The sequence below is a fragment of the Stenotrophomonas sp. YJH_SMC_105-26 genome, from assembly GCF_059368915.1.
Genome location: NZ_JCAFSD010000001.1, coordinates 1077757 through 1132528 on the forward strand (window position 1 = coordinate 1077757; position 54772 = coordinate 1132528).

53 protein-coding genes (2 of these 53 running past the window's edge) are annotated in these 54772 nt (G+C 67.9%); 27 read left to right on the forward strand and 26 right to left on the reverse strand.

All coding sequences use genetic code 11. From position 1 onward, the window contains the following. A protein-coding gene (rsgA, locus tag AC5P7F_RS04905) for a ribosome small subunit-dependent GTPase A (protein WP_032956568.1) crosses the window boundary here: on the reverse strand, positions 1 to 445 show its start. The gene continues 665 nt to the left of window position 1, outside the view; the window shows 445 of its 1110 coding nt (coding positions 1–445); the start codon lies at positions 443 to 445; the stop codon falls past the left edge of the window. Positions 446 to 559: 114 nt separating this feature from the next. Between rsgA and AC5P7F_RS04910 the strand changes: the two genes are divergently transcribed. From AC5P7F_RS04910 to AC5P7F_RS04920, 3 genes are read left to right on the forward strand one after another with little or no spacing between them, the layout of a single operon-like run. Beyond that, positions 560 to 1834: a pyridoxal phosphate-dependent aminotransferase gene (locus tag AC5P7F_RS04910; RefSeq protein ID WP_046432453.1), complete on the forward strand. Its 1275-nt coding sequence runs from the start codon at positions 560 to 562 to the stop codon at positions 1832 to 1834. Between the two features lie 3 nt (positions 1835 to 1837). Then, positions 1838 to 2455 carry an SGNH/GDSL hydrolase family protein gene (locus tag AC5P7F_RS04915; protein WP_053495757.1) on the forward strand — a complete coding sequence of 206 codons (618 nt, stop codon included), beginning with the start codon at positions 1838 to 1840 and terminating at the stop codon, positions 2453 to 2455. A 4-nt stretch (positions 2456 to 2459) separates the two neighbouring features. Next, on the forward strand, positions 2460 to 3179 hold the full coding sequence (locus AC5P7F_RS04920) for a class I SAM-dependent methyltransferase (RefSeq protein WP_046432455.1): 720 nt from the start codon (positions 2460 to 2462) through the stop codon (positions 3177 to 3179). A 100-nt stretch (positions 3180 to 3279) separates the two neighbouring features. On the opposite strand, the gene AC5P7F_RS04925 is transcribed toward AC5P7F_RS04920, so the two are convergent. Continuing rightward, on the reverse strand, positions 3280 to 4059 hold the full coding sequence (locus AC5P7F_RS04925; protein ID WP_032956574.1) for a polysaccharide deacetylase family protein: 780 nt from the start codon (positions 4057 to 4059) through the stop codon (positions 3280 to 3282). A 59-nt stretch (positions 4060 to 4118) separates the two neighbouring features. Here AC5P7F_RS04925 and grxD point away from each other — a divergent pair, with 59 nt between their 5' ends. Further along, on the forward strand, positions 4119 to 5045 hold the full coding sequence (grxD, locus tag AC5P7F_RS04930; RefSeq protein ID WP_032956577.1) for a Grx4 family monothiol glutaredoxin: 927 nt from the start codon (positions 4119 to 4121) through the stop codon (positions 5043 to 5045). 119 nt (positions 5046 to 5164) lie between these two features. Here the strand turns inward: grxD and AC5P7F_RS04935 are convergent, their stop codons facing one another. The 3 genes from AC5P7F_RS04935 to AC5P7F_RS04945 form a co-directional block, all read right to left on the reverse strand. Beyond that, positions 5165 to 5704, reverse strand: coding sequence for a DUF924 family protein (locus AC5P7F_RS04935; protein WP_014648372.1), 540 nt, complete (start codon positions 5702 to 5704; stop codon positions 5165 to 5167). Positions 5705 to 5747: 43 nt separating this feature from the next. Beyond that, entirely contained in the window at positions 5748 to 6524 is a 777-nt protein-coding gene (locus AC5P7F_RS04940) for an AMP nucleosidase (protein ID WP_005419211.1), read from the reverse strand. A gap of 117 nt (positions 6525 to 6641) precedes the next feature. Then, a complete protein-coding gene (locus AC5P7F_RS04945; protein WP_164077736.1) occupies positions 6642 to 10028 on the reverse strand; it encodes an autotransporter domain-containing protein in 3387 nt (1128 codons plus the stop codon). Positions 10029 to 10283: 255 nt separating this feature from the next. Between AC5P7F_RS04945 and AC5P7F_RS04950 the strand changes: the two genes are divergently transcribed. The 5 genes from AC5P7F_RS04950 to AC5P7F_RS04970 all read left to right on the forward strand — a co-directional run bounded on the left by AC5P7F_RS04950 (position 10284) and on the right by AC5P7F_RS04970 (position 15061). After that, entirely contained in the window at positions 10284 to 11693 is a 1410-nt protein-coding gene (locus tag AC5P7F_RS04950) for an amidohydrolase (RefSeq protein ID WP_481462538.1), read from the forward strand. Continuing rightward, positions 11693 to 12955 (forward strand): amidohydrolase family protein, encoded by a 1263-nt coding sequence (locus AC5P7F_RS04955; RefSeq protein WP_014648375.1) that lies wholly within the window; start codon positions 11693 to 11695, stop codon positions 12953 to 12955. Before AC5P7F_RS04950 ends, AC5P7F_RS04955 begins: the two co-directional genes overlap by 1 nt. Before the next feature lie 20 nt (positions 12956 to 12975). After that, positions 12976 to 13608 (forward strand): DsbA family protein, encoded by a 633-nt coding sequence (locus tag AC5P7F_RS04960; RefSeq protein ID WP_164077735.1) that lies wholly within the window; start codon positions 12976 to 12978, stop codon positions 13606 to 13608. A 95-nt stretch (positions 13609 to 13703) separates the two neighbouring features. Next, positions 13704 to 14645: a DegV family protein gene (locus AC5P7F_RS04965; RefSeq protein ID WP_032956590.1), complete on the forward strand. Its 942-nt coding sequence runs from the start codon at positions 13704 to 13706 to the stop codon at positions 14643 to 14645. A gap of 77 nt (positions 14646 to 14722) precedes the next feature. Further along, entirely contained in the window at positions 14723 to 15061 is a 339-nt protein-coding gene (locus AC5P7F_RS04970) for a hypothetical protein (RefSeq protein WP_005410998.1), read from the forward strand. 174 nt (positions 15062 to 15235) lie between these two features. On the opposite strand, the gene AC5P7F_RS04975 is transcribed toward AC5P7F_RS04970, so the two are convergent. The 4 genes from AC5P7F_RS04975 to AC5P7F_RS04990 form a co-directional block, all read right to left on the reverse strand. Next, a complete protein-coding gene (locus AC5P7F_RS04975; RefSeq protein ID WP_164077734.1) occupies positions 15236 to 16648 on the reverse strand; it encodes an efflux transporter outer membrane subunit in 1413 nt (470 codons plus the stop codon). Further along, complete coding sequence (locus AC5P7F_RS04980) at positions 16645 to 17727, reverse strand: HlyD family secretion protein (RefSeq protein ID WP_164077733.1); 1083 nt, start codon at positions 17725 to 17727, stop codon at positions 16645 to 16647. Before AC5P7F_RS04980 ends, AC5P7F_RS04975 begins: the two co-directional genes overlap by 4 nt. A 20-nt stretch (positions 17728 to 17747) precedes the next feature. Next, positions 17748 to 19277 (reverse strand): MFS transporter, encoded by a 1530-nt coding sequence (locus tag AC5P7F_RS04985; RefSeq protein ID WP_164077732.1) that lies wholly within the window; start codon positions 19275 to 19277, stop codon positions 17748 to 17750. A gap of 153 nt (positions 19278 to 19430) precedes the next feature. Beyond that, positions 19431 to 20348 carry a LysR substrate-binding domain-containing protein gene (locus tag AC5P7F_RS04990; RefSeq protein ID WP_164077731.1) on the reverse strand — a complete coding sequence of 306 codons (918 nt, stop codon included), beginning with the start codon at positions 20346 to 20348 and terminating at the stop codon, positions 19431 to 19433. A 141-nt stretch (positions 20349 to 20489) separates the two neighbouring features. Between AC5P7F_RS04990 and AC5P7F_RS04995 the strand changes: the two genes are divergently transcribed. Further along, positions 20490 to 20936, forward strand: a complete 447-nt coding sequence (locus AC5P7F_RS04995; RefSeq protein ID WP_049408788.1) for a universal stress protein — start codon at positions 20490 to 20492, stop codon at positions 20934 to 20936. Positions 20937 to 20941: 5 nt separating this feature from the next. Continuing rightward, positions 20942 to 21412 carry a hypothetical protein gene (locus AC5P7F_RS05000; RefSeq protein ID WP_164077730.1) on the forward strand — a complete coding sequence of 157 codons (471 nt, stop codon included), beginning with the start codon at positions 20942 to 20944 and terminating at the stop codon, positions 21410 to 21412. A gap of 39 nt (positions 21413 to 21451) precedes the next feature. Here AC5P7F_RS05000 and AC5P7F_RS05005 read toward each other — a convergent pair whose 3' ends face one another. From AC5P7F_RS05005 to AC5P7F_RS05030, 6 genes are all read right to left on the reverse strand, one after another. Beyond that, on the reverse strand, positions 21452 to 22897 hold the full coding sequence (locus tag AC5P7F_RS05005; protein ID WP_049408786.1) for a GGDEF domain-containing protein: 1446 nt from the start codon (positions 22895 to 22897) through the stop codon (positions 21452 to 21454). 160 nt (positions 22898 to 23057) lie between these two features. Continuing rightward, entirely contained in the window at positions 23058 to 23888 is an 831-nt protein-coding gene (fghA, locus tag AC5P7F_RS05010; protein WP_164077729.1) for an S-formylglutathione hydrolase, read from the reverse strand. Between the two features lie 63 nt (positions 23889 to 23951). Then, the gene (locus AC5P7F_RS05015; protein ID WP_049440658.1) at positions 23952 to 24308 is read right to left on the reverse strand and encodes a YqcC family protein; all 357 of its coding nucleotides are present in this window, start codon (positions 24306 to 24308) and stop codon (positions 23952 to 23954) included. 8 nt (positions 24309 to 24316) lie between these two features. After that, on the reverse strand, positions 24317 to 25426 hold the full coding sequence (locus tag AC5P7F_RS05020; protein ID WP_049440659.1) for an S-(hydroxymethyl)glutathione dehydrogenase/class III alcohol dehydrogenase: 1110 nt from the start codon (positions 25424 to 25426) through the stop codon (positions 24317 to 24319). Positions 25427 to 25484: 58 nt separating this feature from the next. Next, complete coding sequence (gene frmR, locus AC5P7F_RS05025) at positions 25485 to 25760, reverse strand: formaldehyde-responsive transcriptional repressor FrmR (protein ID WP_005411009.1); 276 nt, start codon at positions 25758 to 25760, stop codon at positions 25485 to 25487. A 70-nt stretch (positions 25761 to 25830) separates the two neighbouring features. Continuing rightward, complete coding sequence (locus AC5P7F_RS05030; protein WP_164077728.1) at positions 25831 to 26736, reverse strand: LysR substrate-binding domain-containing protein; 906 nt, start codon at positions 26734 to 26736, stop codon at positions 25831 to 25833. A gap of 129 nt (positions 26737 to 26865) precedes the next feature. Between AC5P7F_RS05030 and AC5P7F_RS05035 the strand changes: the two genes are divergently transcribed. Continuing rightward, the gene (locus AC5P7F_RS05035) at positions 26866 to 27969 is read left to right on the forward strand and encodes an alkene reductase (RefSeq protein ID WP_049408792.1); all 1104 of its coding nucleotides are present in this window, start codon (positions 26866 to 26868) and stop codon (positions 27967 to 27969) included. A 112-nt stretch (positions 27970 to 28081) separates the two neighbouring features. Here the strand turns inward: AC5P7F_RS05035 and AC5P7F_RS05040 are convergent, their stop codons facing one another. Then, on the reverse strand, positions 28082 to 28759 hold the full coding sequence (locus tag AC5P7F_RS05040) for an SMI1/KNR4 family protein (protein ID WP_075076355.1): 678 nt from the start codon (positions 28757 to 28759) through the stop codon (positions 28082 to 28084). 114 nt (positions 28760 to 28873) lie between these two features. Between AC5P7F_RS05040 and AC5P7F_RS05045 the strand changes: the two genes are divergently transcribed. Beyond that, on the forward strand, positions 28874 to 29290 hold the full coding sequence (locus AC5P7F_RS05045; RefSeq protein WP_014648391.1) for a VOC family protein: 417 nt from the start codon (positions 28874 to 28876) through the stop codon (positions 29288 to 29290). 12 nt (positions 29291 to 29302) lie between these two features. Here the strand turns inward: AC5P7F_RS05045 and AC5P7F_RS05050 are convergent, their stop codons facing one another. After that, positions 29303 to 29998: a DAPG hydrolase family protein gene (locus AC5P7F_RS05050; protein ID WP_481462537.1), complete on the reverse strand. Its 696-nt coding sequence runs from the start codon at positions 29996 to 29998 to the stop codon at positions 29303 to 29305. Between the two features lie 75 nt (positions 29999 to 30073). Between AC5P7F_RS05050 and AC5P7F_RS05055 the strand changes: the two genes are divergently transcribed. Further along, positions 30074 to 30736 carry a TetR family transcriptional regulator gene (locus tag AC5P7F_RS05055; RefSeq protein ID WP_164077726.1) on the forward strand — a complete coding sequence of 221 codons (663 nt, stop codon included), beginning with the start codon at positions 30074 to 30076 and terminating at the stop codon, positions 30734 to 30736. A gap of 152 nt (positions 30737 to 30888) precedes the next feature. On the opposite strand, the gene AC5P7F_RS05060 is transcribed toward AC5P7F_RS05055, so the two are convergent. Beyond that, positions 30889 to 31773 carry a LysR substrate-binding domain-containing protein gene (locus AC5P7F_RS05060; RefSeq protein ID WP_049440663.1) on the reverse strand — a complete coding sequence of 295 codons (885 nt, stop codon included), beginning with the start codon at positions 31771 to 31773 and terminating at the stop codon, positions 30889 to 30891. Positions 31774 to 31880: 107 nt separating this feature from the next. Between AC5P7F_RS05060 and AC5P7F_RS05065 the strand changes: the two genes are divergently transcribed. Beyond that, positions 31881 to 32939 (forward strand): NAD(P)-dependent alcohol dehydrogenase, encoded by a 1059-nt coding sequence (locus tag AC5P7F_RS05065; RefSeq protein ID WP_014648395.1) that lies wholly within the window; start codon positions 31881 to 31883, stop codon positions 32937 to 32939. A gap of 122 nt (positions 32940 to 33061) precedes the next feature. Here AC5P7F_RS05065 and AC5P7F_RS05070 read toward each other — a convergent pair whose 3' ends face one another. After that, positions 33062 to 34426: a glutamate--cysteine ligase gene (locus tag AC5P7F_RS05070; RefSeq protein ID WP_014648396.1), complete on the reverse strand. Its 1365-nt coding sequence runs from the start codon at positions 34424 to 34426 to the stop codon at positions 33062 to 33064. 152 nt (positions 34427 to 34578) lie between these two features. Here AC5P7F_RS05070 and AC5P7F_RS05075 point away from each other — a divergent pair, with 152 nt between their 5' ends. From AC5P7F_RS05075 to AC5P7F_RS05085, 3 genes are all read left to right on the forward strand, one after another. Next, positions 34579 to 35283 carry a VIT1/CCC1 transporter family protein gene (locus AC5P7F_RS05075; protein WP_014648397.1) on the forward strand — a complete coding sequence of 235 codons (705 nt, stop codon included), beginning with the start codon at positions 34579 to 34581 and terminating at the stop codon, positions 35281 to 35283. Further along, a complete protein-coding gene (locus AC5P7F_RS05080) occupies positions 35280 to 36104 on the forward strand; it encodes a helix-turn-helix transcriptional regulator (RefSeq protein ID WP_069117884.1) in 825 nt (274 codons plus the stop codon). The genes AC5P7F_RS05075 and AC5P7F_RS05080 overlap by 4 nt, the downstream gene beginning before the upstream one ends. 702 nt (positions 36105 to 36806) lie before the next feature. Further along, positions 36807 to 37778, forward strand: coding sequence for an MBL fold metallo-hydrolase (locus AC5P7F_RS05085; protein WP_046432495.1), 972 nt, complete (start codon positions 36807 to 36809; stop codon positions 37776 to 37778). Positions 37779 to 37850: 72 nt separating this feature from the next. On the opposite strand, the gene yihA is transcribed toward AC5P7F_RS05085, so the two are convergent. Then, positions 37851 to 38453 carry a ribosome biogenesis GTP-binding protein YihA/YsxC gene (yihA, locus tag AC5P7F_RS05090; RefSeq protein ID WP_005411022.1) on the reverse strand — a complete coding sequence of 201 codons (603 nt, stop codon included), beginning with the start codon at positions 38451 to 38453 and terminating at the stop codon, positions 37851 to 37853. Between the two features lie 156 nt (positions 38454 to 38609). Between yihA and AC5P7F_RS05095 the strand changes: the two genes are divergently transcribed. The 4 genes from AC5P7F_RS05095 to AC5P7F_RS05110 all read left to right on the forward strand — a co-directional run bounded on the left by AC5P7F_RS05095 (position 38610) and on the right by AC5P7F_RS05110 (position 41899). Further along, a complete protein-coding gene (locus AC5P7F_RS05095; RefSeq protein WP_014648400.1) occupies positions 38610 to 39410 on the forward strand; it encodes a c-type cytochrome in 801 nt (266 codons plus the stop codon). A 106-nt stretch (positions 39411 to 39516) separates the two neighbouring features. After that, entirely contained in the window at positions 39517 to 40167 is a 651-nt protein-coding gene (locus AC5P7F_RS05100) for a thiol:disulfide interchange protein DsbA/DsbL (protein ID WP_032960695.1), read from the forward strand. 107 nt (positions 40168 to 40274) lie between these two features. After that, positions 40275 to 41108, forward strand: coding sequence for a thiol:disulfide interchange protein DsbA/DsbL (locus AC5P7F_RS05105; RefSeq protein WP_049440671.1), 834 nt, complete (start codon positions 40275 to 40277; stop codon positions 41106 to 41108). A gap of 53 nt (positions 41109 to 41161) precedes the next feature. Next, positions 41162 to 41899, forward strand: coding sequence for an endonuclease/exonuclease/phosphatase family protein (locus AC5P7F_RS05110; protein WP_021202520.1), 738 nt, complete (start codon positions 41162 to 41164; stop codon positions 41897 to 41899). 110 nt (positions 41900 to 42009) lie between these two features. Here the strand turns inward: AC5P7F_RS05110 and AC5P7F_RS05115 are convergent, their stop codons facing one another. Then, positions 42010 to 42879, reverse strand: a complete 870-nt coding sequence (locus AC5P7F_RS05115) for an EamA family transporter (protein WP_100438132.1) — start codon at positions 42877 to 42879, stop codon at positions 42010 to 42012. A 72-nt stretch (positions 42880 to 42951) separates the two neighbouring features. Between AC5P7F_RS05115 and AC5P7F_RS05120 the strand changes: the two genes are divergently transcribed. From AC5P7F_RS05120 to fhuE, 3 genes are all read left to right on the forward strand, one after another. Further along, positions 42952 to 43434, forward strand: a complete 483-nt coding sequence (locus AC5P7F_RS05120) for an Lrp/AsnC family transcriptional regulator (protein ID WP_046432515.1) — start codon at positions 42952 to 42954, stop codon at positions 43432 to 43434. A 77-nt stretch (positions 43435 to 43511) separates the two neighbouring features. Beyond that, positions 43512 to 44063, forward strand: a complete 552-nt coding sequence (locus AC5P7F_RS05125; protein ID WP_046432517.1) for a M23 family metallopeptidase — start codon at positions 43512 to 43514, stop codon at positions 44061 to 44063. Between the two features lie 185 nt (positions 44064 to 44248). After that, the gene (gene fhuE / locus AC5P7F_RS05130; protein WP_049440677.1) at positions 44249 to 46408 is read left to right on the forward strand and encodes a ferric-rhodotorulic acid/ferric-coprogen receptor FhuE; all 2160 of its coding nucleotides are present in this window, start codon (positions 44249 to 44251) and stop codon (positions 46406 to 46408) included. 132 nt (positions 46409 to 46540) lie between these two features. On the opposite strand, the gene AC5P7F_RS05135 is transcribed toward fhuE, so the two are convergent. From AC5P7F_RS05135 to AC5P7F_RS05145, 3 genes are all read right to left on the reverse strand, one after another. Continuing rightward, positions 46541 to 49402: a TonB-dependent receptor plug domain-containing protein gene (locus AC5P7F_RS05135; protein ID WP_032957323.1), complete on the reverse strand. Its 2862-nt coding sequence runs from the start codon at positions 49400 to 49402 to the stop codon at positions 46541 to 46543. A gap of 271 nt (positions 49403 to 49673) precedes the next feature. Further along, positions 49674 to 50048: an ExbD/TolR family protein gene (locus tag AC5P7F_RS05140; protein ID WP_014648409.1), complete on the reverse strand. Its 375-nt coding sequence runs from the start codon at positions 50046 to 50048 to the stop codon at positions 49674 to 49676. 104 nt (positions 50049 to 50152) lie between these two features. Beyond that, positions 50153 to 50560 carry an ExbD/TolR family protein gene (locus AC5P7F_RS05145; RefSeq protein WP_014648410.1) on the reverse strand — a complete coding sequence of 136 codons (408 nt, stop codon included), beginning with the start codon at positions 50558 to 50560 and terminating at the stop codon, positions 50153 to 50155. Positions 50561 to 50711: 151 nt separating this feature from the next. On the opposite strand from AC5P7F_RS05145, the gene AC5P7F_RS05150 reads away from it, so the two are divergent. Further along, on the forward strand, positions 50712 to 52697 hold the full coding sequence (locus AC5P7F_RS05150; RefSeq protein ID WP_126411364.1) for a transglycosylase SLT domain-containing protein: 1986 nt from the start codon (positions 50712 to 50714) through the stop codon (positions 52695 to 52697). Between the two features lie 206 nt (positions 52698 to 52903). Beyond that, the gene (locus tag AC5P7F_RS05155; RefSeq protein ID WP_053495110.1) at positions 52904 to 54124 is read left to right on the forward strand and encodes a multifunctional CCA addition/repair protein; all 1221 of its coding nucleotides are present in this window, start codon (positions 52904 to 52906) and stop codon (positions 54122 to 54124) included. Between the two features lie 79 nt (positions 54125 to 54203). Here the strand turns inward: AC5P7F_RS05155 and AC5P7F_RS05160 are convergent, their stop codons facing one another. Together AC5P7F_RS05160 and AC5P7F_RS05165 are read right to left on the reverse strand one after the other, a co-directional pair. Beyond that, positions 54204 to 54638 carry an SseB family protein gene (locus AC5P7F_RS05160; protein WP_005419309.1) on the reverse strand — a complete coding sequence of 145 codons (435 nt, stop codon included), beginning with the start codon at positions 54636 to 54638 and terminating at the stop codon, positions 54204 to 54206. Positions 54639 to 54687: 49 nt separating this feature from the next. Next, positions 54688 to 54772, reverse strand: partial view of a hypothetical protein gene (locus AC5P7F_RS05165; RefSeq protein ID WP_014648413.1) — the 3' portion only. The gene runs 251 nt beyond the window's last position; 85 of the gene's 336 nt are visible here — the last part of the coding sequence; its start codon lies beyond the right edge, outside the window; the stop codon is at positions 54688 to 54690.

Genomic DNA, 54772 nt, shown 5'->3' on the forward strand with positions numbered 1-54772 from the left:
CGCCGACCAGCAGCAGGTAGCGCTCGATGCGGCGCGGATTGAAGTCGGCATCCAGGCCGCAGACGATGAACACCGTGTCGATGTTGGCCGCGATCACCTGCTGGTGGTAGTGCTCGCCGGCGGCGCCACGCTTGATCGCGGTGCGGCGTGGCAGCAGCGCGACAATGCGGATGCCGTCCAGCAGCACCCAGTCGCCCACTGCAGGCCGCTCGTGGCTGGGGAAGCGCGGGCGCTGCCATTCCGGCAGCGATTCGGCCTTGATCGACGCATCCGGGCCATCGGCCACCACGTAGTGGGTGCGGTGCTGTTCGATCACCCGCGCCGGGCGGGCCTGCGGGTGCGCGGCCATCACGGCCTGCCAGTCGGCCTGCTGCGCCGGGCCCGGCCAGGGCCAACCGATGGTCTGCAGGGCGATGAAATCGGGGGTCTGGGTCATCGCCGCCATTCTACCTGCGCCGGCGCCCTGCCAGCCCAGCAATGACAAGCCCGGCACCCTTGCCATGCACTGCAGCAATTCCGGTAGGATGGAATCCCCATGCCTTTTGACGGCCCAGCCCCCATGTCCACCAACTCGCCCAAGCCCCTGGCCATCCGCGAGCGCCTTTCCGAAGTGCGCTACGAAATCCGCGGAGAACTGGCGCGGCGAGCCCGGGAGCTGGAGGCGCAGGGCCGCAAGCTGATCAAGCTCAACATCGGCAACCCGGGCAACTTCGGTTTCCGCGCGCCCGAGCACCTGCAGCGCGCGATCGCCGATGACATGGGCCGCACCGATCCATACACCCACCAGCAGGGCCTGCCGGTCGCACGCGAAGCCATCGCGGCGTACTACGCCCGCCGTGGCGCACCGGATGCGCACCCCGACCGTGTGTTCGTCGGCAACGGCGTCAGCGAACTGATCGACCTGTCGCTGCGCGCATTGCTCAACCCGGGCGACGAAGTGCTGGTGCCCTCACCCGACTACCCGCTGTGGTCGGCCTCGACCATCCTCAACGATGGCCGCCCGGTGTACTACCGCTGCGCCGCCGAGAACGGCTTCCAGCCGGACCCGAGCGAGATCGAGACGCTGGTGTCCTCGCGCACCCGCGCCATCGTGCTGATCAACCCGAACAACCCCAGCGGCGCCAGCTACCCGCGTGAACTGCTCGAGCGCGTGGTCGAGATCGCGCGCCGCCACAACCTGCTGCTGCTGGTCGATGAGATCTACGACCAGATCCTGTACGACGATGCGGTATTCCAGCCGGTCGCGCCGCTGGCCGGCGACCACCCGTGCCTGACCTTCAGTGGCCTGAGCAAGGTGCACCGTGCCTGCGGCTGGCGCGTGGGCTGGGCCCACCTCAGCGGCGACGACGCGCGCCTGGGCGACTTCCGCGCTGCGCTGGACCTGCTCGGCGCGCTGCGCCTGTGCGCCAACGTGCCGGGCCAGTACGCCATCGAGGCCGCAGTGAACGGCCCGGACACCATCTCCGAACTGTGCACCCCGGGCGGCCGCCTGTATGAAACCCGCCGCGCGGTGATCGAAGCCTGCGAAGCCAGTGAGCACCTGTCGCTGGTCGCGCCGGCCGGTGCGCTGTACGCGTTCCCGGCCGTGGTCGGTGCCGCCGCCAAGGGCTTCGACGACCACAACTTCGCGCTGGATCTGATGAACAATGAAGGCGTGCTGGTGGTACCGGGTTCCAGCTTCAACGTGCCCTACCGCCATCATTTCCGCGTGACCCTGCTGCCGGAAGCCTCGGTGATGCGCGATGTGTTCGCCCGCATCGACCGCGTGCTGGCCCGCCGTGCCGAGGACGCGACCAAGGTCGTACCGCTGAAGCCACGCCGTTCGGTGGCCTGAGCCGTGGCGCTGTCCTACCTGGCGCTGGGCGACTCGTACACCATCGGTGAAGCGGTTGCGGTCGAAGGCCGCTGGCCGTACCAGCTCGCCGCCGCCCTGCGTGCGCAGGATGTGGCGCTGGCCGACCCGCAGACCATCGCCACCACCGGCTGGACCACCGACGAGCTGGACGCCGGCATCGATGCGGCCGCGCCGCAGGGCCCGTTCGATTTCGTCAGCCTGCTGATCGGCGTCAACAACCAGTACCGCGGCCGGCCGCTGGACGAGTACCGCGTACAGTTCCACGCCCTGCTGCAGCGGGCGATCGGCTTTGCCGGTGGCCGCCCCGGGCGTGTGCTGGTGCTGTCCTTCCCCGACTGGGGCGCGACGCCGTTCGGTATCGGCAGCGGCCGTGACCTGGCCGCGATCGAGATCGAGACCGACGAATTCAACGCGGCCGCTGAAGTGATCTGCACCCAGCAGGGCGTGGCCTTCGTCGACATCACCGACATCAGCCGTGACCACGGTGGCGACCCGGCGATGATCGCCGACGACGGCCTGCACCCTTCAGCACGGATGTACGCGCTGTGGAGCGCGCGCGCGCTGCCGGTCGCCGCCCACCTGCTCGGCGGAACGGACTGACCCGATGGATGGCACGCCACGGAACGGCCCGCCCCTGCCCTGCACACCCTTGAGCGCCGCGCAGGCCCGCGCGATCGCCGAGGCATTCCGCCCCGCACACGCCTGGGCCAGCCGCCGCGACTACTACTACACCCGCAGCAAGCTGGGCAGCGACCCGCTGTATGACGGCGTGCTGCAGCACCTGCCTGGCGACGGGCAACCCGTGCTGGACCTGGGCTGCGGGCTGGGCCTGTTCGCCCACGTGCTGCGCCAGCGCGGTGGCTCCCAGCCCTACCGGGGCGTGGACGTGGATGCCGGCAAGATCGCCCGCGCCCAGCGTGCCGCCACCGGCCTGCCCGCTGTGCGCTTCGACTGCCTGGACGTGCAGGCGCCGCTGCCGGCGCAGGCCGGGCATGTGCTGCTGCTGGATGTGCTGCAGTACCTGGACGCGGGCCCACAGCAGGCACTTCTGCGTGAGGCCAGTATGCGGGTCGCTCCCGGCGGCCGCCTGCTGCTGCGCACGCCACTGGCCACCGGCGATGGCCGCGACCGCACCACGCGGGTGGCGGACCGGCTGGCCTGGCTGGTCGGCTGGATGGGCACGCGGCCGCGCCACTACCCCGACCCGCAGGTGCTGCAGGCGACACTGGCCGAGGCCGGATTGAAAGTGACGGCCCCGCGCCCCCTGCACGGGCGCACGCCGTTCAACAGCTGGTTGCTGGTGGCCGAACGCCCCGCGTTGTAGCGCCGAGTGCAGCATGTGCCGGCGCTACGCTACAGGATGATCGCCAACCCTTGTAGCGCCGAGCCCATGCTCGGCTGCTCCACACCACCAGGGTCCGGCGTTACGGAACCGGCAGCCGCGCCTTCAGCCCCCGCTCGTCCAGCGCCTGCAGCACGCGTTCGATGATCGCCAGGTTGTGGCCGTGGGCGGCCCCCTCATGCAGCAGCACGATGGCGCCCGGGCGCAGGTCCGGCAGCAGCCGCGACAGCACGCCCTCCGGCGTGCAGCCGACACCGTCGTAGCCACGGGCGCTCCAGCCCACGCGCACCAGTCCCAGCGCCTTCAGCACCGGCGCCACGAACGGATTGGTCATGCCCACCACCGAACGGTACCAGCGCACCGGGCGGCCGCTTACCGCCTGCAGTGCATGCTGGCAGCCCTCGATCTCGGCACGCATCGCTGCCGGGCCCAGCCGCCAGAAGCGCGCCTGCGGATGGCTGTGGCTGTGGTTGCCCAGGTCGTGGCCGCGGCGCAGGATCTCCTGCACCAGCTCCGGCTGTGCCAGCGCACGCTCGCCCACCAGGAAGAAGGTGGCGCGGGCCTGGTAGCGGTCCAGCAGGTCGAGCACCGCACGGGTCTCCGGGCCGGGACCGTCATCGATGGTCAACCAGACGCTGTTTCCGGCCTCTCCCATCCGGCTCAGCACCGGCGCGTAGAAGCGGCTGTTGGGCAGGAATACCGGCACCAGGAACAGTGCGTGGCTGGCCACCATCACGGGCAGCCCCCAGTGCCAGCCGGCCAGGGCCCAGACCAGGATCACGGCCAGCTGCGACGCCACCAGCCAGGGCAGCCAGCGCCAGGGCCGGGTCGGGATGCGATGCAATGTTCCTGCGTTGCTCATCCCCCATGATGCCATGAGGGGTAGAATTGATGATTCGAATTCCCGGAACCCCGACGTCCATGTCCCTCGATCCCGCCCTGCGTTCGCGCATCGAATCCATCCTCAACGCCAACCGCGTCGTGCTGTTCATGAAGGGCCAGCCGTCGATGCCGCAGTGCGGTTTCTCGGCCAAGGCCGTGGGCGCCCTGCAGGACCTCGGCGTCGAGTTCGCCCACGTCAACGTGCTGGCCGACCAGGAAATCCGTGAAGGCATCAAGGCCTATGGCGACTGGCCGACCATTCCGCAGCTGTACATCGACGGCGAACTGGTCGGCGGCAGCGACATCGTGCTGCAGATGGCTGCCAGCGGCGAGCTGAGCAGCGTGCTGGGCCTGGCCGCGCCGGACCGTACCCCGCCGAGCATCACCGTCACCCCGGCGGCCGTGGAAATGCTCAAGGGCGCGCTGGCCGATGCCCCGGGCGCTGCCCTGCAGCTGTCCATCGACGCCGGTTTCCAGCCGAACTTCCAGCTGGCCCCGCACGACGAAGGCGCCATCGCCGCCGAGTCCAACGGCCTGCGCGTGCAGTTCGACCTGGCCAGCGCCCGTCGCGCCAACGGCATCACCATCGACTGGGTGGACGACATCCGCGGCAAGGGCCTGGCCATCGACAACCCGAATGCGCCCAAGCCGGTGCAGGAAATCAGCGTGCGCGATGCCGACGACCTGGTGCGTGCCGGCAACATCACCCTGGTGGACGTGCGCCCGGCCGACGAGCGTGAAATCGCCGCCGTGGGCGTGCCGTTCAAGACCTTCGACGGCAACGGCCGCGCCGCGCTGGAAGCCCTGCCCAAGGACACCGCGCTGGCCTTCATGTGCCACCACGGTGGCCGCAGCGCGCAGGCCGCCGAGCAGTTCCGCGCCTTGGGCTTCACCAAGGTGTTCAACGTCACCGGCGGCATCAACGCCTGGTCGGAAGACGTCGACAACGGCGTGCCGAAGTACTGATTGAAGGCCCGGGGTCAGAGCCCTTTCCTGCGGAAAGGCGATCTGACCCCCAAAAAGGGGACGGAGGGAATTAAGTCGTTTGTGGCAAAAACGACTTAATTCCCTCCGTCCCCTTTTTCTTAGCCGGCGAAACCGCCTTCGGCCAGGTAGTCCAGTTCTTCCGGTGAGGGAATGCGACCCAGCACGGCGTTGCGGTGGGGGAAGCGACCGAAGCGGCGGATGATGTCGCGGTGCAGCTCGGCGTACTGCAGGTATTCCTTGTCGCCCAGCACGTCGAACATCGCCACCGAGCGGTCCTGGTCCAGCGGATCCTCGGAGTGCTCGAACGGCAGGTAGATGAAGGCGCGCAGCTTGGGCACCAGCTGCAGGTCCAGGCCTTCCTCGATGGCGCGCATGGCGTAGTGCCGGGCCAGGCCATCGGTGGCGTAGGAATGGGCGCTACCGCGGAAGCAGTTGCGCGGGAACTGGTCCAGCAGCAGCATCAGCGCCAGTGCGCCCTCGGCACTGCCCAGCCAGTGTTCGCGCGCGCGCGAGGCGGCTGCGAAATGCTCATCCAGGAACAACTGGCGGAACTGCGCGTCGAACGCATCATCGCGGGCGAACCACTTCGCAGGGCCCGCCTCTTTCCAGAATTCCACCACGTGCGCGGCAACGTCCATCACCTACTCCCCAGGGCCGGCGCGCCGCGCCAGGCCATCATCATCATTCGTCGAAGCGCAGGTGGCGGACCGACTTGCCGTTGCGCCGGATAAGCTTAAGCGCCTCGATACCGATCTGGATATGGTTTTCCACGAACTGGGAGCTGACCTTGGCATCGGAGGCCTCGGTCTTGACCCCATCGGGGATCATCGGCTGGTCCGACACCAACAGCAGTGCGCCGCTGGGAATGTGGTTGGCGAAGCCAGCGGCGAACACGGTGGCGGTTTCCATGTCGATGGCCATGCAGCGCATCGCCCGCAGCCGCTCCTTGAACGCCTCGTCGTGCTCCCAGACCCGGCGGTTGGTGGTGTAGACGGTACCGGTCCAGTAGTCGTGGCCGAGATCACGGATCATGGTCGAGACCGCACGCTGCAGCGCGAACGCCGGCAAGGCCGGCACTTCCGGCGGCAGGTAGTCGCCCGAAGTGCCCTCACCGCGGATCGCTGCGATCGGCAGCACCAGGTCACCCAGCTGGTTCTTGCGCTTCAGGCCACCGCACTTGCCCAGGAACAGCACCGCCTTGGGCATCACCGCCGACAGCAGGTCCATGATGATCGCGGCATTGGGGCTGCCCATGCCGAAGTTGATCATGGTGATGCCATCGATGGTGGCGCTGGCCATCGGCCGGTCCAGGCCGATGACCGGGGCGCCGGTCAGCGCGGAGAAGGTGTGCAGGTAGCCGCCGAAATTGGTCAGCAGGATATGCTGGCCGAACTGGTCCAGCGGAACGCCGGTATAACGCGGCAGCCAGTTGTCGACGATTTCCTGTTTGCTCTTCATGCCCGGTCCGGTTCTGCAGGGGCGCCATTGTAGGCAACGCTGCGCCTGCCCTGCCACACAAAGAGAAGGGGCGGCCCAACGGCCGCCCCTCCTGGTTTCCCTGCGGGAGCCGGTGGCTTAGAAACGCACCGACCAGCGCAGGTTGGCACCGTGGTCGCGGCTTTCGTCGCCGAACTGGCCGCTGTAGCCCAGTTCCAGCTGCTGCTTGGCGGTCAGCCAGGCCGAGAGGCCCAGTTCGGCCACCACCGCGCTGTCGGCGATGGGTGCACCGTTGACCACGAAGCTGTCACCGCCGGTGGCAAAGCCCAGGCGGGCCGACGGGTTGCGGTCGCCGCTGGCGTGGCGGTACGCCACCGCGCCGCGCACGTGCAACCAGCTGTCCTGCTGGAACGAGGCCTTCAGGCCCTTGTCGAAGCGCACGCCGGCCGTGGCCAGGGTGGTGCGCACGTCGTCCACCGAACCCTGCAGGGCCGCAGCACCGCCACGCTCGTTCACGTGCTTGGTGTCCACTTCCACGCGGGCCACCTGCACGTACGGCTCCAGGCCAGCCTCGCGGCCACCGAAGCGGTAGGCCGCTTCGATGAAGGCCTGGCGGGTACGCGCGTCGTAGCGGGCGCTCAGGGTGTCGCTGTAACCGGCGAACGCCAGCTCACGGGTACTGTCCACATCGTGTTCGCTCCATGCCAGGCCGCCACGCAGGCCGAAACCGCCCCAGTTGTGGCTGGCGTAGGCGCCGAAGTGGGTGTTGTCCACCTTCGACCTCGCACGGCGCCCTTCGCCCTGCTTCACGTCGGTGCGGCCGGTACCGGCCAGCACGCCCACCTGCCAGCCGCCGAACTCGCGGTCGGCACCGACCAGCAGGCCGTTGCTGTTGGCTTCGGTGCGGGCGGTGTTGGTGTTGCCATCCAGCGTGGTGCTGCCGGCCAGGGCCTGCACCCACACACCGGTGGCGTCGCCGCCTTCGGCACCCGGTGCAGCGGCACCGGCACGGCGGGCCAGCGCGGCATCACGCACGTAGCGGCTGCCTTCCAGCAGGGCCGCGCTGGTGGCGGCATGCAGTTCGCCGCTGAGGCTGTCCAGTGCGCTGCCCACCTGTTCCGGGAACAGCATGGTCAGCGGACGCGGCAGGCCCTGGTTGACCGCCAGACCGTCGACCACGGTGGCCACGGCCAACTGGTTGGCGGTGGTGGCCGCGGTAGCCAGCGCGTTGCCGCGGGTCACTTCAATGCGCGCGCCGGCGGCGGAGTAGGCCAGGCCGAACTGCAGGAAGGGCGAGAAGGCGCTGAAATCGGTGCTGGCGAACCGACCGTTCACGCCGCCGTCGGCCTGGATGAAGTTGAACTGCTCGCCCAGGTAGTAGGTGCCCGGTTCCGGCAGCGCCACCAGGGTGCCGCCCAGGGTGGCGGTGCCGGTCACGTGCAGCTGGTCGCTGCGGCTGCCCGGGGCCACCTCGGCCTGGTACACGCCAGTGGCGGTCTGCACATAGTCACCGTTGATGGTGAGCGTGCCGATGGAGTTGCCCGGAGCGATGATGCCGGCCACTGTGGTGTTTCCCAGCTGGCCCACGCCCTTCAGCGTGCCCTTTTCACCCACGAAGGTGCTGCCGCCGGTCTGCACGCCGTTGAAGGACACCACGCCGCCGGTGACGGTCAGGTCCGAGCCGTCCAGCACACCGGTGGCGGTGATGCGGCTGCTGCCGCCCAGGCTGTTCAGCGCTGTGTTCTGCAGGGTGCCGTTCAGCAGGAAGGTTCCGCCGGTCACGTCCACGGCGCTGGTCAGCGTGTTCACGCCGTCCAGTTCCAGCACGCCTTCGCGCACCACCGCGCCGTTGAAGCTGTTGTCGCCGCTCAGGCGCAGCCAGCCGATGCCGCTCTTGGTCAGTTTGCCCGGGCCGCCGATGTCATTGGTCCAGTCGTCCCATGCATCACCTTCCCACACCTTCAGGCCGCCGGCCTTCTGGTTCATCACCACTTCGGTGTCCACGCGCAGCGAGCCGTAGCCTTCGACGGCCGCAGCCAGGTTCATCAGGCCCCAGCCGTAGACATCGTCCACGCCTGCAGCACCCAGGTCGGTGGCGGTGGTCAGCAGCACGTCGCGCACCTGCGCGCTGTCCAGGTACGGGAAGCGCTCGAACAGCAGGCCCAGCGCGCCGGTGACGTGCGGGGCGGCCATGGACGTGCCGCTCAGTTCCTCGTAATCGGACGACGGGGTCTGGCTGATGATGTCCACCACCAGGTTGCCATTGTCATCGTAGAAATCACCTTCGATCACCGAATCGGGACCGTACACGGTCGAGTTGATGTTCGAGCCGGGCGCGGCGAGGCACCAGTTCGCCGCCAGGCCACAGCGCATCGAGCGGTTGCTCAGCTCCAGGTCCTGATTGACGTTGACCACGGCCAGCCAGTACGGCTCGACGTCGGCGACGGCGCGCGGCAGCGAGGCATACATGCCGGCAATCGGCGCTTCTTCCGGCGAAGTGTTGGGCGAATCGGTGTTGCCAGCGGCCCATACCTGGATCAGGCCGCTGCTGCGCGAACCTTCGGCCATCGCAGCCAGACTGGCGGCGAACACCGGGTGCGACTGGTACATGTCCAGGTCTTCCGCTGTGGTCGGCTCGTTGGCCAGGCCCCAGCTGTGGTTGATGGCGCGCACACCCTGCTCGTTCATCTGCGCATACAGCTGCGGGTAGATCGAATCGTCGGCCTGGATGGCGGCGATGGTCTGTTCGTCCAGATACAGGGAACCGCCGATATTCACCACCGACAGGTAGGTGGCGCTGTTGGAGAACAGGCGGGCCACGCTCAGGTCGGCGCCGAAGGCAACACCGTGGGTGCCGTGGCCATCACGGTTGGCGGCGATGGTGCCCGACACGTGGGTACCGTGCACGTTGTAGCTCAGGCCTTCGTAGAAGCCATTGCGCTCCAGCAGATCGGCATAGTCCGGGTCGAGCAGCTGGTAGGACACGGCCACCTGGTCACCGTCGCTGGCGAAGCAGGCGTCCGGGCCACTCAGCACTTCGCGCGCGCACAGGCTGCCATCGGCCAGCACGTCGGCCAGATGGATGCTGCGGTGGTCCTTGCCGGCGAACTCGTCGTGGTCCAGGCCGGTGCCGCTGTCGAACACGCCCAGGCGGATGCCGGTGCCGGTCAGTCCGCGTGCGTAGGCCACATCGGCGTTGATCGCCTGCAGGCCCCAGTCGCTGTTGAATTCGGTGGTGCGCCAGCTGGCGGCATCACCCGGCTTGCCCATGATGGGTTCCGGATCGACTTCCACATCGGCGGCGGCGACGGCCAGCGACGGCGAAGCGGTGAGGACCGGTGCGGCAAACGCGGCCTGCAGGCTGCGCTGGAACTGGTAACGCGACAAGGCGTCTGCGTTGCTGTCCTGGGCCAGCGCCGGCAGAGCGGCGGCCATCAGCAGCGAGCCAACAATGGCCGAGGCCAGGGGTGAGGGGAGGATCGAGCGGCGGGAAGCGGTGGAGCGATACGACGGGAAGACAATCATCTGCAGTTACGTCCTTGATTCCTTGAAATATTTCAGGTGCAGCTCCGTCATGGAGCAATGGAAAGCACACCTCACGGCGGGTCAGCGCTCGCTGTCCCACCGGTTGGTAGCGGCAGGTGTCACAAAAAATTAATGCTTCGTTCAGAATTTTTGTATAGGAAAATCCCCACCCCTGCCCCTGCCCAAGGTCACTTGGCAAGTGGTATCGACGACGGATAGCGTCGGCGGATTCACGCGTGGGTTGGGGATCTCTGCATGGCATCGATGGTGTTGCGCGCCGCTCTTGGGCTGGCGCTGGTTTCGTTGAGCACGGCACCGGCGGTGGGCGCCTCGCGCTTCGTCGCCGATCCCTACCCCAGCACCTACCGGGCGCATCCCGATGCGCCGGTGCTGATCCAGAACGCCACCGTGCTGACCGGCACCGGCCAGCGCCTGGACAACGCCGACGTGCTGCTGCGCGAGGGCCGCATCGTCGCCGTGGGCCGCCAGCTGCAGGCCGATGCCGGGGTCACCCGCATCGATGCGCGGGGCAAGTGGGTCACCCCGGGCCTGATCGACGTGCACTCGCACCTGGGCGTGTACCCCAGCCCGGGCGTCGGCGCGCACAGCGACGGCAACGAGATGACCGCACCGGTCACCGCCAATGTCTGGGCCGAGCACTCGGTGTGGCCGCAGGACCCGGGCTTCGCTACAGCCCTGGCCGGAGGCGTGACCAGCATGCAGGTGCTGCCTGGCTCGGCCGCCCTGGTCGGTGGCCGTGGCGTGACCCTGAAGAACGTGCCGGCCATCACCTACCAGGCCATGAAATTCCCGGGTGCTCCGTGGGGGCTGAAAATGGCCTGCGGCGAGAACCCGAAACGGGTTTACGGCGAAGGCAAGGGCGTCGCCCCAGCCACGCGGATGGGCAACGTTGCCGGCTACCGCGCCGCCTTCATCGATGCTGCCGACTACATCGCCAAGAACAAACCCAAGCCGGCCAAGCGCAAGGGCTGGTTCGGCAGCGACAAGGGCGACAGCGCCGGTGATGCCGGCGGCAAGCGCGATCTCAAGCTGGACACGCTGGCCGGCGCGATCGAAGGCGATATCCGCGTGCACATCCACTGCTACCGCGCCGACGAGATGGCCACCATGCTCGACCTGGCCAAGGAATTCGGCTTCAAGGTGGCGGCCTTCCACCACGGCGTAGAGGCCTACAAGCTGGCCGACCGGCTGGCCGCCGACGGCGTCTGCGGTGCGCTGTGGGCCGACTGGTGGGGCTTCAAGATGGAAGCCTTCGATGGCATTCCGGAGAACATCGCACTGGTCGACCGGCCGAAGAACAGCTGCGCCATCGTCCATTCCGATTCGCCCGAAGGCATCCAGCGCCTGAACCAGGAAGCGGCCAAGGTGATCGCCGCCGCGCGCCGCGCGCACATGCCGGAGATCACGCCCGAACATGCCATCACCTGGATGACGGCCAATGCCGCCAGAGCGCTGGGCATTGAAGGCCAGACCGGCACCCTGGAGGCCGGCAAGATGGCCGACGTAGTGGTGTGGAACGGCAACCCCTTCGGTTCCTACGCGCTGGCCGAACAGGTCTTCATCGACGGCCGCCGCCTGTACGACCGCAGTGCGCCGGCAGCGACGCCGCGTTCCGATTTCCAGCTCGGCCAGGAGGTGCACTGATGGGCGCGTTGAACAAGCGTCGCCGGGCATGGCTCGGCGCTACGGTCATGGTGCTGGCCTGCCTCTCCGCAGCCGCGCAGGCGCAGGACCTGCTGGTCCGCAACGCCACCGTACATACGGCCAGCGCGCGCGGCAGCCTGCAGCACGCCGATGTACTGGTGCAGGGCGGCATCATCCGCGCAGTCGGCAACGGGCTGTCCGCACCGGCCGGGGCCAACGTCGTCGAGGCCGATGGCCGCCCGCTGACACCCGCGCTGTTCGGGGGCATCACCGAGATCGGCATCGAAGAAGTCTCCGGTGAAGCGAGCACGGTCGACAGCACGCTGAAGATCGGCGAACAACCGTTGCGCCCCGAATTCGATGTCACCCTGGCCTACAACCCGGCCTCGGTGCTGATCCCGGTGGCGCGCCTGGACGGCATCGGCTTCACCGCCCTGGGGGCCGCCACCGGTGGCGGCTTCGTCGCTGGCCAGGGCGGTGTGATGCGGCTGGACGGCAGCGCCGATCCCCTCGGGCCGCGCGCGCTGTTCCTGCGCCTGGGGTCGGCCGCAGTGGAACTGACCGGGCATTCGCGTGCGGCGCAATGGATGCTGCTGCAGCAGATGGTGGACGAGGCGCGTGGCCAGGTCGCCGCGGACTCACCGCATGCGCTGCTGACCCCGGCCGGGCGCCGCACGCTGGGCCGCTACCTGGCCGGCCAGGGCCGCATCGTGGTGGAGGTGGACCGTGCGGCGGACATCCGCCAGCTGCTGCGCTGGGCCGCCCGCGAGAAGGTGAAGATCGCCATTGCCGGTGGCAGCGAAGCCTGGCAGCTGGCACCGGAGCTGGCCGCCGCGCAGGTGCCGGTGTTCGTCGACGTGCTGTCCAACCTGCCGGCCAGCTTCGACCAGATCGGTGCAACCCTGGAAAATGCGGCACGCCTGCAACGGGCCGGCGTGGCGGTCTCGTTCGTGCAGCGTGGCGACGCCTCGCACAACGCCCGCAAGATGCGCCAGCTGGCCGGCAATGCCGTGGCCAATGGACTGCCCTGGGCCGACGGCCTGGCCGGCCTGACCCGGGTGCCGGCGCAGGCGTTCGGTGTGGCCGACCAGATCGGCAGCATCGAGCCGGGCAAGCGTGCCGACCTGGTGCTGTGGGAGGGCGACCCGCTGGACGTGGCGCACTATGCCGAACAGGTCTGGCTGGGCGGCCGGGCGATGCCGATGCGCTCGCGCCAGACCGAGCTGCGCGATCGCTACCTGCTGCGCAACGCGCAGCCCTGACCGCATTGAAGGACACCACCATGACCACCCTGCGCTGGTATTTCGACTTCGTTTCGCCGTACTCCTACCTGCATTGGCAGAAGCTGAAGCAGCTGCCCGAGTTCCCGCGGATCCAGCCGGTGCCGATCGCCTTTGGTGCCGTGCTGCATCACCTGGGCAACCTCGGGCCGGCCGAGATTCCGGCCAAGCGCCGCTTCATCTACCGCCAGCTGCTGTGGACCGCGCAGGCCGAAGGCACACCGCTGCGGTTCCCGCCGGGCCACCCGTTCAATCCGCTGTCTGCCCTGCGCCTGTGCCTGGCCGCGGGTGGCAGCGCACAGGCGGTGGACGTGCTGTTCGACTGGATCTGGCGCGACGGCAATGCCGCCGACAGCGCCGAGGCCCTGCGCGAACCAGCCGCGCGGCTGGGGATCGAGGATGTCGCCAGCGCCATCGCGACTCCCGCGGTCAAGGAGCAGCTGCGGAGGAACACCGAGGCCGCCATTGCAACCGGCGTGTTCGGCGTGCCGACCCTGGCCATCGATGGCGAACTGTTCTGGGGCAACGACGCCCACCCACTGATGGCGGCGGTGCTGGCCGACCCGGATCTGCTGCGGCAGCCCGAATGGCAGCGCCTGGCCGAGCTTCCGGTGGCCGTGCAGCGCAGTCGCTGAACAGGGCGTGCCGCGTTTCCCTCGCGCGCCACGCCAGAATTTGAGATAGATTTCACATTTCCGAACCTACAACCGCCCTGGAGGGGGAGCCGCGGATGCGCATCGGAATCGTCGTCGACTCGGCCTGCGACCTGCCGCAGGACTTCATTGCCGAGCACAACATCGTGCTGCTGCCGATCACCGTACGGATCGGCGAAGCCGTGCTGGCCGATCATCGCGATGAGCAGGCCACCCTGAGCTTCCTGCACGCGCATGTGGCCGAACATGGCGCTGAAGCGGAAACCATCCCCTTCAGCGTCAACCAGATCCGCGACCTGTTCCTGCAGCAGCTGGTGATCGATTACGACCACGTGTTCTGCATGACCATCACCAAGACCCGCAGCCCGATCCACGACAACGCGCTGCAGGCCAGCTTCGCCATCCTCAACGATTACAAGCCGGTGCGGCAGGCAGCGGGCTACAACTCGCCGTTCGCGCTGCGCGTACTTGATACCCAGAACCTGTTCGCCGCGCAGGCCGTGACCGCGGTGGAGGCTGTCCGCCTGCGTGACAGTGGCGCCAGCGTGCAGCAGATCCGCGAACGGCTGGAAGAACTGGCCGGCAACGTGCACGGCTACATGATCACCCGCGACCTGTACTACATGCGCGCACGCGCGCGGCACAAGGGCGACCGCAGTGTCGGCCTGCTCAGCGCGGCACTGGGCAGTGCACTGGACATCAAGCCGGTGCTGCACGGCTACCGTGGCGAGACCGGGCCGGTGGCCAAGATCAAGGGCTTCGACAGCGCCGTGCAGAAGCTGTTCGCGGTGGTCGGCCAGCGCGTGCGTGCCGGGCTGATGACGCCGACGGTGTGCGTCAGCTACGGCGGCGAACTGGACGAGCTGCGCAGCCTGCCCGGCTATGCACAGATGAAAGAGGTCTGCGCCGGCCATGGCGTGACCGTGTACGAATCGGTGATGAGCCTGACCGGCATGGTCAACGTCGGCAAGGGCGCGGTCACCGTGGGATTTGCCGATGGGCCGCATCGGTTCGAATGAGCGCTGGCCACGGCAGGAATCTGCACATCGATTCCACCCCGACTGTGCCAGCCTTGCCGCACTTCAAGGAGAACTCCATGCCTGCGCAGTACCACATCAGCCTGCCCGATCCGTCCAAGGCCCGCGGCAACGACCCTGACCTGTCCTTCCATTCCCAGGGCGCCGCCGGTTTCGCCGAAGAGCTGCAGGATGCCCTGCGCAGCGGCACGCTGTTCGAACGCTGGAAGGCCAAGCAGCCCGACCCGGATGCGGTGGAACCGCAGTGGGGCGTGACCGACCCGGAGGCCACCGTGACCGGCGAGCAGAAGGACCTGCGCATCAACCTGGTCGCCACCACCCGCATCGACAGTGACGTGTTCAAGCAGCGCCTGCGCCTGCTGGCCGGCAGCCACTGGGAACTGCGCGACGTGCGTTGAGGCACCCGCCCGCCGGGCATGGCCCGGCGCTACCGTGCCCGTGTCGTGATCGACCCGGTGCCGATGACCATGCTCTGGTAGACGCCAACCTTGGTTGGCCCTCCAAAAAAGCTGCCAACCAAGGTTGGCAACTACCGACGAACCGCCGGGCATGGCCCGGCGTTTCCCCTATCGCTACCAGCCACCGCCCAGCGCGCGGTACAGCTCTACACGCGCGATCGCGGCGGCGGCCTGGCTGTTGGCCAGCGCGGCCTGGTTGTCCAGCGCGATGCGCTGGGTGGTCAGCACGTCCAGCATGTCGACCACGCCGGCCTGGTACTGCCGGCGCGCCGCCCCCAGTGCCGTCTCGCTCTCATCCACCGCCACGTGCAGCTGCACCGTGCGCTGCTGCGCGGCACTGTAGCCATCCATGGCGTCGTCCACCTCATGCCAGGCCTGCAACACGGTACGGCGGAACTGCAGGGCCGACTGTTGCTGCTGCAGCCTGCTCAGCGCGAGGTTCGCCTTCAGCCGCCCGCCCTGGAAGATCGGCAGGCTGATCGACGGCCCGATGCTGAAACGGTGCGCGTTCCAGCCATCCAGGTCATCCAGCTGCTTGGCCTGGAAGCCTGCGTCACCATTCAAGGTGATGCGCGGCAGGAAACTGGCCTTGGCCACGCCGATGCCGGCCGTTGCCGCATGCAGTGCCGCCTCGGCACGACGGATGTCCGGGCGACGCTCGGCCAGTTCACTCGGCAGACCCACCGCCACCGCTGGCAACGCCGGCCAGTCACGGCGTGCATCCTGCAGCTGCGCGTCCAGTGCCTGCGGCGGCTGTGCCAGCAGGAACGCCAGCGCATTGCGCAGCTGCGATTCGCGATGCCGCAGCGGCGCGATGCGCGCCTGCAGCGAAGCCACCTGCGCGGCCGCGCTGGACACCTGCAGCGTGCTGGCCACGCCCTGCTTCTGGCGCGCCTCGGTCAGCCGTTTGATGTCATGCGCGATGCTGAGGTTGTCCTCGGTGATCGCCAGCAGCTGCCGCGTCGCACGCAGCTGCAGGTAATCACGCGCGGTTTCCGCCAGCAGCGCGATGCGCACGGCGTGTGCATCCTCCTCGGCCATCTGCACGCGCGCGTCGGCCGCTTCCACCTGGCGCCGCACGCGGCCCCACAGGTCCAGTTCCCAGCCCAGGCCGATACCGGCCTGGAACAGCCCGTAGTCATCACGGCCGCCGTTGCCGGACGGATCATTCAGGCCCACCTCGCTGTTGCGTGCACGCACGCCACTGGCGCTCGCGCTGACGCTGGGCAGGCGATCGGCGGCGGTGATGCCGCGCGCGGTGCGACTCTGCTGCACGCGGTTGGCGGCCAGCTGCAGGTCCAGGTTGGCCGCCAGCACCTGGTGGGCCAGCTGCCCCAGCAGCGGATCGTCGAAGCCGGCCCACCAGGCGGCGTCCTGATCGATGGCGTTGCCGGCGACAGCCCCACCCCGCCAGTGGCCGGGCAGTTCCGCCTGCGGGCGTACGAAGTCCGGGCCCATCGCGCAGGCAGCCAGGGCCGTGCACAGGGTGGCCGCAACGAAGGTGCGGAACACGGTGATGGCGCTCATGCGCCCTCCCCGCGCTTGTGGCCCGGTCCGTGCTGCACGCTCTGCGCACGCGCGCGGCTGCCCAGGTCAACGCTGGCTTCCACCGACATGCCGGCACGCAGCTGGTCCAGCGGCGGCTGGCCCGGCTCCAGCACGATCTTCACCGGAATGCGCTGCACCACCTTGGTGAAGTTGCCGGTGGCGTTCTCTGGTGCGACTGCAGCAAAGGTGACGCCGGTGGCTGGTGCAATGCTGTCGATGTGCCCGCGCAGCGGCGTGCCCGGGAATACGTCCACCTTCAGTTCGACCTGCTGGCCGGCCTGCATGCGGGTCATCTGCGTTTCCTGGAAGTTGGCGACCACGAAGGCGCGCTTCAGCGGGACCACCGCAGCCACCGGCGTACCCGGGGTCAGGTAGGCACCGACGCGCACTGCGCGGCGACCGACCATGCCATCGATCGGCGCGCGCAGCACGGTGTGCGACAGATCCAGTTCGGCGCGTGCCTGTGCCGCTTCTGCACGCTGCACCGCCGCCTGTGCAGCCTGCACGCCCGCGCTGAGGATGTCGGTGCGCTGGCGTGCGGTCGACAGTGCGGCCTGGCCCTGCTGCAGATGCGCACTGGCCACGGCCTGCTTCGACTGCGCCTGCTGCGCGTTCTGCACGGTACCGGCGCCATCACGGGCCAGTTCGCGGTAACGCTGCTGGTCGGCACTGGCCAGGGTCAGTTCGGAACGGCTGACATCGACGCTGGCCCTGGCCTGCGCGATCAGCGAGTCCTGCTGGGCCAGTGCGGCCTGCGCATTGGCCAGCTGCGCACGGGCATTGGCAAGGTCGGCACGCGCAGCCTGCAGTGCCACCTGGTAGTCGCGGTCGTCGATGCGGGCAAGCACGTCACCGGCCTTCACCGACTGGTTGTCCTCTACCTCCACGGCACTGACGAAGCCGGCAATCTTCGGCGCTACCAGAGTGTAGTCGGCCACCACGTACGCATTGTTGGTGGTCTGGTGACCGCCATCGCGCAGCAGCAGCCACGCGCCGATGGCAAGGGCCAGCACGCCCAGGCCCAGGCCGGTGTTGAGAGGGGTTCGATTGATCGTCATGAGGGGTTCCTGCGAAAGGTTCAGGCCACGGCGCGTGGCGGATGGATGCGGGTGGGCATCCAGGCAATGAGGGGAATGAAGGCCAACGCCACCAGTGCGACCACCCAGTACAGGTCGGCCGAAGTCAGCGCCTGTACCTGTGCATGCAGGCGCGCGCCCAGCTGCGGGCCATCGGCCAGCCACGGTTGCTCGCCAAGGCGGTCGACCAGCACGGTGGAATGGAAATGACGGCGGCCCTGGGCGATGGCATCCAGTACGCCACCGGCGAGCACCGCAGCGAAGCCCTTGACCGTGTTGAACCAGGCCGAGGCAAACGGGCCATCCTGTGGCGCCAGGCCGCCGGTGGCCAGCATCAGCAGCGGCAGCACCGCCATCGGCTGGGCAAACACCTGCAGCAGCTGCACCCACAGGAAGTTGTCGCGGATCCAGGCCACGTCCAGGTGCGAGCCCAGCCAGCAGGCCAGTGCCAGCATCGCCAGGCCGGTGGCCTGCACCCAGCGGCAGTCCACCGCGCGGATGTTCAACAGGGCCGCCACCAGCGGCAGCGCGATCACCTGTGGCAGTGCCACCCACAGCAGCATCGGTGCGGTCTGCAGCGGCCGGTAGCCCTGCACGCTGGCCAGGAAGCCGGACGGGATCGAGATCACCGCCAGCAGCACGAACAGCACGCCACCCAGCGTGACCAGCGAGTAGCTGAGATTGCGATTGGCCAACAACTGCAGCTTGAAGAACGGCAGCGGGTGGAACCATTCGTTGATCATGAACAGCACCATCAGGCCGGCACCGCCACCGATCATCAGCGTGATCATCGGCGAATCGAACCAGTTCAGCCGCGGGCCCTGCACCAGGCCCAGCACCAGCAGCACCAGCGCCGGCAGGCCGAGCAGCAGCCCAACGCCATCGAACTGGGCGAAGCGTTCCAGCCGCAGCGGGTCCTGTGGCAGGCCCCAGCCGACCATCGCCATGGCGGCCAGGCAGTACGGCACGATCTGCCAGAACGCCCAGTGCCAGCCCACCTGCTCGACCCAGAACGCGGCCAGCGGCGTGCCCATGCTCGGGCCGAACGTCGCCGTCAACGCGTAGCCGGCCAGGCCGTACAGCTTGATGCCAGGCGGCAGGAAGCGCAGCGCCACGCTCATCAGCAACGGCGGCAGTGCACCGCCGCACAGGCCCTGCAATGCACGCAGCAGCAGGAACACCTGCAGGTTCGGGGCGAGCGGGCACAGCACGCCCAGCACCATGAAGCCACCGATCATCGCCAGCGCGAAACGGCGCAGCGAGAACGTGGCGGCACACCACGGCGCGAAGGCCATCGCGCTGACCGACATCGCGCTGTAGAGGGCGACGATCCAGCTGCCGTCGTCGACGCTGAAACCCATCGCGCCACGGATGTCGGCCAGCGCGACCTTGGTGATGTTCTCGTTGAAGCCGGACACCAGCACCGCCAGCAGCACGCCACACAGGCCGACCAGAATGCGGCGATCGAGCCCGGGGGCGGCGGCAGGACGGCGCGCTGCGGCGGCCGGGACAGCGGCGGCCGGCGCACTCATCGCCAGGCGCCGATCCGTGCAGTGCACGGCATGTTGAGGGTCATTGGAATGCGCTCAGTGAAACTCCGGGGAGCGCAGTCTAGGGAGCCGGTACCCTGTGAAAAATGGCGTCGCCGGCATCCCAGGCGTGCGTCCAGCGCACGCCTGCGGGTCTCAGCGGTGGGCGTCCTCGACGCGCTCGCACATGGTCTTGATCGAACGGCGAAGCCACTGGTGCGCGGCATCGTTGTCCAGCCGCGGATGCCAGGCCTGCACGATGGCCGCGGTACGCACCGGGATCGGCAGCGGGAACAGGCGCAGCGGCAGGCGCATGCTGACGATCCGCTCCAGCATCACGCTTGGCATCTGCGGCAGGATCAGGTCTGATTCGGCCGCCGCGAAGATCGCACCGTGGAAGGTCGGGCTGATCAGCGCCACGCGGCGCTGCAGGCCGAGCGTGGCCAGGTCATCATCGATCGGCCCACGCGGCAGGCCACGGCGCGACACCGCGATGTGGTCGCACGCGGCAAAGCGCTCTGCACTGATCTCCTCGTCGAACAGTGGATGGTCCTCGCGCGCGGCGCCCATGAACGAGGTACTGAACAGGTTCTGCACCTTGGTATCGGGCGCATGCTTGCCGGCGGTGCTGATGTACAGGTCGATCCGGCCCTGCGCCATCGCATCATCGTCGGTATCGCTCTCGGGCACGAAGCGCAGCACCGCGCGCGGTGCCTGCTGGCGGAAGATCTCGCGCAGCCGACCGCCAAATCCACCGATGAAGACATCATTGGCGCGCACGCTGAAGGTTCGCTCGAGCACGCGCATGTCCACTTCACGACCAGCGTTGAAGACGCGGTGGGCCTGCTCGATCACATCGCGGACCTGCTCGCGCAGCTGCAGCGCGCGGGGCGTGGGCGCCAGACCGCGGCCGGCACGCACCAGCACCGGGTCACCCAGCGCAGTGCGGATCCGGCCCAGGGTGCGGCTCATCGCCGGCGCGCTCAGGTTCATGCGGCGCGCGGCGGCGGCCACGCTGCATTCGTCAATCAGTACGTCCAGTGCCAGCAACAGGTTCAGGTCCGGCAGGGGCATGACAGTCTCCAGTAGATCAGATGACTCTACGGCACTTGCAACCACCGTGGATTGCGTTCGACGCATTCATTGACTGCCGCGCACGGCATGGGTGCGCGCGGTGACATCGGCGACCATCCCCGCCCTGCCAAGGAGACATCCATGTTCACTACCCTGCTGGTCGCCCTGGATGGTGGCCCCCAGCACGCACGCGTGCTGGACCTGGCCGCCGCCATCGCCGGCCCCCACAGCCGCCTGCACCTGCTGTGCGTGCTCGACCCCGAATTCGCGCTGGCGGCCGATGCCAGCGAAGCCGATCGCACCGAGTATCCGGAAGCCGCCCGCCAGCGCTCCCGCGCCGAGGCAGTATTGGCCGAAGCCCTGGCCGAACTGCGCGAGCGCGGTGTCGATGCCATCGCGCAGATCCCCTCCGGCGATCCCGGCGAAGTCATCAGCGAGCAGGCCCGGCGCCTGAAGTGCGACCTGATCGTGATCGGCCATCGCCACCTGTCCCGGCTGGAACGCCTGTTCGAACCCTCGATCGGGCAATGGACCATCGACCACGCGCCCTGTCCGGTGTTGGTGGAAACCCGCGACCCACAGCCCTAGCCACCATGGCCTCCCGTTCCCCGTTGTTTCCCACCCGGGTCAACTACCGCACCTTCGGTCGACAGTTCGGCCGGGGCGAACAGGCGCTGCTGGGCGCGATACGGCAGTTGCGCGACCCCGATCTGCAGGCCGATGGCCTTGCCCAGCTGAGCGGACTCGGGCTTGGCCAGGAGGGCTGCGACGCCTTCATCGGCCTGCTGCCGCTGCTGGCCACCCCCGCCGCTCCGATCGATCTGCTACCGGCCGGCTCTCCCTTCATTGCCGCCAGTGAACTGGACCTGCTGGTCTGCCTGCTGCGCATCGCGCAATGGCGGCATGCACGGCCCCGCGAGGACGACTCGCTGGCACCGTTGCGCCAGCAGCTGGCGCGCTGTGCAATGGCCGTGCAGGCGGCAAACCTGCCGTTGCGGCAGCGCTCGTTGTCACCGGTCGGGCTGAGGCTGCTCGATCCGACCGGCTGGTTGCGGCAGCGATAAGCCGTCGCGCCCCCCGTGTGATCGCATGCAGAGAGCTGCTCAGCAGTCCATCGTTCCGTGCGTGCTGCCCTCGTCATCCAGCACGTGCGCATGCAGGATCACCTGGTTGCGGCCAGCCCGCTTGGCGGCATACAGGCCGGCATCGGCGTCTGCCAGCAACTGATCGGCACTGGCCAGAGCCGGCGGATGCAGGTAACCCACGCCGATGCTGATACTGACCGATCCTTCCGGCAACGGCAGCGCTTCCACCGCCTGGCGCAGGCGCTCGGCCAGCGCCAGAACGCCCGACAGCGCGCTTCCGGGCACGATCACCGCAAATTCCTCGCCGCCATAACGTGCGACGCTGTCACCGGCGCGACCGGCGCTCGCCTTCAGTACCGCTGCCACGGCCTGCAGGCAGCGGTCGCCGGCGGGATGGCCGTGGCGGTCGTTGAAGGCCTTGAAATGATCGATATCCAACAGCAGCAGGCCCAGCTCGGTGCCACTGCGCCGTGCGCGATTCCACTCGGCCAGCAGCAGCGCGTCGAACTCGCGCCGGTTGGCCACGCCTGTCAGGCCATCCTGGCGCGCCAGCTGGTCCAGCGAGGCCTGCCGTTCCATCAGGTCCACCTGCAGCAGGATGCTGCGCAGGCCGAACCCCAGCGTCGCCACCACGAAACCGCTCACGGCCAGGGGCCGGGCATGGTCGACCACCAGGGTGCCCACCACCAGCAGCAGCAGCGGCAGGATCATCGGGCCCGCCGCCTGCACCGTGCGCGCCATCCGCGGATGCGGCGTCAGGACCCGCGCCGGTGCCTGGCTGAGTGCGAGCAGCGCCAGCAGCAGGAACGGCAGATCGATCAGCAGATCGGCATAGGCACCGAACGCATCACCGGAGGTGTAGTGGTTGATGTAATACGCCACCAACAGGTAGGTCGCCGCATACATCGCCAGCGCGCGGAAAAAGGTACGCCGCTCGGGAACGTCGCCGGCCAGCCAGCGCACCACCGCGAACACGGCGATGCACAGGTTCTGGATATCGAACATGCGTTGCATGTTGGACAACGCGTGGTCGTCGATGTCAACGCGGGCGGCGAACGACTGCGCGTGCACGAAGAACAGCACGCCCAGCAGCGCCGCCATGGCCGCATCGATCAGGCTGATGCTGACCCGTTCCCGGCGCGCCCTGGCCAGGATGAACACCAGGGGCACACCGTAGAGCACGTAAAGGAACAGGCTTGCGCGCGGGGTGAAATCGGCACGCCCGGCGCCCAGGGCGTCGATCATGTTGAACGCCATGCCGCCGGCCCACAGCAGCAGCGCCAATGCCGTGGCGCGCCACCCCAGTGCCGCGCGGTCGCGGCGGGCCCGCCACAGGCAGGCGGCCGCCGCCAGCAACGGGGCACCGGTCAGGAAAACGAAGGAGCCTACCCCGGCCGGACCAGGCCACAAGGCCAGCACCAGGCCATGGCACAGCACATACAGCAGCGCCAGCACTACCGGCATGCATCCCCCGATCCGCAAGGCCGTCTACGCGCACGATAGCGCGGGGCGACGCCACGAGGGTGTGATCCATCGCTGAAAAAGGGGACGGAGGGGATTAAGTCGTTTGCGGCACAGCGGCAAATGCGACTTAATCCCCTCCGTCCCCTTTTTTCCCGGGGGCTCAGCCCTGCAGGGCGCGGGCGTGGTGGGCGATGTGCTCGCCGATGAAGCTGCCAATGAAGTAGTAGCTGTGGTCGTAGCCGGGCTGCAGGCGCAGGGTCAGCGGATGGCCGGCAGCGGCGCAGGCCTCCTGCAGGCGCTGCGGCTGCAGCTGGGTCTGCAGGAACTCGTCCGCCTCGCCCTGGTCGATCAGCAACGGCAGGCGCTCGCTGGCCGCGGCAATCAGTGCGCAGGCGTCCCATTGCGCCCAGTCGGCCGGGTTGTCGCCAAGGTAGGCGTGGAAGGCCTTCTGCCCCCACGGAACATGGCTGGGCGCGACGATCGGCGAGAACGCCGACACGCTGCGGTAGCGCCCCGGATTGCGCAGCGCGATCACCAGCGCACCGTGGCCGCCCATCGAGTGCCCACTGATGCCGCGTGCGCCGGTCGCCGGGAACTCCGCTTCGATCAGCGCCGGCAACTCGTGCACTGCATAGTCATGCATGCGGAAGTGCTTCGCCCACGGTGCACGGGTGGCGTTGAGGTAGAACCCTGCGCCCTTGCCCAGGTCGTAGCCTTCGGCGTCGGCCACGTCATCACCGCGCGGGCTGGTATCAGGCGCGACAATGATCACGCCGTGTTCGGCCGCATAGCGCTGCGCGCCCGCCTTGGTGATGAAATTCTGCTCGGTGCAGGTCAGTCCGCTCAGCCAGTACAGCACCGGCAGCGTCTGCGTTTCCGCCTGCGGCGGCAGGTACACGGCGAACTGCATGTCGCAGCCCAGCGTGGTCGAATGATGGCGGTAGACGTCCTGCCAGCCGCCGAAACAGGCGCGGTGTTCAATGCGTTCCATGGTGCTCTCCTGCGCGGCGCGTCAGCGCACGCGTGCTTCTGGTAGATGCCGACCTTGGTCGGCTTATCCACGCCCGGCGTGGACGCCTTGGTTGATCAGTTCATCCAGCTGTGCCAGCAGGCGCAGCAACGATTCGACGCCAGGCTGGCCGTCCAGGTTGCGGTACGCCGCCACCGCCACGTCGCTGCGCGGTGGCCACTGGCCGTCGGCGCGGGCTTCGTGCAGGCGCGGCAGGAATACCTGTGCCAGCCAGTGCTCGAACGGCATTTCATCAATGCCGAAGGGCGAGTCCACCACGCGCGGTGGACCCACGCCGCCCTCGACCCAGCCCAGCGCGCGCAGCGCCTGCTCGATCGGGTCGACCAGGGCCGCGCGTGGGTCCTCCGCACGCGGCCTGCGCAGGGCGTCGAACCAGCCCACGCTGCGGCTCAGTAGTGGACCACCGAACGGATCGACTTGCCTTCATGCATCAGGTCGAAGGCGTCGTTGATCTTGTCCAGTTCCATCGTGTGGGTGACGAACGGGGCCAGTTCGATATCGCCCTTCATCGCATCCTCGACCATGCCCGGCAGCTGGCTGCGGCCCTTCACGCCACCGAAGGCGGTGCCCATCCACTTGCGGCCGGTCACCAGCTGGAACGGACGGGTGGAGATCTCCTGGCCCGAACCGGCCACGCCGATCACCACGCTCTGGCCCCAGCCACGGTGCGCGCATTCCAGCGCCGCGCGCATCACGTTGACGTTGCCGATGCACTCGAAGCTGTGGTCCACGCCCCAGGTGGTCATTTCAACGATGACCTGCTGGATCGGCTTATCGAAGTCCTTCGGGTTGATGCAGTCGGTGGCGCCGAATTCGCGCGCCAGTTCGAACTTGGACGGATTGGTGTCCACCGCGATGATGCGACCGGCCTTGGCCTGGCGCGCGCCCTGGATCACCGCCAGGCCGATGCCGCCGAGGCCGAACACCGCCACGCTGTCGCCTTCCTGCACCTTGGCGGTGTTGTGCACCGCGCCGATGCCGGTGGTGACGCCGCAGCCGAGCAGGCAGACGTGTTCCGGGTTTGCTTCCGGATTGATCTTCGCCAGCGACACTTCGGCCACCACGGTGTACTCGCTGAAGGTCGAGCAACCCATGTAGTGGTACAGCGGCTCACCGTTGTAGCTGAAGCGGCTGGTGCCATCGGGCATCACGCCCTTGCCCTGGGTCGCGCGCACGGCCACGCACAGGTTGGTCTTGCCGCTCTTGCAGAACAGGCACTCGCCGCACTCGGCGGTGTACAGCGGAATCACGTGGTCGCCCGGCTTGACGCTGGTCACGCCCTCGCCCACTTCAACCACGATGCCGGCGCCTTCATGGCCCAGCACCACCGGGAACAGGCCTTCCGGATCATCGCCGGACAGCGTGAACGCATCGGTGTGGCAGACACCGGTGTGGGTGATCTTCACCAGCACTTCGCCCTTCTTCGGCGGGGCGACGTCGATCTCGACGATCTGCAGCGGCTGGCCGGGACCAAAGGCGACGGCGGCACGGGACTTCATGGTGGACTCTCCAGAGACAGGCAATGACAGGATGGGCGGCGCCATGTTGCGCCGTCGTTTATTTCAGATATGAACGGATCAACGCGCTCATGTCGCGCACGCGTTCAGCGCGTTGCTCATCGGAGGCGGCGGGTTGCCCGAACTCCTCGCGCAGATGGGCCTCCATCACCTCGGACATCAGGCCGTTGACCGCGCCACGGATGGCGGCGATCTGCTGCAGCACCGGCCCGCAGTCGGCGCCAGCTTCCAGCGCGCGGTCCAGCGCATCGCACTGGCCACGGATGCGGCGCACGCGGGCCAGGACCTTCTTCTTCTCTTCGGGGGAGTGCGGCATGACCAGGCCACCTCGAAACTATACTGGGGGATAGTATACACAGGCAACCATCCCGCTCAATCGTGCCGGTTCAATCGAACAAGCCCTCACCCGCCAGCCGCGCCAGTTCATCCACCACATAGCGCACCTTCGGCCGCAGGTGCCGGGTCGGTGGCCACAGCGCATGGATGTCGATATGCCGTTGCATGTGCGCATCCAGCACCGAGTGCAGCGCGCCAGATTCCAGATGTCGGCGTACCAGTGAAATGGGCATCTGGCAGATGCCCAGTCCTGCGATGGCCGCATCGATCACCGCGTCACCATCGTTGAGCTGGTAGGCCGCGTTCGGGATGAATGTTCCCTCGGCATCATCACTGCCAATCCGCCACGCCACCGGTTGCCCATGACGGAAGCCAACGATGCTGCGATGCTGCGCCAGTTCATCCACGGTCGCAGGCACGCCATGCGCCTGCAGGTACTCCGGCGATGCGCAGGTGACCAGGCGCTGGCGACCCAGCCGCCGCGCCACCAGGTGCTCGGCCTGGTGCAATCCGCCGAAGCGGATCAGCAGGTCGATGCCCTCTTCGACGGGATCGACGAAATGATCGGTGAAGGTCATCGTCAGCTGCAGGCCCGGGTACTGCCGGCACAGGCGCAGCAGCACGGGCAGCACCACCAGCCGCCCGAACGAGGACGGCATGTCGATGCGCAGCCGTCCGCTGGGCAGGCCGGCCGACCCCAGGCAGGCTTCGGCGGCGGAGATTTCTTCCAGCGCCGCCGCACACGATGCGTAGTACGCCTCGCCATCGGTGGTCAGCGCGATGCGCCGCGTGGTGCGGTGGAACAGGCGCACGCCCAGCCGCGCTTCCAGCCGGGCGATGGCCTTGCCCACTGCCGAGCGCGAGATGCCCAGCGCGTCGGCAGCCTCGGTGAAGCTGCCTGAGCGGGCCGTGGTAACGAAGGTCACCAGGCCATTCAACGATTCCAGCGGCAGCATCTATCACGCTCCATTGGGGACAAATAGTCCCGCGCCCAGGGAGATCGAAGCGCTTTATGCGTCCGCATGTCAACTCCATCCTGTGTGCATCGCGCCGCTGGCGCCTTCCCCCACACCGAGATGACCGACATGATCGCCGCCCTGTTCCGCCCCTTCGATCTGGCAGGCACCGCCCTGCGCAACCGCATCGCGATGGCCCCGATGACCCGCGCCCGCAACCCCGGTGCGGTCGCCAACGAACTCACCGCGCAGTACTACCGGCAGCGCGCCAGCGCCGGCCTGATCATCAGTGAAGGCACCCCGGTCTCGCCGCAGGGCCAGGGCTACATCGACGTCCCGGGTATCTGGTCGGCCGAGCAGGTGGCCGGGTGGAAGCTCGTCACCGAGGCGGTGCATGCCGCACAGGGCACGATCTTCGCCCAGCTCTGGCACGTCGGCCGCATGTCGCATTCCTCGCTGCAGCCCGACGGTGGGCAACCGGTCAGCGCCGGTACCCGCCCGGTGGCCAGCGCACCGAAGAACACCTCGTTCGTGTACCTGGACGATGGCAGCCGCGGCCACGCCGATCCCACCCCGGCACGTGCACTGGAGACCGCAGAGATCCCCGGCATCGTCGACGACTTCGTGCGCGGCGCAGAGAACGCCATCGCCGCCGGATTCGACGGCATCGAACTGCATGCCGCCAACGGCTACCTGTTCGAACAGTTCCTCAACCCGGTCATCAACCAGCGCGAAGATCACTACGGCGGCTCGCTGCCCAACCGCGCGCGCTTGATCCTGGACACCGTCGATGCGATGGCCCAGCGCATCGGTGCGCAGCGCATCGGCGTGCGCCTGGCACCGAACAATCTCACCTTCGACATGCCGTTCTACCCCGACAACGAGGCCACCTATCTGTACCTGGCCGAGGAACTGGGCAAGCGCGGCCTGGCCTATGTGCATCTCAACGACAACCAGCAGGCGGGCCAGTCGGTGCTGGGCGAGGCCTTCCTGCAGCAGTTCAAGCAGGCCTACGGTGGCACCGTGATCCTGGCCGGCGGCATGACCCGCGAACGCGCCCTGCAGCTGGTCGAGGCCGGCACCATCGACCTTGCCGCGTTCGGCCAGCCGTTCATCGCCAACCCGGATCTGGTCGAACGCCTGCAGCGCAACATCGCGTTGGCCACGCCCGACCGCAGCACCTATTACGGGGGCGGCGAGGCGGGCTATCTCGATTACCCGGCCGCAGGCTGATCCCGCACGGGGCCCGCACGGGGTCGGATCCCCTTCCAACGGAAAGGGCTCTGACCCCTGTTCGGCGAACAAGGAGTCAGAGCCACGCTGCGCCCGGATCCGACCCCAGCCCTCAGGCGTCCTCGCGCACGTAGGCGAACGACTCGTCCAACCGCTCGAAGCCGATCACTTCAGCGACGATGGCCTGTGCCTCGTCTTCGCTGAAGTTCCCTTCTTCAATATCGTCAACGCGGGCGAACAGCCGCTGCAATGCCGCGTACTGGTCGCCGCGCAGGAAGGAATGGTGAGTCTGCAGCCAGCGCTGCAGATTCCCGGCCAGCTCGCCGTGCGACAGCAGTGTGTACGGCCGCTGGTAGTCGGCAACCGCTTCGACCATCTTGCGGAACACGAAATCCTGGTAGCTGGCGGCCAGCACGTCGGCACGGTCATCGTCATGCCACACCATCACCACCGGCGGTTCGCTGAAACCGGGCGCGTTGCTCCAGAAACAGTAACTGTCACCCGCGCCGGTCCGCGCAAAGGGCAGCAACTGCAGGTCAGTGCGCAGGGGATTGTAATGATCCTCCGCGGTCAGCTCCTGCCACGCCTCGAGCAGTTCATCGTGTTCCAACGGCTCATAGTCCTGGGCGTACAGCAGCACCGGCGGTTCTGCCTGCAGCGCCGGGAATACCACCTCGGACCATTCCGGATGGGGAGCACCCCAGCTCAACCGACCCGCTGCATGCAACTGCTTGAACAGGGGCGGGAAGGTCTGGCCGGTGGCCTGTTCGATGCCGGATAGCGCGCTCATGGATGTCCTTGTCGATCGAGACCGCCCAGCTTGCCCGAATCCGCGCAGGAGATGAACCGGCGGCACCACGCGGCAGGACTAGACTGCGACCACCGGATGCCGCCCATCGCTACCATGAACGCCACTGCCCACAGCTTCATCGTCAACATGGACGTGCCCGACCTGGCCGCCGCCGAAGACTTCTACATCCGGGCCTTCGGCCTGCGCATCGGCCGCCGACTCGGCCCGGGCGCCGTGGAGCTGCTCGGTGGGCCAACGCCGCTCTACCTGCTGCACAACGACGCCGGCAGCGCCGCCACGGAAGACGGCGACGTGCGCGACTACGAGCGTCATTGGACGCCGCTGCACCTGGACTGGGTGGTGGATGACATTGAAGCCGCGCTGGCACGTGCAGTTGCGGCCGGGGCGACACTCGAGCAGTCCGTGCGCGAGCGTCGCTGGGGACGCATCGCCGTACTGGCCGATCCGTTCGGGCATGGCTTCTGCCTGATCCAGTTCAGTGGCGAAGGCTACGATGCGCTGGTTGAATGACCGGCGCGCCGTTCACCACGGCAACGGCACTGCTTCGCCGTTGGCGCGCTCGCCGTAGTACAGCGAAGGCAGCAGCCGCGACAGGAAACTGAACTCCGTATAGCAGTGCCTGAGCAGGCCCAGGCCGACCGCGTCGCCGGCATCGCGACGCGGATCGGCGCTGTCCAGGCCGAGCACGAAGCGGCTGCGCAGCACGCAGCCAAACGACGTATCGCGCGCCACATGCAGCATCTGCCCATCGCAGGGATCGCCCTGTACATCCAGACGCACGTGATCACCGAAGCCGATGCGCGCGGCGATCACCGCCGATACATGGCCTGCATCCTGTGCCGCCTGCAGGCGTTCGGGCACCAGCAAGGTGCGCGGGTCATGGAACTTCAGGCGCGCCGCCACCGGCGGAATGTCAGCGAGCGATTCCACCGCATGGATGCTGGCGCCGTGGTAGCTGCGCCCGCTCTGCCAGGCCGCGTCCCAGCCGCGATGCTCGACATGATCGACCGGATGCCACCAGCGGATGTGCTGGGTGGTCTCGAAGAAGGTGAACCACCAGTCCAGCATGCGGCCCTTGCAGCCGTGCAGATCGGTGCGCACCGCCACCAGCAGCGTGCCGTCTTCGCGGCGCTGGATGCCGGTTTCCAGATGCATCGGCGCCGGGTCCAGCAGATCGTGGTGGTCCAGCCAGGGGCGAGCGTTCACAGCGGTATCCATGGGAGTCTCCTACGGGTTGGGAGACCCGACAATAAGGAAACGATTTCCGTTTCGCAATTAACCGGGTGCGGTAAGATGGGCGCAATGAACAGCACCACCCTGCCCGCGCCCACATCACCGTCCCGCCGTCGTGGCCGCCCTGCGCGACCGGAAGCCGAAGTCCGCCACGCGGTGCTGCAGGCCACGCTGGAGCTGCTGCTGGCACAGGGTTACGAGGCCACCACCATTGAAGCGGTGGCGGCGCACGCCGGGGTGGCGAAGAAGACCGTCTACCGCCATGCCAGCAACCGCGAGGAGCTGGTCGGGTTGGCGGTGCGTGAGTGGACCGACGGCTTCGCGCCACAGCTGCAGCGTGATGCGCGCAATGCCCAAGAGGTCGTGCCGTTGCTGCAGGACATCCTGCACGCGGTGTGCACGCAGGCGCTATCGGCGCAGGCGGTGCAGGTGTTCCGCCTGCTGGCCACCGATTTCCCCGGCAAGGACGCGCTGCTGCAGGCCTACCTCGACAACGGCATCGAACGCGGCCGTGCGCTGCTGGCCGACTGGCTGGCACGTCAGCAGCAGCGTGGACTGCTGCGCGAGGGAGATTCCGCATGCATGGCGCGGCTGATCCTGGCGATGGCCGTGGCCGAGCCGCTGCGCGAACGCGTGATCGGCGTGGTGGCCGAGGATGCGCCAGTGGAGATGCATCTGCGTGAGTGCGTGGCGTTGTTGGCGCCGGTGTTGCAAGGGCCGTAGCGTGGTGCCATCCACGCATGGCGTGGATCTACCGGCCGATGTCGATTCGTTGATCGGCAACGCCCTGCCCCGGCAGGTGCCGACCGTTGGTTGGCAATGGCCTGCCCCGGTGGGTGCCGACCGCTGGTCGGCACCACGTCATCCATCGCAACTCACTCGCGCAACATATCCACGAACGCACGCAACGCGCCCGGCATCTGCCGCTGCTTCGGGTAGTACAGCGCGAAGCCGGCAAACGGCTCGCTCCAGTCTTCCAGCACCGCCACCATCTGCCCCGATTCGATGTACGGCCTTGCCGTGTCTTCCAGCACGTACGCCAGGCCGATGCCATCCAGAACGGCGCGCACGATCGTGCCCTGCTCGCACAGGGTCAACCGCCCGGGCACGTCGATCTCCAGCGCCTGCCCATCGCGCTCGAACTGCCACTTGTACAGGTGCCCACTGGCGAAGCGGAAGCGGATGCATTCGTGCGCGGCCAGGTCGCGCGGATGCTGCGGTGCCGGCCGACGCCGCAGGTAGTCCGGCGAGCCGACGATCAGCCCGCGCAGTGGCGGCCCCATCGGCACCGCCACCATGTCCTCCGGCACGAACTCATGCAGGCGCACGCCGGCGTCGTAGCCCTCGGCGACGATGTCGACCAGGCCGTCATTTTCGGTCAGCTCCACCCGCACGTCGGGATGGGCGTGCAGGAAGCGCGCCAGCCTCGGCCCCAACTGGGTCGGTACCGCCGCGCGGGTGGCGTTGATGCGCAGCAGGCCGGCCGGGGCTGCGCGGAAGTGGTTCATTTCTTCCAGTGCGTCGTGCACCTGCCCCAACGCCGGCTGCAGGCGCTCCAGCAGGCGCTGCCCGGCCTCGGTCAGGGCCACGCTGCGGGTGGTGCGATGGAACAGGCCCACCCCCAACCGTTCCTCCAGCGCGCGGATCGCGTAGCTCACCGCCGAGGTCGACAGCGCCAGCTCGGCGCCGGCACGGCGGAAGCTGCGCTGGCGGGCGACCGCGGCGAACGCGGCCAGGTGGGAGAGGTTGTCAGTGGCCACGATTGTGCAGTTTCACTTGATGAATCATGCCGATATCCGCGCTTCTTGCTGCTGGTTGCGGGGCGTATTGTAAAACGCCTTTCGATAAACCCTGCCAAGGATTCCCCATGTCCCTCGCCCGTGGTTATGCCGCCCATTCCCATACCGACCCGCTGGTCCCGTACGAGTTCGAACGCCGCGCGGTCGGCCCGGACGACGTGCGCATCGAGATCCTCTACAGCGGCATCTGCCATTCCGACCTGCACCAGGCCCGCGATGACTGGGGTGGCTCGATCTACCCGATGGTGCCGGGCCACGAGATCATCGGCCGGGTGACCGAAGTCGGCAGCAACGTCACCCGCTTCAAGGTCGGCGACCACGCCGGCGTCGGCTGCATGGTCGACTCGTGCCGCCACTGCGACGCCTGTGAGCACGATCTGGAGCAATATTGCGCCGAAGGCGCGACCTGGACCTACAACGGCCGTGAACGCGAAACCGGCGCGCCGACCTACGGCGGCTATTCCGACCACGTGGTGGTCGAGCAGCGCTTCGTGGTGAAGGTGTCCGACACCCTCGACCTGAAGGCGGCCGCCCCGCTGTTGTGCGCCGGCATCACCACCTGGTCGCCGCTGCGCCACTGGAAGGTCGGCCCGGGGCAGAAGGTGGGCGTGATCGGTCTCGGTGGCCTCGGCCACATGGGCGTGAAGTTCGCCAAGGCACTGGGCGCGCACGTCGTGATGATCACCACCACGCCGGAAAAGGGTGCCGATGCCAAGCGCCTGGGCGCCGATGAGGTACTGGTCTCGCGCGATGCCGCGCAGATGAAGGCGCACGCCGGCAGCTTCGACTTCCTGCTCAACACCATCCCGGTCGGCCATGACACCAACCCGTACATGGGCCTGCTCAAGCGCGAGGCCACCATGTGCCTGGTCGGCGTGCTGACCGAACTGGACCCGCCGCTGACCGGCGGCAGCGTGATCTTCGGCCGCAAGCACCTGACCGGCTCGGCAATCGGCGGCATGGCCGAAACCCAGGAAATGATGGACTTCTGTGCCGAGCACGGCATCGTCAGCGACGTCGAGATCATCGACATCAAGAACGTCAACGAAGCCTGGGAACGCATGGCGAAGAACGATGTGCGCTACCGCTTCGTGATCGACATGGCGACGATGCAGAACGCCGCCTGATCCAGGGCAGATGCGAAAAAGAAAAACCCCGGCAATGCCGGGGTTTTTCTTCTGGTAGTGCCGGCCGCTGGCCGGCAACCCCATACATCTGCCGGCCAGCGGCCGACACTACCGCAATCCACTCAGTACGCGAACTCGCGGAACACCGGATCGACGTCGCCGTGCCAGCGGCCATGGAACAGCGCCAGCTTGCGCTCGGCCGGGGTCAGGCCGGATTCGACGATCTCCTGCAGCACGTCCAGGAACTTGCTCTCGTCCTGGCCGTCGGCATTGCGCGCCGCACGGCGCCTGAGGCCTTCGACGGAAATCTTCACCGCTTCGCGGGCCAGGTCGCGCACCGTGCCATTGCGGAACGGCAGGTTCATCGCATGCTTCGGCACGCCGTCGCGCAGTGCATGGCGCTCGGCCAGGGTGAAATCGCGTACCAGGTCCCAGGCGGCATCCAGTGCGGTGTCGTCATACAACAGGCCCACCCAGAATGCCGGCAGCGCACACAGGCGGCTCCACGGGCCACCATCGGCACCGCGCATTTCCAGGTACTTCTTCAGGCGCACTTCCGGGAACGCGGTGGTCATGTGGTCCGACCAGTCGCGCAGCGTCGGCAGCGCACCCGGCAGCACCGGCAGCCTGGCCTGCATGAAATCGCGGAAGCTCTGCCCGCTGGCGTCGTGGTAGATGCCATCGCGGTAGGAGAAATACATCGGCACGTCGAGCAGGTAGTCGACATAGCGCTCGTAACCAAAACCATCCTCGAACACGAAGTCGAGCATGCCGGTGCGGTCGGCGTCGGTGTCGGTCCAGATATGCGAGCGGTAGCTCAGGTAGCCGTTCGGCTTGCCTTCGGTGAACGGCGAATCGGCGAACAGCGCGGTGGCGATCGGCTGCAGCGCCAGCGACACGCGGAACTTCTTCACCATGTCCGCTTCGGTGGCGTAGTCCAGGTTCACCTGCACCGTGCAGGTGCGGGTCATCATGTCCAGGCCCAGCGAACCGACCTTGGGCATGTACGAGCGCATGATCTTGTAGCGCCCCTTCGGCATCCAGGGCATTTCATCGCGCTTCCACTTCGGCTGGAAGCCCATGCCGAGGAAACCCAGCTGCAGTTCGCCGGCCACCTGTGCCACTTCGTTGAGGTGGGTGCCGGTCTCCACGCAGGTCTGGTGGATGGTCTCCAGCGCCGCGCCGGACAGTTCCAGCTGTCCAGCCGGTTCCAGCGTCACCGAGGCACCGTCGCGTAGCAGCGCGATCGTGTTGCCGTTTTCCTGCACCGGCTCCCAGCCGAAGCGGACCAGGCCGTTGAGCAACGCTTCGATGCCGCGCTCGCCCTCGAAGGTCGGCGGGCGCAGGTCATCCAGGCGGAACCCGAACTTCTCGTGCTCGGTGCCGATGCGCCACTGCGCGCGGGGCTTCTCGCCGGAGGCGATCACCTCCACCAGCTGCGAGCGGTCGGTAATGGGGGTATCGGCGACGTGGCTGGGGCTCGACAAGGGGAAGGCTCGCTGGACGGTGGCGGGGGATGTGGGGCTCGCGGCCTTCCATCGCAAGGGCGCACTATAGCGTGGCACCCCGTTGCGTCATGCGACGGTGACGGGTTTCAGCATCCTACCGACGCCCTCTTGACCCTCGTACACTCGGCGTCATGAACCGTCATTCGCGACACCCCGAACTGCACCGCTCCGAGCGCGTCGGCTGGTTGCGTGCCGCCGTGCTGGGGGCCAACGATGGCATCGTCTCGGTGGCCGGCCTGGTGGTCGGCGTGGCGGCCAGCGGCGCCTCCGCCACCACTATCCTTGCCACCGGCGTGGCCGGCACCGTGGCCGGCGCGATGTCGATGGCCGCCGGCGAGTATGTGTCGGTGCAGACCCAGGCCGACACCGAAGCGGCCGACCTGGCAATGGAAAAGCGCGAGCTGCGCGAAGACCCGCACAGCGAACTGGAGGAGCTGGCCGCGATCTACCGCCACCGCGGCCTGGAGCCTGCATTGGCCCGGCAGGTGGCCGAACAGCTTACCGCCCACGATGCACTGGGTGCCCACGCCCGCGATGAGCTGGGCATCACTGACACCCTGCGCGCGCGCCCGCTGCAGGCGGCGCTGGCCTCGGCCGGTGCGTTCACCTGCGGTGCGGCGCTGCCGGTGCTGACCGCCCTGCTCGCGCCGACCGACAAGGTTGCGTTGATGACCACGGCCAGCACCCTGCTCGGCCTGTGCCTGACCGGCGCAGTGGCGGCCCAGGCCGGGGGCGCACCGCCTGTACGCGGCGCGGTCCGGGTGATGTTCTGGGGCGCGCTGGCGATGGCTGCGGCGGCCGGCGTCGGTCGCCTGTTCGGTGCCCAGGTGTCATGACCGGCATGCTGCCAGCGGCCACTGCGTTACTGGCCGAGATGGCCAGCCTGGCCGGCTGCGGGCGCGCCGAGGGCTATGCCTGCATCACCGCACGCCGCGAGCATGGCGCCAGCTCGGTGGAGGTTCCACAACCGCAGTTCGCGATCCTGCTGGAAGGCCGCAAGCAGGTACGTACTGCACACCAGTCGCTGACGTTCGTTCCCGGCGACATCCTGCTGCTGACCCAGCGGTGCCGCATCGACGTGGTCAACACCCCCGATCCCTGCAGCGGCCGCTACCTCAGTGCCATCGTGCCGCTCTGCACCGAAGTGCTGGCGGCGGCGCGCACGCTCTGGAACGAAGAGCTTCCCGCCCCCGGCCAGGCGATGGCGCGACTGCCGTTGATCGACCATGGCGCGGTGCTGCGCCAGTGGCGGCAATCGCTGCAGGACGGCCGTTACAGCGACGCGCGGCTGGCCCTGGCCTCGCTGGTGCTGACCCTGTGCCGACAGGGCCACGGCAACCTGCTGCTGCCGCAGGCGCCGAGCCTGGGCGAACAGATCCGCGACCGCATCGCCGCCGAACCAGCACGCGACTGGCAATCACGCGATGTGGAAGAACAGTTCGCGCTGAGCGGCGCGACCCTGCGCCGTCGCCTGGCGGCCGAGGACACCAGCCTGCGCCAGCTGCTCACCGAGGCCCGGCTGGCGCATGGCATGCAGCTGCTCTACACCACCGACCTGCCGTTGAAGACCGTGGCCGCACGCGCGGGCTACCGGTCTGCGGCCAGTTTCAGCAAGCGCTTCGCCGAGCAGTACGGGCTGGCTCCCACAGATATTTGAGGGGGTTCGGCAGGGCTGCGCCCTGCACCTGCCGAAGCAAGAGCAAGAGCAACAGCAATAGCGTGCATCCCGTGGGATGGCGGGGCACTGTGGGTTTGCGGGGACGCCGTAAACCCGTCCATGGGGGCTTGGTCGCCGCATCCATGCGGCTCACACCCCGCCAACCCACAGTGCCCCGCCTTCGACAGATTCCGGCGGCTGTTGGTAGGTGTCGACCTTGGTCGACACATCTGTCAGTTATCGAATGAAATTCGTGGGGTCAGATCCGTTTTCCTCCGGAAAACGGATCTGACCCCAAGAGCATTTCCAACAGACAGATAACAGAAAACTGTCGAAGGCGGGGTGGGTCCGGTTGCGAGTGTCCGCGGCATGGATGCCGCGGCCAAGCCCCCATGGGTGAGGGCGCTTTGCTTGCGAAGCACTGCTTCGCAAGCGCCCGAACGCCCAGCCGCAAGCGACTGGGCCGGACCGCGGAGCGGGGTTTACGGCGTCTCCCGCAACCGGACCCACCCCGCCATCCCAGATAGCCCGCTGTCGCTGTTGCTGTTGCTTCGGCCGTTGCCGTTGCCTCTGCGGGTGCAGGGCGCAGCCCTGCAGCCCCCCCTTCCCTGAGCATTCCGCGCAGTGGTTTGAGCGCCGTGCACACGCCGGCCACGGCACGCTGGGCACAACGGAACCGCCCGTCATCCACCGAGAACCGCCATGATCCTGCGTCCCCTGCCGCTGCGCGGCGCCCTGCTGCTGGCCCTGTCGTCCCTGCCGCTGGCTGCACTGGCCGAAGCCACCTCGCCCGCTCCCACCCAGCAGGTGCCCGGCGTCTACCACCAGCGCGTTGGTGCGCTGCAGGTCACCGCCCTGTTCGACGGCGTGGTCGCGCTGGGCCGGCAGGAAGTGGTCGACGTGCCGCCGACACTGGTCAGCCGCCTGTTGGAAGGCCGCTACGTACCGGAAGACAAGAAGGGCCTGCAGACCGCGATCAACGCCTTCCTGGTGCGCCAGGGCAACCACCTGACCCTGGTCGATACCGGCACCGCGCAGTGCTTCGGCCCCGGCCTGGGCCAGGTGCTGGGCAACCTGCGCGCCTCCGGCGTGGACCCGGCCGAGGTGGACGAGGTGCTGCTGACCCACGCCCACCCGGACCATCTGTGCGGCGTGCTCGACGCGCAGGGCAAGCCGGCCTACCCGAATGCCACGGTGTGGTTGTCCAAGGCCGATGCCGATTACTGGCTCAGCCCGGCCAGCGAGGCCACGGCGCCGAAGGGCGTGCGCTTCGCCTTCCCGCTGGCACGCAACGCGGTCGCGCCCTACCAGGCCAGCGGCCACCTGCGCACGTTCAGCCCCGGCGATGCCCTGCCCGGTGGCGCGGTGGCGATGGACACCCACGGCCATACCCCCGGCCATGTCTCCTACCGGTTCGACAGCCAGGGCCAGTCACTGCTGGTGTGGGGTGATGTGCTGCACTTCCATGCGGTGCAGTTCGCGCACCCGGAAGCGGCATTCGAGGCCGATTCGGACCGCAAGGCGGCCATCGCCAGCCGTCGCGGGCTGCTGCAGCAGGCCACCGCCAACGGTTGGTGGGTGGCCGGTGCGCACCTGCCGTTCCCGGGCCTGGGCCATGTGCGTGGCGAGGGCCAGGCCTATGCGTGGGTGCCGGCGGAGTATTCGCCGTTGTGAGGGTGTGCCGACCAAGGTCGGCACCCACCCGATCAGGTAGCGCCCGGCTGCCAGCCGGGCGACCGGAGAGCCTTATTCCAGCCCCAGCCAGCCGCCGATCACGCCGCGGGCTTCGTCCACGCCGGTACGGTCTTCGCCGGAGAACACCTGCACGCTGACGCTGTCACCGTAAGCCGACTGCAGCTCCTTGCGCACCTTCTGCAGGGACTGCATCTGCTGGCTGCGGCTGAGCTTGTCGGCCTTGGTCAGCAACGCGTGCGCCGGCAGGCCACGCTGCACGGCATAGGACAGCATCTGCCGGTCGTAGTCCTTCAGGGGGTGGCGGATGTCCATCACCACCACCAGGCCCTTGAGGGCCTCGCGGGTGCGGAAATACTTGTCAATGAAGGCCTGCCAGTGCGCCTGCAGGTCCAGCGGCACCTTGGCGTAGCCGTAACCGGGCAGGTCGACCAGATGCGCTTCCGGGGTGACCTGGAAGAACACCAACTGCTGGGTGCGGCCGGGGGTCTTGGAGACACGGGCCAGGGCGTTCTGGCGGGTCAGCGCGTTGAGCGCACTGGACTTGCCGGCGTTGGAGCGGCCGGCGAAGGCCACTTCAGCCCCTTCGTCGGGCGGCAGCTGCCGCACGTTGTGGGCCGAAAGGTGGTAACGGGCGCGTTCGATGAGCAATGACATGTGCCTAGGATCGCATGTTGCGGCGCCGCGCGCCCGTGCCGGCGGCCGCTGCGGCCATTTTGCTGCACTGCTGCGTTGACCGTGCGCGGAAACGCCGTTGATAATCCGGGCGATGCCGGCGGCCACCGTCCGGCCCGGTCCATACGGAGCTTCAGCATGCGCCACGCTCGCGTTCTTGCCGTATCCGCCCTTGCCACTGCTGTAGTCGTTGCCGCTGCTGCGTTCGCGCAGACCACGTTGACCCCGCTGCCCGACAACGGGCCGATCAATACCGCCTCGCTGGAGGTGGACTTCAGCAAGACCCACTGGGGCGATGCCAAGGCCGGCCAGACCAAGGCGACGGCCTGCGCGGCCTGCCATGGTGCCGACGGCAACTCCACGGTGGAGATGTACCCGTCCATTGCCGGCCAGAGCGAGCGCTACGTGGCCCAGCAGATGGCCCTGATCGCCAACGGCCAGCGCAGTTCCGGCGCGGCGGTGGCGATGGTGCCGTTCGTGCAGAACCTCACCCCGCAGGACATGCGCGATATCGGCGCCTACTTCGCCACGCAGAAGGCCAACGCCGGCATCGCCGATGACACGGCAGTGACCGATGGCCCCTACAAGGGCATGAAGTTCTACGAGATCGGCCAGCAGCTGTACCGCGGCGGCGATGCCAAGCGCGGCCTGCCGGCCTGCATGGCCTGCCACGGCCCCAGCGGTGCCGGCAATCCCGGCCCGGCCTATCCGCACCTCGGTGGGCAGCACGCCAGCTATGTCGCGCGCCGCCTGCAGGAGTACCAGGCCGGCCAGACCAACGAGACCGACAAGGCGCACTTCCAGATCATGGCCACGGTCGCGCAGAAGCTCAGCGAGCAGGAGGTGCAGGCGCTGTCGAGCTACCTGCAGGGCCTGCACAACAAGGCCGACGATGTAGCCGCTGCGGCCACGCCGACGCAACCGGCTGCCGCCCCCTGACCACCACTGGTCGGCCCGGGCCGCGACGCCGGCCCACGGCTGCGGTATGTTTCCTTCACGCCGGCGACCGCGCCGGCGTTGCTTTTTTCAACGGAGATGCGTGTCGATGAGGTTGATTTCCCGCCTGCTGTTGTCCGTGCTGGTGCTGCTGCCGCTGGCAGCCTGCGCCGCCACCCCCGCCAATGCCCCGCTGGTCGAGGGCAAAGACTACGAGCGCATCGCCCAGCCGGGCCCGTTCCAGCCGCTGGCCGGCAAGATCGAGGTGGTCGAGGTCTTCGGCTACACCTGCCCGCACTGCGCCCATTTCGAGCCACAACTGGAAGCCTGGGCGGCCAAGCTGCCGGCCGACGTGCGCTTCACCCCGGTCCCGGCCGCCTTCGGTGGCGCCTGGGATGCCTGGGCACTGGCCTACTACGCCGCCGACGAAGTCGGCGTGGCCAAGCGCAGCCACGCTGCCGTGTTCAAGGCCCTGCACGAGCAGGGATCGCTGCCGATGCAGAACGTCTCGGCCGATGAGCTCGCCACGTTCTACAAGGCCTACGGCGTGACCCCGGACCGCTACCTCCAGGCGCTGCGCGGCGATGCCGTGCAGAAGAAGGTCGAGGCCGCGCGCGCGTTCGCCCAGCGCACCAAGATCCCGGGCACCCCGGCCATCATCATCAACGGCCAGTACCTGGTGCGGGGCAACAGCTTCGACGACCAGCTGCGCATCGCCTCGGCGCTGATCGCGCAGGCCCGCGCCGCCCGCGGCCGCTGAACCAACGCCCACCCTCGACACGGCGCTGTCGCCGCCGCATGTCATCATTTCCCCCTGGCTGGCGCCTGGCGCCGGCCCCCACCTTTCCAGATGCTGGAGACGTTTCCATGAAGATCCGTTACGCCCTCGCCCTCGCAGCGCTGCTGCCGATCCTGGCTGCCTGCAAGGCTGATGACGGCAGCACCAACACCACCGCGGCCCCGGCCGCACCGGCAGCCGCCCCGGCCACCGCCGAACCGGCCGCTGCGCCGGCCACGGGCAGCGAAGGCACCGCTCCGGCTGCCGCCGAAGGCGAAAAGGCCCCGGCCGAAGCCGCCCCCGCCGCGGCGCCGGCCCCGACCACCGCCGCGCTGACCGGCCCGGCCCCGGTGGAAGGCGCCGATTACCAGGTGATCCCGAACGGCCAGCCGTTCCAGCCGGCTGCCGGCAAAATCGAAGTGACCGAGATCTTCGGCTACGTCTGCCCGGCCTGCGCCGCATTCCAGCCGCTGGTCGGCCCGTGGAAGGCCGGCCTGCCCAGCGACGTGAACTTCGTCTACGTGCCGGCCATGTTCGGCGGCACCTGGGATGACTACGCCCGTGCCTTCTACGCCGCGCAGACCCTGGGCGTGCAGGAGAAGACCCACGAAGCGCTGTACGCCGCCATCCACTCGCAGAAGACCCTGAAGGGCGAGCGCGGCCGTGACTCGGTGGAAGACATCGCCAAGTTCTACGCCACCTATGGCGTGGATCCGAAGCAGTTCGCCGCCACCATGGGCAGCTTCGCGGTGAACGCCAAGACCAACTCGGCCAAGCAGTTCGCCCAGCGCAGCCAGATCAGCGGCACCCCGTCGATCATCGTCAACGGCAAGTACCTGGTGAAGGGCAAGAGCTTCCCGGACATGCTGCGCATCGCCGACCACCTGATCGCCCGCGAACGCGGTGCGGCCCAGGCTCACTGATCCAAGAGAAGCATTTCCCGGCCGTGAATTCCCCCCGTACACGGACCCTGCGCTTGCTGACGGCCAACATCCAGGCCGGCTCAAGTACCCGCCGCTACAGCGACTATGTGACCCGCAGCTGGTCACATGCGCTGCCGGCGGGGCGCAAGCGCAGCAGCCTGGACGCGATCGCCACCCTGGCGCGCGACCATGACATCGTCGGCCTGCAGGAGGCCGACCCGGGCAGCCTGCGCTCGGGCTTCACCAACCAGACCCACTACCTGGCCCAGCGCGCCGGCTTCAACTACTGGAGCCACCAGCCGAACCGGCGCATGGGCGGCGTGGCATCCAGTGCCAATGGCCTGCTGAGCAAGCTGGAACCGGTGGAAGTGCAGGACCATGCCCTGCCCGGCCGCATCGGCGGGCGCGGCGTGCTGCTGGCCAAGTTCGGCGATGGTACCGATGGCCTGGCGGTGGCGGTGGCGCATCTGTCATTGGGCGCGGGCTCGCGGATGTCGCAGCTGGGCTTCATCGCCGAGCTGCTGTCCGACCACCCCAACGCGGTGCTGATGGGCGACTTCAACTGCCTGGCCGAACGCCCGGAAATGCAGGTGCTGTACCAGAAGACCCGGCTGCAGCCCCCGGGCTGCATCGTGCCGACCTTCCCCAGCTGGCGCCCCGACCGCGCCATCGACCACATCCTGGTCAGCAGTGGCCTGCAGACTCGTACCGTGGAAGCCGTACCAGCCGCGTTCTCCGATCACCTCGCCCTGGCGATGCAGATCGACGTCCCGGCCGACGCCCTGCGCTGACTCGCCGTTACGGTAGGTGCGGACCGTTGGTCCGCACGCTCTGCGCCGGGCGCCGCCCGGCGCCCCCTAAATCGGGGCATAAACGACTTAATCCCCTCCGTCCCCTTTTTTCAGGCGGTGACGGGTGCCTTCAGGCGCCGCGCGGTCATCGTGCTGCCCACCGAGGCCAGCACCGTGCAGCCGATCGCCAGCCACTGCAGCCCATGCAGGTGCTCGTGCAGCAGCAGCATCGCCCACAGCGCGGCCACCGCCGGTTCCATGCTGATCAGGATGCCGAAGGTCTCCTTCGGCAGGCGCTTGAGCGCCATCATCTCCAGTGACATCGGGATCGCGCTGGACACCAGCGCCACCAGCAGCCCGGCGGCCAGGATCTTCGGGTCGAGCAGCGCGGCACCGGCATGCACCACGCCCACCGGCACCACTACCAGGGATGCCGCCAGCAGCCCCAGCGACACCGAATGCCCGGCGTGCAGGTGGCCGGCACGCTTGCCGAACACGATGTACAGGCCCCAGCACGCCGCAGCCCCCATCGCATACAGCACGCCAGCGGGATCCAGCGCCGGACCACCGCCGATCGGCAGCAGCAACAGCAGCCCCACCGCCGCACAGCCCACCCAGAGGAAATCGATCGGCCGTCGCGACGACAGCATGGCCACCGTCAGCGGCCCGGTGAATTCGATGGCCACCGCGATGCCGAAGGGAATGGTGCGCAGGGCCATGTAGAACAGCAGGTTCATCAGGCCCAGGGTGAGGCCGTAGCGCAGGATGGTGATCGCATCCGGGCGGCTGGTCTTCCAGCGCCACGGCCGCCAGAACAGCAGCAACAACAGCGCCGAGAAGCCCACGCGCAGCGCGCTGGTGCCCTGCGCGCCGATCAGCGGGAACAGGTGTTTTGCGTAGGAGGTGCCGATGGCCAGCGAGGTGACCGAGCCGAGCACCGCCAGCGCCGGCAACATCGGCGCGAGTCGTGAGGTCTGCATGGGCAAAGTCTATTGCGCCAGCGCCGAGCACTTGGCTCAATTGACGGCCCGTTCGTGCAACTTCTGCTCGCCATGGCCACCGCCCCCGTGCTCGACAGCTTCGACCGCGCCATCCTCGACCTGCTGCAGCGGGACAACACCCTGCCGCAGCGCGAAATCGCCGAGGCCGTGCACCTGTCCACGCCGGCCGTGCAGCGCCGCATCAAGCGCCTGCAGGACAGCGGCGTGATCGCGGCCAATGTGGCGGTGATCGCCGCCGCCCAGGTCGGGCGGCCACTGACCATCATCGTCGAAGTGCGCGTGGTCAGCGAGCAGCGTGATCACGTGGCGCCGTTCAAGCGCCGCGTGCAGGACGACCCGGCGGTGCAGCAGTGCTACTCGATCACCGGCGATGGCGATTTCCTGCTGCTGCTTTCGGCGGCGTCGATGGAAGAGTACGAGGCCATTACCGAGCGGTTGTTCGGCGGCGATGACAACATCGAGCGCTTCCGTACGTCGGTCGCGCTGGGGACGTTGAAGCGCAGTTTCGAAGTGCCGCTGGCCCCGGTTCTGTAGCGCTGAGCCATGCTCGACTGCGCTTTGACCGCACAGCAACAGCCGCCGAAGATGGCTCGGCGCTACAGTCGGAGACCATGAACACATCGCCCTCCCCCGCCCGTCGCCTGCGCCGCTGGTTGCTGCGCGGCCTGTGGCTGGCCATCGCCCTCATTGCCGCGATGGCGCTGTGGAACAGCCCATGGGCCGCTGCGCCGAAGCTGCTGTGGACACTCTCTCGTATGCCGCCGGCCACGCAACTGGCGGTGCCGGTGGACGGCGTGCGGCCGCGCCAGATCGCCGACACTTTCGGCGCACCACGTGGCCGTGACCGCTCCCACGCCGGCATCGACATCTTCGCCAAGCGCGGCACCGCGGTGCGCAGCGTCACTGCCGGCGTCATCGCGGACGTCAGCGAGCGCGGCCTCGGTGGCCGCCAGGTCTGGGTGATCGGGCCCGGGCGCGAACGTTACTACTACGCCCATCTGGACGACTGGGCCGAGGGCCTGGCGCGCGGCCAGGTGGTCCAGGCCGGCGACCTGCTCGGGCATGTAGGCGACAGCGGCAATGCCAAGGGCACGCCGCCCCACCTGCACTGGGGCATCTACGGCGCCGATGGCGCGCGCGATCCGCTGCCGCTGCTGCGCTGAACCCCATGCGCTGCGTCGCGGCCCGCGTGAGTGCCTACCTCGTTCATGATTTGTAAATAGGAATAGTTCGTATTACCATTTCTTTCGTTTCCGGTGGTGCCAGGACGGCCTGCCCGCCCGTTTCCCACCCGTAGCGCCTCGCCTTCTGGATGCCGGCCGAGCGCGCGTGCTCGTCCAGGACCCCCATGACCTGTTCCGCCTTCCGTATCCCGCAGCCGCAGCGGCTGTCCGTTGCCGTACTCGTTGCACTCTGCGCCCTGGCCCCGGCCGCCTTCGCCGACACCGCCGCCGACCCGACCACGCTGGACAAGGTCGTGGTCAAGGGCGAACGCGCCGAAGGCTATTCGGTGCGCCGCACCTCGGCCGGTACCCGCTTCGACCTGGCACCGCGCGAGATCCCGCAGTCGGTCAGCATCATCAGCCACCAGCGCATCGAAGATCAGAAGCTCGACGACATCATCGACGTGCTGGCCAACACCACCGGCGTGACCAGCACCCAGTCCGACAGCGAGCGCACCGAGTTCTACGCGCGTGGGTTCTACATCGACGCCTACCAGTTCGACGGCCTGCCGACGCAGATGGTGCAGAACTGGAGCTACGGTGACTCCGGCCTGGATCTGGCGCTGTACGACCGCGTGGAAGTGGTGCGCGGCGCCACCGGCCTGCTCAGCGGCGCCGGCAACCCGTCCGCTTCGGTGAACCTGATCCGCAAGCATGCCGACAGCGCCGAGCTGACCGGCAGCGTGTCGGTGAACGTCGGCAGCTGGGGCCGCACCCGCACCACGGTGGATGTGGGCAGCGCGCTCAACGCCAGCGGCAGCGTGCGCGGTCGCGTGATCGGCAGCTACCTGGATACCGACGGCCAGATGGACCGCTACAACCAGCGCAAGACGCTGGGCTACGCCGTCATTGATGCCGACCTGACCCCGGGCACCCAGCTGAGCGTGGGCTACGACTACCAGCAGAAGCGCGCCAATGGTGCGACCTGGGGCGGCTTCCCGATGCTGTATTCGGATGGCTCGCGCACCGGCTACGACGGATCGTTCAACGCCAGCCCGGAGTGGACCTATTGGGACACCACCAGCAAGCGGGCCTTCGCCACCCTGCAACACGCCTTCAGCAACGGCTGGAAGTTCAAGGTGGGTGCCACGCACGATGAGACCAGGGCCGACGACAAGCTGTTCTACCCCGCCTACAACGACTGGACCACGGGCGCCTCGAACTTCGACCGGACCACTGGCGCGGGCATCTCGCCGTCCGCAGGCCTGTACAACACCGAGCGCAAGGTCACTGGCGTCGACGGCTACGTGGATGGCCCGTTCCAGCTGTTTGGCCGCGAGCACCAGCTGATGGCCGGCCTCAGCTACAACAGGCGCGAGTACGCCAACTACGGCGACTACCAGGTCGGTGGCCCGGGCCAGCCCTGGGATCCGTTCGCCAGCTATCTGAACTGGACGGGCAAGATCGGTGAGCCGAACTGGAACCCGCTGGCCCTGGCCAGCGAGGGCACCATCACGCAGAAGGCCGGTTACGCGGCCGCTCGCCTGTCGCTGGCCGATCCGCTGAAGCTGATCATCGGCGCACGCTACACCGACTGGAAGAGCGAGGGTGAAGGCGCCGACCGCGCGCACAAGGTGACCACGCCGTACGCTGGCCTGGTCTTCGACATCAACGGGACGTACTCGACCTACGCCAGCTACACCGAGATTTTCCAGCCGCAGACGCTGAAGGACCGCAATGGCGGCTACCTCGATCCGGTCGATGGAAAGAGCTACGAAGTGGGCGTCAAGGGCGCGTGGTTCGACAACCGCCTGAACGCCTCGCTGGCCGTGTTCCGCATCGAACAGGACAACGTCGGCCAGGCCACCGGTGAACCCGTGCAGGGCAGCCAGAACGAGTTCGCCTATCGCGCTGCACGCGGCACCGTCAGCCGCGGCTTCGAGTTCGAGCTGAACGGCGAACTCGCCCCGGGCTGGAATGCGACCTTCGGTGCGTCGCGCTATGTGGCCAAGGACATCAACGGCGCCGACATCAACACCAACCTGCCGCAGACCGCATTGAAGCTGTTCACCAGCTACACCCCGCAGTCGCTGCAGGCACTGACCGTCGGCGGCGGCGCCAACTGGCAGAACCGCATCTACTACCCGGTGCCGGCCTACGGCCGCATCGAACAGAGCGGCTACGCGCTGGTCAGCGCCTTCGTGCGTTACCGCATCTCGCCGGAGTTCAGCGTGCAGGCCAACCTCAACAACCTGCTGGACAAGAAGTACCTGTCGCAGATCAACGGCTACGGTGCCTACGGCGATGGCCGCAATGGCTCGCTGACGTTCACCTGGGCGTTCTGATCAGACGCGGGGTTCGCACGCCCCGCACCTGTAGAGCCGAGCCCATGCTCGGCTCAGAGAATCAGCCGAGCACGGGCTCGGCTCTACACCCGCAAGGCAGCGCCGGAACTGACCGGCGCTGCCAACGTCACATCAGAAGCGCAGATCCGCGCGCAGGTACCAGTAACGACCACGCGGAATGTCGTAGGTCGAGGCGTCATACCCGTTCAACGAGCACGACAGGCAGATCGGCGGATCCTTGTCGAACACGTTGTTCAGGCCGGCGGTCAGCTGCAACCCCTTCATCCAGTCGATCTTGTAGCCCACCTGCATGTCGTGGAAGGTGGTGGCCGACAGCGTGTTGGTGCCCGCAGCCTGGTTGCTGCACACCGGGAAGGCCGCCGCATCGCCGCAGTTCTCGGTCAGCTCGGAGATGTGGCGCACCGTCCAGTTGGCGCTCCAGCGATCCATCGTCCAGCCGAGGCTGGCATTGCTGGTCCACTCCGGGATCGAGCTGTCGGCCACTTCCACGCCCGGCTTCTGCGGCTGCTTCTGCCCGGCCGCGCCAGTGGCCTCGTAACGGCCGACGAAGGTGTTCTTCCACCCCAGCTTGAACTGGCCGATGGAGGTCTGCGGCAGCGTCCAGAACAGATCCACGTCCCAACCGTCGGTCTTGATCGAACCCAGGTTGGTCAGGCGGTTGTTGAAGCTGCTGACCGCACCGGTGCTGGCACGGGTGATGCCGTTGCAGTAGATCGGGTCCAGTGTATCCACGCACAGGTCCAGCTGGGTCTGCGCGTTGATGGCCTGGATCGCACCATCGATGGCATGGCGGTAGAAAGTGACTTCCACATCGAAGCGCTCCGACCACGAGGCGTTGTTGCCGAACCACGGGCTCCACACGAAGCCCGCGCTGAAGCTGCGCGAGCGTTCCGGGTCCAGCTCGCGGTTGCCGCCGGTGGTCACCGAGATCTGCGAGTTGGCCTGCTGGAAGCCGGCCGGGACGCCCAGTGCAGCACAGTTGGCCGCGCTGCCACGCGGCGGCGTGCCGCCCAGGCCCACCGAGCACGGATCGAACAGCTGCAGGTCGGCACGTGCGGCAGAGCCGTACAGCTCACCGATGGACGGTGCGCGGAAGCCCTCGGCGTACGTGGTGCGCAGCACGAAGTCATCGGTCACCTGCCAGCGCAGGCCGTACTTGGGCGTGAACTCGCCGCCGAAGGTGGAGTAGTCCGAATAGCGGCCGGCCAGGCTCAGGTCCAGCTTCTTGCCGAACGAGGAGTCGGCGAAGATCGGCACGCTCAACTCCAGGTAGGCCTCGTTGACGTCGTAGGAACCGGAGGTCGGTTGCGACGGCACGCCGTTGTAGTGGCCGATCACCGTCAGCGGATCGGGCTGGTAGGCGCCCTTGTACTTGCGGTACTCGAAGCCGGTGGCGAAGGACACCGGACCGGCCGGCAGCGAGAACAGCTCGCTGGACAGGTTGGCGGTGAACAGGCTCAGTTCGTTCTGGCTGCGGTCGCGCACCACCGGCTGGATCCACTTCAGCATGTCCGGGGTGATCGAACCGGCGCCACCGAAGATGTTCAACGGCACGCAGCCAGGCGTGGCCGCGCACACCGCGGGATCGCCCAGCGCCATGTTCACCTTGTAGATGTCATAGCTGCCGTAGTTGGTCTGCTCGGCCTTGTTCTTGCTGTACATGCCGTTGACGTCCCAGTACCAGCTGCGGTCGGCGGCATGGAAGTCACCGACCAGGCCGGTGGCGAAGTAGGTGGTGTCCACTTTCTGCTTGAACACGCGCGCACCGCCCTCCACCGGGCGACGACCGATCAGGCTCATGTTGTCGCCGGAGACGAGATCGAAGCCGAACGGGTTGTACGGGTTCAGGCGCGAGACCACGATGTTGTCGGCCAACGGATTGCCGGTGGCGCCATCGGGGCCGAAGAACAGCGGCTCGGGGCCGGCCTGGTTGGTCGACTCGCGGCGGTTGCCCAGCGCCTTGATGTACCACTGCACGTTGTCGGTGATGTCAAAGCGGAACTGGCCGAACAGGCCTTTGCGCTCCGACGGCGTAAGCACCATGTTGTATTCGGCGAAGTTGAAGCGGTCGGCGGTGGTGAAGCAGTGATAGTCATCCGTGCGGCTGCAGCCGGCACTGCCGTCGTACCGCGGATTGCTCACGCCGGTATTGGGCACGATGTTCTGCACCGCACCGGTGTTCGGGTCGGTGAACATGAAACGGCCCTGCGGAATACCACCGCTGCCGAACGCCAGGCCGGTACCGGGAATGGGGAAGCGCGACTGCTCGCGATCCTTGGCGAATACCGGGTCCTGCTTGGTCCAGCTGGCGCCCAGGAACAGGCTGAAGCGATCGCCACTCTTGCCCCAGGCCAGGTCCACGCCCTTCTGCGTGCCGTCGCCCTTGCTGTACTCGCCGTAGTTCAGCGTCACCTGCCCACCATCGAAATCGCGGCGGGTGATGATGTTGACCACGCCGGCGATGGCATCGGAGCCGTACAGCGACGAAGCACCGTCCTCCAGCACCTCGATGCGCTCGACGATGGCCAGCGGAATGGTGTTGAGGTCGGTGGCCGAGCCCACACCGGACGCCGACGATTCATTGACCCAGCGGATGCCGTCGACCAGCACCAGCACGCGCTTGGCACCCAGGTGGCGCAGATCGACCTGCGCCGAGCCGGCACCCACGCCACTGCCATCGGGCGGGAAACCGAAGTTGCCGGACGAGTTGAACTTGGCGTTGAGCGCAGAGCCGGAACCGGTGAGCTGCTGCAGCACTTCGCCGATCGAGGTCAGGCCGGTACGTTCGATGTCGCCACGGGTCAGGGTCTGGATCGGGACCTGGCCCTCTACTTCAGCGCGCTTGATGCGGGTACCGGTGACTTCCACCGCGTCGAGGTTGGTGGTGGATTGTGCAGCGGCACCCAGGGGTGCCAAGGCCATCACGCACAGCGTGACGGCAACCGCCAACGGGCGGTGGTGCAGGTGCTTCATTCGCTCTCTCTCCAAAGGAATGTCGGGACATGGACTGCCGCGCTCCCCCCTGCATGGCGGCAGCGTCTCCTTTGTAAACAAGCGGTAAAAATCACGGCGTGATGATCGACACTCTTTCACGCGGAATTGACGCAATTGACAGCCATTTACGTCAGATGAGGACCGTTTAGAACCGGACGGTACTGTTCACCGCCCTCCACTTTGATGCCGGCTGCGTCAGCGCGCGCCGAGATCCGCCACAACTCATCAAGGGGACTTGTCGGTGCAGGCGCTAGTGACCGGGCGCGTCGACGCGCAGCCCATGCTGGCTCACGGCCAGCAGCACGCGTGCCATGTCTTCGTAGTCGGTGTCGTCGGCGGTCGCCAGGTGCACCCAGGGGCGATGCTGCTGCGGCATCTGCTGCGCCTGCACCAGGTGCCGCTGCAACGCGACAGCGTCGAGCGGCTGGCCATTCCAGAACATCGCCCCCGCCGCGTCGATGCGCAGGTGGATCGGCTGGGGTGAGGACGCCGGCCAGGGTGGGCACGAGGTGCGCTGCTGGAGCGCCAGGAGGCCGGTCGCCTGCGCCATCGGCAGCGCGGTGATCACCAGCGCCAGCAACACCAGCAACACATCCACCAGCGGTGCCAGATTGGGGGCGGCCATCAGTGAGGCCGCGTGCTGTATCCCGTATCGCATGCCACGTTCCCTCGCAGGAAGAGCGGCCTGCCGATGGCAGGCCGCCCGTTGCCGGACTCACCGCACGAAACTCACCGCACGAAGGCAATGCGCTCCATGCCAGTGGCTTCGGCCGCAGCCAATATCCGCGCCATGCCTTCGTACTCGGCCGCCGGATCGGTGGCGATGCGCAGCTCCGGCAGGTTGCCGGCATGCTCGCCGGCCTGCGCCTGCAGGCGCCCCTGCAGATCGCCGATCGCCATCGGCTGGCCATCCCAGCTCAGCTGGTTCGACGCATCCAGTCGCAGCTCGATCGGCGGCGGCGGTTCGGGGCGATCGATCGTGCGATCGGTGGCCTGTGGCAACTGCACGGGAATCGGCCGGGCCACGATCGGCGCGGTTACGATGAAGATGATCAACAGCACCAGCATCACATCCACCAGTGGCGTGACATTGATGTCCGCCAGCGGGCCGCTTCTTCCTGCGCTACTGAACGCCATGTGCCGCTCCCTGCAGCCGGGCCGTTCGCCCAAGGCCGACGTTACGACGCCTGCGCCCGCCTGCGGCAGGGGCCTGTGCGGAGTCATTCAGCTATCGTTGCCCACGCATTGCGTGCACGCAATGCGAAACTGAATTCAGCCACTGCCCGCTATGCTGCATGCCATGACCCGACGCTCTTCGACCGCCCTGTCCCTGCTGCCCTTGGCCACCACGCTGCTGATCGGCTGCGCCAATGCCCAGTCCCTCGATGCCCAGAACGCGCAGTTGAAAGCCGCGATCGCGGCCGCCGAACGCGGCCAGTTCGATCCTGGCCAGGCCGCTGCGCTCAGCCGCCATCCGGCGTATGGCTGGCTGGAGTACGCCAACCTGCGCCGCAACATCGACACCGTCGATACCGCGCAGGCACAGGCCTTCCTCAAGCGCTATGAGGGCCAGGCCGTGGCCAGCACGTTCCGCAGCGTGTGGCTGCCCTCGCTCGCCCGCCGCCAGGACTGGCCGACCCTGCTGGCCAACTGGGCGCCCACCGACAACGCCGGCCTGCGCTGTGCGCAGCTGACCGCGCGCCAGGTGACCGGCAAGGCCGATCCGCAGTGGATCAGCGAAGCACAGGAGCTGTGGCGCAAGAACGGCAAGCCGCTGCCGGACAGCTGCGATGCGGTGTTCACCGTGCTGCAGGCACAAGGCGGCCTGAGCGACGCCCTGCGCTGGGAACGGATCGATGCTGCCGCCGACGCGCAGCAGCCCGCCGTGATGCGCAGCGCGGCCCGCGGCCTGCCTGCCACTGACCTGGCACTGGCCAACACTTACGCCGCCTTCGTCGACAAGCCCAACGCCAGCGCCCTGAACTGGCCCCGCAACGAGCGCAGCCGGCGCATCGCCACCGATGGCCTGGCCAAGCTGGCCAAGGCCGACCCGGCCGCCACCGAACAGCAGCTGCCGCAGTACGCGCAGGCACTGGGGCTGAGTGCCGCCCAGCAGGGCCAGGTGCTGTACCAGATCGCGCTGTGGACGGTGGCGTCCTACCTGCCCGATTCGGCACGCCGCCTCAACGCGGTGCCGGAGTCGGCCTATGACGAACGCCTGCACGAGTGGCGCGTGCGCGAAGCGATGTCCCGCGGCGACTGGACCGCGGCGCTGACCGCCATCCGCAAGATGGGCAGCAAGCAGCGCAGCGACCCGCGCTGGCGCTACTTCGAAGGCCGCATGCTGGAGAAGACCGGCCAGGCCCAGCAGGCGCAGCCGCTGTTCCGCGAGGCCGCGCGTGCATCGACCTTCCACGGCTTCCTCGCCGCCGACAAGCTGCAGCAGGGCTACACGCTGTGCCCGTGGCAGCCCAACGACAGCGCGCAGGCTCAGGCGGTGATCGCGCGCGACCCGGCCATCCAGCGCGCAATGGCGTTGTACCAGATCGATCGCGCTGGCTGGGCCGTGGCCGAATGGAACAGTGCACTGTCGCGCTTCGATGACACCCAGCGTCGCCTCGCCGTGCGCGTGGCGCAGGACAACGGCTGGTTCGACCGCGCCGTGTTCGCGCTCGGCAAGCAGCCGCAGGAGCAGCGCCTGTACGACCTGCGCTTCCCGCTGCACCACGACGCCACCATCCGCCGCGAATCGGCACGCAACGCAATCGACCCGGCCTGGGTGGCGGCGGAGATCCGCGCCGAGAGCACCTTCACCCCGCGTGCGCGCTCGCCTGCCAACGCCATGGGCCTGATGCAGGTGCTGCCAGCCACCGGTGCCGGCGTGGCCAAGTCGATCGGCCTGACCGGCTACGGCGGCGCCGACAGCCTGTACGACCCGGACACCAACATCGCCATCGGCACCGCCTACCTGCGCCAGTTGATGAACAAGTACGACGGCCTGCCCTACGTGACCATCGCCGCGTACAACGCCGGCCCGACCCCGACCGCACGCTGGCAGAGCCAGCGCCCGGGCTTTGATCCGGACCTGTGGATCGAGACCATCAGCTACAAGGAAACCCGCGAGTACGTGGCCCGCGTGCTGGCCTTCAGCGTGATCTACGACTGGCGCCTCAATGGTGATGCGCTGCCGCTGAGCGATCGCCTGATGGGCCGCCTGGTGGACAAGCGCAAGCGCTTCAGCTGCGCCGCCAACGCCGACCAGGGCGGCGATTGATCGCAACACAGTACTGCCGGCCGCTGGCCGGCATTCCCCGGCATCCACTCGCTGGGGAGGGAAACGATGAGCCTGCTGGCCTGGATCGGGCTGGACGCTGTATCGGTAGTGCCGGCCGCTGGCCGGCAGCTTCGGGGTGACTGCGGTTGCCGGCCAGCGGCCGGCACTACCGGTGCGTCTGCGCCGGGCATGCGATGATTCCAGCCATGAAGATCTATCTTGTCGGCGGCGCCGTGCGTGACCGCCTGCTGCAGCGACCTGCCGGCGACCATGACTGGGTGGTGGTCGGCGCCACGCCCGCGCAGATGGAAGCGCAGGGCTTCACCGCCGTCGGCCGCGATTTCCCGGTGTTCCTGCACCCGAAGACCGCTGAGGAATACGCGCTGGCGCGCACCGAGCGCAAATCCGGCCGTGGCTACCGCGGCTTCGTGGTCGATGCCGACCCGGCAGTGACGCTGGAAGAAGACCTGCAGCGCCGCGACTTCACCATCAACGCGATTGCCTGCGACGAAGACACCGGCACGCTGGTCGATCCCTACGGCGGTGTGCGCGATATCGAGCAACGCGTGCTGCGCCATGTCGGCCCCGCGTTCGTGGAAGATCCATTGCGCGTGCTGCGCGCGGCGCGCTTCATGGCGCGCTTCGCACCACTGGGCTTCACCGTCGCCGAAGAGACCATGGCGCTGATGCGCGAGGTCGCCGCCAGCGGCGAGCTGGACGCGCTGGTGCCCGAGCGCGTCTGGCAGGAGCTGCGCAAGGCGCTGGTCAGTGAACGGCCCTCCGCCTTCCTGCGCACGCTGCACGATGCGCAGGCACTGGGCCCGATCCTGCCCGAGCTGGAAGCGCTGTATGGCGTGCCGCAACGTGCTGAGTTCCACCCCGAGGTCGATACCGGCATCCATCAGGAAATGGTCAGCGACACCGCCGCGAAACTGGCGCCGGGCGATGACCTGGTCGGCTTTGCCGCGCTTACCCATGACCTGGGCAAGGGCCTGACCCCGCCGGAGGAGTGGCCGCGCCACATCATGCACGAGCAGCGCGGCATCAAGCCCTTGAAGGCACTGTGTGCGCGGTTGAAGATTCCCGCCGAACACCAGCAGCTGGCCGAAGCGGTGTGTCGCGAGCACTTGAACGTGCACCGCATCGACGAACTGCGCGATGCCACCGTGCTGGAACTGCTGGGCCGCTGTGATGCGCTGCGCCGGCCGGAACGCGTGGCCCGCATCGCACTGTGCTGCGAGGCCGACAAGCGCGGCCGGCTCGGCTTCGAGGACGCCGACTACCCCCAGGGCGAAACGCTCAAGCGCCTGCACCAAGCGGCGCTGTCAGTGCAGGCGCGGGATCTGGATACCACGCATCTGAAGGGCCCGGCCATCGGCGAAGCGCTGGCCAAGGCGCGGGTGAAAGCCATCGCCGCCGCCCGCTGATCCGCAACCGCCGTGGCGGCCGCGCACCGACTCCCATGGGTAGTGCCGGCCGCTGGCCGGCACCCCTATATCACTGGCTTCAGTGCGCCATCCCACGGGTAATCGCCGCCGCACGCTGCTTCAGCTGGGCCACGGCATCGGGAATCATCTCCATGCCCACGTCCAGGCCCGGGTTCAGCACCAGGCCGACGCCGTCGCCGATACCGGCCAGCAGCGCGTGCACCGCGATCGGCATGGCATGGGCAAACTGCGGCAGCTGCTCGTGCCACAAGCCAGCGCGCTCGGGCGCGGTGAACACCGCGAACATCGGCTCGCCGCTCTCGCTGGTCAGCACCAGCGGCGAGATGCTCTCGTCCCAGGCGCCATCCTCACCAATGGCCTTGTCCAGCAGCACGAACGCCGTCGAGGTCAGCAGGCCGTCGAGGAACTGCGCTGCGGTCAGCGTGCCGTCCTGGGCCTGCAGCAGGCGCACCTCGAGGTCGTTGAGGGGTTCGAACGGGGTGTCGTGGTCCATGGTCGGTTCCGGTACGTGGTTGCAGGGCAGACTTTAACAGGCCCGGTCCTCAACCGATGTATCCGTGCCGCCACATCCAACCGGCCACCGCCAGCGCGGCGACCCCCACCAGCATCAACGGCAGGCCGAAGCGG

What these genes read in the sequence shown, in the direction of transcription:
- AC5P7F_RS04925 (WP_032956574.1), bottom strand. Translation starts at nt 4,059, where the DNA reads ATGAGCAACGCAGGAACATTGCATCGCATCCCGACCCGGCCCTGGCGC.
- AC5P7F_RS04970 (WP_005410998.1), top strand. Translation starts at nt 14,723, where the DNA reads ATGCCTGCGCAGTACCACATCAGCCTGCCCGATCCGTCCAAGGCCCGC.
- AC5P7F_RS04985 (WP_164077732.1), bottom strand. Translation starts at nt 19,277, where the DNA reads ATGAGTGCGCCGGCCGCCGCTGTCCCGGCCGCCGCAGCGCGCCGTCCT.
- AC5P7F_RS05120 (WP_046432515.1), top strand. Translation starts at nt 42,952, where the DNA reads ATGGCCACCGCCCCCGTGCTCGACAGCTTCGACCGCGCCATCCTCGAC.
- AC5P7F_RS04965 (WP_032956590.1), top strand. Translation starts at nt 13,704, where the DNA reads ATGCGCATCGGAATCGTCGTCGACTCGGCCTGCGACCTGCCGCAGGAC.
- AC5P7F_RS04980 (WP_164077733.1), bottom strand. Translation starts at nt 17,727, where the DNA reads ATGACGATCAATCGAACCCCTCTCAACACCGGCCTGGGCCTGGGCGTG.
- AC5P7F_RS05150 (WP_126411364.1), top strand. Translation starts at nt 50,712, where the DNA reads ATGCTGCATGCCATGACCCGACGCTCTTCGACCGCCCTGTCCCTGCTG.
- fhuE (WP_049440677.1), top strand. Translation starts at nt 44,249, where the DNA reads ATGACCTGTTCCGCCTTCCGTATCCCGCAGCCGCAGCGGCTGTCCGTT.
- AC5P7F_RS04955 (WP_014648375.1), top strand. Translation starts at nt 11,693, where the DNA reads ATGGGCGCGTTGAACAAGCGTCGCCGGGCATGGCTCGGCGCTACGGTC.
- AC5P7F_RS04910 (WP_046432453.1), top strand. Translation starts at nt 560, where the DNA reads ATGTCCACCAACTCGCCCAAGCCCCTGGCCATCCGCGAGCGCCTTTCC.
- AC5P7F_RS05040 (WP_075076355.1), bottom strand. Translation starts at nt 28,759, where the DNA reads ATGAGCGCGCTATCCGGCATCGAACAGGCCACCGGCCAGACCTTCCCG.
- AC5P7F_RS05065 (WP_014648395.1), top strand. Translation starts at nt 31,881, where the DNA reads ATGTCCCTCGCCCGTGGTTATGCCGCCCATTCCCATACCGACCCGCTG.
- AC5P7F_RS05100 (WP_032960695.1), top strand. Translation starts at nt 39,517, where the DNA reads ATGAGGTTGATTTCCCGCCTGCTGTTGTCCGTGCTGGTGCTGCTGCCG.
- AC5P7F_RS05125 (WP_046432517.1), top strand. Translation starts at nt 43,512, where the DNA reads ATGAACACATCGCCCTCCCCCGCCCGTCGCCTGCGCCGCTGGTTGCTG.
- AC5P7F_RS05160 (WP_005419309.1), bottom strand. Translation starts at nt 54,638, where the DNA reads ATGGACCACGACACCCCGTTCGAACCCCTCAACGACCTCGAGGTGCGC.
- grxD (WP_032956577.1), top strand. Translation starts at nt 4,119, where the DNA reads ATGTCCCTCGATCCCGCCCTGCGTTCGCGCATCGAATCCATCCTCAAC.
- AC5P7F_RS05075 (WP_014648397.1), top strand. Translation starts at nt 34,579, where the DNA reads ATGAACCGTCATTCGCGACACCCCGAACTGCACCGCTCCGAGCGCGTC.
- AC5P7F_RS05055 (WP_164077726.1), top strand. Translation starts at nt 30,074, where the DNA reads ATGGGCGCAATGAACAGCACCACCCTGCCCGCGCCCACATCACCGTCC.
- AC5P7F_RS04995 (WP_049408788.1), top strand. Translation starts at nt 20,490, where the DNA reads ATGTTCACTACCCTGCTGGTCGCCCTGGATGGTGGCCCCCAGCACGCA.
- AC5P7F_RS05095 (WP_014648400.1), top strand. Translation starts at nt 38,610, where the DNA reads ATGCGCCACGCTCGCGTTCTTGCCGTATCCGCCCTTGCCACTGCTGTA.
- frmR (WP_005411009.1), bottom strand. Translation starts at nt 25,760, where the DNA reads ATGCCGCACTCCCCCGAAGAGAAGAAGAAGGTCCTGGCCCGCGTGCGC.
- AC5P7F_RS04975 (WP_164077734.1), bottom strand. Translation starts at nt 16,648, where the DNA reads ATGAGCGCCATCACCGTGTTCCGCACCTTCGTTGCGGCCACCCTGTGC.
- AC5P7F_RS04950 (WP_481462538.1), top strand. Translation starts at nt 10,284, where the DNA reads ATGGCATCGATGGTGTTGCGCGCCGCTCTTGGGCTGGCGCTGGTTTCG.
- AC5P7F_RS05085 (WP_046432495.1), top strand. Translation starts at nt 36,807, where the DNA reads ATGATCCTGCGTCCCCTGCCGCTGCGCGGCGCCCTGCTGCTGGCCCTG.
- AC5P7F_RS04920 (WP_046432455.1), top strand. Translation starts at nt 2,460, where the DNA reads ATGGATGGCACGCCACGGAACGGCCCGCCCCTGCCCTGCACACCCTTG.
- AC5P7F_RS05000 (WP_164077730.1), top strand. Translation starts at nt 20,942, where the DNA reads ATGGCCTCCCGTTCCCCGTTGTTTCCCACCCGGGTCAACTACCGCACC.
- AC5P7F_RS05155 (WP_053495110.1), top strand. Translation starts at nt 52,904, where the DNA reads ATGAAGATCTATCTTGTCGGCGGCGCCGTGCGTGACCGCCTGCTGCAG.
- fghA (WP_164077729.1), bottom strand. Translation starts at nt 23,888, where the DNA reads ATGGAACGCATTGAACACCGCGCCTGTTTCGGCGGCTGGCAGGACGTC.
- AC5P7F_RS05020 (WP_049440659.1), bottom strand. Translation starts at nt 25,426, where the DNA reads ATGAAGTCCCGTGCCGCCGTCGCCTTTGGTCCCGGCCAGCCGCTGCAG.
- AC5P7F_RS04940 (WP_005419211.1), bottom strand. Translation starts at nt 6,524, where the DNA reads ATGAAGAGCAAACAGGAAATCGTCGACAACTGGCTGCCGCGTTATACC.
- AC5P7F_RS05080 (WP_069117884.1), top strand. Translation starts at nt 35,280, where the DNA reads ATGACCGGCATGCTGCCAGCGGCCACTGCGTTACTGGCCGAGATGGCC.
- AC5P7F_RS05045 (WP_014648391.1), top strand. Translation starts at nt 28,874, where the DNA reads ATGAACGCCACTGCCCACAGCTTCATCGTCAACATGGACGTGCCCGAC.
- yihA (WP_005411022.1), bottom strand. Translation starts at nt 38,453, where the DNA reads ATGTCATTGCTCATCGAACGCGCCCGTTACCACCTTTCGGCCCACAAC.
- AC5P7F_RS04935 (WP_014648372.1), bottom strand. Translation starts at nt 5,704, where the DNA reads ATGGACGTTGCCGCGCACGTGGTGGAATTCTGGAAAGAGGCGGGCCCT.
- AC5P7F_RS04990 (WP_164077731.1), bottom strand. Translation starts at nt 20,348, where the DNA reads ATGCCCCTGCCGGACCTGAACCTGTTGCTGGCACTGGACGTACTGATT.
- AC5P7F_RS05145 (WP_014648410.1), bottom strand. Translation starts at nt 50,560, where the DNA reads ATGGCGTTCAGTAGCGCAGGAAGAAGCGGCCCGCTGGCGGACATCAAT.
- AC5P7F_RS05115 (WP_100438132.1), bottom strand. Translation starts at nt 42,879, where the DNA reads ATGCAGACCTCACGACTCGCGCCGATGTTGCCGGCGCTGGCGGTGCTC.
- AC5P7F_RS05140 (WP_014648409.1), bottom strand. Translation starts at nt 50,048, where the DNA reads ATGGCCGCCCCCAATCTGGCACCGCTGGTGGATGTGTTGCTGGTGTTG.
- AC5P7F_RS04960 (WP_164077735.1), top strand. Translation starts at nt 12,976, where the DNA reads ATGACCACCCTGCGCTGGTATTTCGACTTCGTTTCGCCGTACTCCTAC.
- AC5P7F_RS05005 (WP_049408786.1), bottom strand. Translation starts at nt 22,897, where the DNA reads ATGCCGGTAGTGCTGGCGCTGCTGTATGTGCTGTGCCATGGCCTGGTG.
- AC5P7F_RS05135 (WP_032957323.1), bottom strand. Translation starts at nt 49,402, where the DNA reads ATGAAGCACCTGCACCACCGCCCGTTGGCGGTTGCCGTCACGCTGTGC.
- AC5P7F_RS05030 (WP_164077728.1), bottom strand. Translation starts at nt 26,736, where the DNA reads ATGCTGCCGCTGGAATCGTTGAATGGCCTGGTGACCTTCGTTACCACG.
- AC5P7F_RS04945 (WP_164077736.1), bottom strand. Translation starts at nt 10,028, where the DNA reads ATGATTGTCTTCCCGTCGTATCGCTCCACCGCTTCCCGCCGCTCGATC.
- AC5P7F_RS05050 (WP_481462537.1), bottom strand. Translation starts at nt 29,998, where the DNA reads ATGGATACCGCTGTGAACGCTCGCCCCTGGCTGGACCACCACGATCTG.
- AC5P7F_RS05035 (WP_049408792.1), top strand. Translation starts at nt 26,866, where the DNA reads ATGATCGCCGCCCTGTTCCGCCCCTTCGATCTGGCAGGCACCGCCCTG.
- AC5P7F_RS05105 (WP_049440671.1), top strand. Translation starts at nt 40,275, where the DNA reads ATGAAGATCCGTTACGCCCTCGCCCTCGCAGCGCTGCTGCCGATCCTG.